The sequence below is a fragment of the Rhizobium terricola genome (genome assembly GCF_012927355.1).
GTDB classification, from domain to species: Bacteria; Pseudomonadota; Alphaproteobacteria; order Rhizobiales; family Rhizobiaceae; genus Allorhizobium; species Allorhizobium terricola.
This window is the reverse complement of record NZ_JABBGK010000001.1, coordinates 1,426,433-1,482,691: the sequence shown is the minus strand read 5'-3', so window position 1 is coordinate 1,482,691 and position 56,259 is coordinate 1,426,433. Positions and strand designations below refer to the sequence as shown.

Sequence of the window (56,259 nt, the reverse complement as noted above, 5' to 3'; positions counted from 1 at the left end):
AGGTTGAGGCCGAATGGAAAGGCCCGGCTGCCCGAAAGCACCGGCGGCAGCATCGGTGGTGCGGATGTCATTTCAGCCATCGTGTGCCCCTGCGAAGAATGATCTGGTAGAGGCCGAGCGTCACGCCGGCGGATATCATCAGCACCACGGCATAGACCGGCATGTAGTTCTTGCCAAAGAAGGAGCCGGTCAGGGATTTGGCCATTTCCAGCGTGATGAGACGGAACGAGCCGGGCGCCGACCCGTTGAGCGCCACGGGGAGCCCGTAGAGCCCGACCGCCCAGGTGAAGATCAACAGCCAGGAGCCGATGAAGAACGGACCGAGGATCGGCAGGCCGATATGGCGCCAGAACTGCAGGCGGCTTGCCGATGCGGTCTGGGCCGCCTCCCACCATTCGTTCCTGAGCGCCGCAACCGCCGGCAGCGTCAGAATGACGAAGAGCGGGATGTTCGAATACTCATAGGCGATGACGAGTCCCCAGAAGGCGTTCTGTTTTGGGGGCACGAAGGGAATGCCGAGCGCGTTGAGCGAAAGCGTCACCATGCCATAGGTGCCGAGCGCGGCGATGAAGCCGAAGCCGAGGCCGATGCCGCCGAAATGCGAGGCGACATTGAGGATGCCCATGTTGATGGAGCGGCCGAGCCCCGGCATGCGGGCGATCATGAGCGAGAGCGGTATGCCGACCGCGGCGGCGATCGTCGCGACCGTGAAGCCAAGCAGCAGGCTGCCGGTGATGGCGTCGACGGCGGTCTTGGAGGCGAAGGTGTCGCTCCAGTTCTTCAGCGTCAGGCTGCCGTCGGCGGCCGAAAAGCTCGACAGGATCATGGCGAAGCAGGGGACGAGCAGAACCGTGCCGGCCACCAGGATGAGCGGCATCGCCAGCCCCCAGTCGCCGAGAAGGGAGATGACCGAGAAGCCAGGCGGCCGGTTGAAGCGCACAGGGGCGCCGTCGCCTGCCGGAGCGGCAGGCGACGGACCGTGTTCGATGCGGAGGCTCGACATCAGCCGCCGAGCACCTGTTCCTGCCAGGCGGTGACGATGGCTTCCATGTCCACCTTCGACCAGTCGGCGACCTGCTTGACTTGGGCATAGTCGGCATCCGGCAGCCAGTTGGCCTTCGCTTCGGCCGGAAGGTCGAGATCGCCAAGCACCCAGCGGATCGGGCGCGCGCCGAACTTGGCATAGAGCCGCTGGCCTTCGTCGGAGAGAACGAAGTCGATCAGCAGCTTGGCGACGTTCATCTTGGCGAGGTTGTAGCGGTTGAGCATCAACGCCGAGGGGGCATAGACCGACACGCCGGGGATGACGACCTGGGCGTTGATGCCCTTTTTCTTCAGTGCGTCGGCGGCGGCGATGCAGTTGAAGTCGTACTTCATCTGGATCGGGGCTTCGCCGCGCTCGAGCGTCTGGGCATTGGTGGCAGCCGTCGTGTATTGCGCCGCCATCTTCTTTGCGAACTCGACGCCGGGCGTCAGATCCGTGTCGCTGCCGCCATGGGCAAAGGCCCAGGCGAGGAAGATGGCGATGTCCGTGCCGCCGCCACCGGCCGCGTTCACCGCACCGACCTTGCCGGTATATTCCGGGCTCAGGAGGTCGTCCCAGGTCTTCGGCACGTTCTTGATGACGTCGGCATTGACGACCATGGCGGGGACGCCGGTGAAGGTGGCGACCCAGCCGCCCTTTTCGCCCTTGAGGCCGACCGGAAGCTTGGCAGCATTCGGCGGCATGTAGTCGGGCACCACGCCCTGTGCCTCGGCGACCTTGCCGAACAGGATGCCGATGTCGGCGGCGATCGCCACCGGATTATTCTTCTCGGCGTCGAACTTGGTGATTTCCTCGAGCGAGCTCATGTCGGTGTCGGCATGCTCGGGGGTGAAGCCATTGGCCTTGCCGAGTGCCTGAATGATCTCGCCGTAGTTCGCCCAGCTGTCCGGCATGCCGTAGGTGTTGAACAGCTTGCCTTCTTCCTTGGCCTTTTCGAGGTCCGGAACGGCGGACCAGTCGGCCATTTCGGCGGCCAGCGAAAGACCCGGCAGACCGAGGGCGGCAAGGGCCGCCAGCGAGCCGGAGGCCTTCAGGAGGTTGCGGCGCGAAAGCACACCGGAGTTCGAAATCAGGTTCATCGTAGCACTCTTCTCGACAAATGGGTTGGCCAGCGCGCGGATCGGCGCCGGAAAAGCCGTATGGTTGCAAAATGGTTCGGCGCGACAGGTCGCCCGACATGCACCAGGAGCGTGAGGCGTTCTGTCCCTCCCTGGTGCCCGCTGGCTTGCACGCAGCAAAGCCGTAGCGATCCTTCGTTACGGGTGAACGATGCTTTCGTGATCGTTTTGTGAAGATGAAGGTGCGCACTGGCGCGAGGTCGCGCCGGAAGCGCTTTGGCCGTTTCCGGCAATGTACGGGATTTGGTGCGGACGACGGGGGTCGAACCCGTAAAGCCTAAGGCCGAGGGATTTTAAGTCCCTTGCGTCTACCAGTTTCGCCACGTCCGCGCGCGGCCTTTATGTCCTGCACTTGCGTCTTCGGGTCAAGGGCACAGTGTGCAAAAGCGGCAGGCCGCCGGCGGGGTGACGAACAAAAAATGATGGACGCAAGAACAGATTGCCTTGTTTTGAGGGAATGTTATCGATGGTGCGGGGACAGTTTTCAAAAATACATGGGGGTATTCATGAAGCGCATTCTTTCAGCTGCGACGGTCCTGCTCTGTCTGGGGACGCTGTCGGCAATGGCCGAGGACCGGAGACACGTCTACAAGGACGTGGCCGGCAAGACCTTCGAGGGCCCATGGTGGGACACTCTTGCCTACTGCGCGGGGCGTCTCAAGGTGCTCGGCGAATGGGCCGAGACGGCAAAGCGTCCCGACGCCCAGGCGGTGAAGGATGCCATGAACATTCACTTCGCACTCGCGGTCAATCGTCTGATGGTCGATCGCGGTATTCCGCAGCAGGAGGCATTGGATACCGCCGGCGAAGTGGCCCGGGGCGCGATCGACAGCCAGCGGAGCGCCGTCTTCACCTACATGGCGACGCGCACGATGGACCAGGAATTTGAGAACAAGGTGATGATCTGCGACACGCACCTCAGGGCCTATGCCCAGGAGTTCCCGGGAGACTTCAAGGCCTCGAACTGAGAGATCAAGGATAAGGCGGGCGTCAGGCCGATCGTCTTTCGCCCCTCGCTTTGCCTCAATAGCGTTGTCAGGTCCGCTGCCGGCCAGTTATCGCCGACCTATTTGGCCTTGATCGTGAACGGCTGTTCGAAGGCGGCGAAATGTTTGCCGACATTGTCGTTGACCGTATATTTGATCACGTAGTCGCCGGGGTCCGCTCCCGTGACGTCGAGCGTCAGATGGGTGAAGATCTCCTGGTTGCGCACGAAGCCGGTGAAGGTGAACTCGCCAAAATTCTTCTGGTTGGCAAGTACCTTGCCCCCGGGCTCCGAGATCTCGAAATCGACGGTGAAGTTGGATTGCTGCAGGCCCTTGCCGACCGGCTTCCATTTCAGCCCGATGAGTTCCACATAGGTGATTAGCGGTTCGCCGGGCTCGAAACTGTTGTCCGCCTTGGCGGCATAGGCGCCGTAGGCCTTCGGCTTTTCTGTGACGAACACGGCTTTGCCGACGGTGAAGGGCAGGTCCATGGCGAAGCTGCCGAAGGCGTCGCGAATGGTGTCATAGGCACCCGTCACGTCGCCGGCCGCGGCTTTGTCCTCCGCCTGCCGTGCGGCGTCCACGAGTGCACCGGCCAAGGCTTCACGGGGCATGACCACCATCAACATCGCAACAAAGGCCGCGGCGAGGGCGGCCGATTTTGTCCCCGCGTTCCGAGACGTGTGCCTGCGCATTCCGACGATCCCCTCGATTCACCTCATATGAGCACAGTCGGAAAAAATCGTCGCGCTCGTCAAGCGCTCTCGTCAGCTTCGCCAGAAAATGGGCATCAGAAGCACCAGAACGGACAGGACTTCGAGACGGCCGAGCAACATCATCAGCGATAGCAGGTAGAGCGCAGGCTCATTCATGGTCGAAAAGTTACCGACCGGACCGATGATCGGGCCGATGCCGGGGCCGACGTTCGAAAGACAGGTCACAACGGCCGACATGGCAGTCTCGATGTCATAGCCGAAGAGGGTCATTCCGATGCTTCCGAGCACCCACAGCAAGATGTAGGCGGAAAAGAACAGGAAGACGACGCGGACCGTTTCCTGGTCGACGGTCTGCCGGCCGTAGCGAACGGAATAGACCGCATTCGGGTAGATCAGCCGCTTCAATCCGGTGCTGATCACGCTGAAGATGATGACGAACCGATAGGCCTTGATGCCGCCGGCGGTCGAACCCGAACAGCCGCCGAGAAAGGTGGCAAACAGTGCCGCCATCGTGGCGTAGGGACCCCACAGCGTATAGTCGAGGCTGGTGAAGCCGGCAGTCGAGATCAGCGACGTAAAGTTGAAGAAGCTGTGCGCCAGCGCTTCGCCCATCGGCGTTCCGTTGCGCAGATGGTGGTAAATGGCGACCGAGACGGCAATTGTGAGCAGGTATCCGAGGAAGACGCCGATCTGCGGGTCGCGCAAGGAATCCAGTCTTCCCCTGACGACAAAGACGATCAGAATCGAGAACGGCAGGCAGGAAATCGTCATGAACAGCGTCGATACCCACAGCAGCGTATTGCTCTGGAAGAAACCGAAGGACGCGTCGTGCGTCGAATATCCCGCCGTTGCAACCGTTGTCATCGCATGATTGATGGCGTCGAAATGGCTCATTCCGGCGAAGTCGTAGGAAATCGCGGCCGCCGCCGTGATGCCGACATAGATGGCGATGAAGGCGCGGGTGAAGGTCGCCAATCGGGCGAACGGCTTGTCGTTGGTGTCGGACGATTCCATCTTGAAGAAGGACATGCCGCCGACCCGGAGGAAAGGCAGAACGAAAAGCCCGAGGGCTACGATGCCGATGCCGCCGAGCCAGCAAAGCAGCGATCGCCAGATCAGCAACCCCTGCGGCATCTGGTCCAGTCCGACGATGACTGTTGAGCCCGTCGTGGTGATGCCAGAGATCGATTCGAACAGCGCCTGCGCAAAGGTCAGACCTGGTCCGGAAAACATCAGCGGGATCGCGCCGACAACCGAAAAGACTGCCCAGAGCACATTCACGAGCACGAAGCCGAGCTTCTTGGTGAATGTCGGCGGGGTCCCCCGGGTCGCCAGGGCCGCCATAAGCGAAATGCCGCCGACCATGAAGGCGCAGGTCGCAAAGATGCGCCAGTCGCTACGACCGTAATAGAGGTCCACCATCGCCGGGATCAGCATGGCAGTCGAGAGATAAAGGCCGCAAAGCGCGGCGATGTAGACGATTGGCCGGAAAAGGCTTGCGTTCAAGATGGGTCCCGCTGTGTTTGCCGCACAAAGAGACTTTGTCTCCGGCTCTCGTCTATGCCATAGCGGGAGCCGGTTCAAAATTCAACGGATGGACGTCGTGACGCAGAAGGACGTGGATGCCGCGGTCGAGGCCTTGCGGGAACTGTTCCCCGCGACCCCGCTTCAACTCAACGAGCATTTGAGCGCCCGCTATGGCGCCAGCATCTACCTGAAGCGTGAGGACCTGACCCCGGTCCGCTCCTACAAGATCCGCGGTGCTTTCAACTTCCTGCGCAAGATCGTCGGCGACGACACTGCGGGCAAGACCTTCGTCTGCGCCTCGGCCGGCAACCATGCCCAGGGCTTCGCCTTCGCCTGTCGCCATTTCGGTGTGCCCGGAATCGTCTTCATGCCGGTGACAACCCCGCAGCAGAAGATCGAAAAGACCCGCATCTTCGGCGGCGAATTCATCACCATCCGGCTGTTCGGCGACATTTTCGACCAGTGCTATGCGGCGGCCCGCGAGCATGTGGAGGCGATCGGCGGCTATATGGTGCCGCCCTTCGACCACGAGGACATCATCGAGGGCCAAGCGACCGTTGCCGCCGAAATCGTCGAACAGTTGCCCGACGGCGTGATGCCGGATCTGGTGATCGTGCCGGTCGGCGGCGGTGGTCTCTCGGCCGGCGTGACCGGCTACCTGGCTGACCGTCTGCGGCCCGAGGCCTTCCTGTTTGCCGAGCCCGCTGGCGCTCCGAGCCTGAGGAAGAGCCTCGAAGCTGACAAGGTGGTGACGCTTCCCAAGGTCGACAATTTCGTCGACGGCGCGGCCGTTGCGCGGATCGGCGACCTGAATTTTGCAGCCCTCCGGTCATTCTCCGCCGATCAGGTGATGATCGTGCCGGAAAATGCCATCTGCGTGACCATTACCGAGATGCTGAACGTCGAGGGTGTGGTGCTGGAACCGGCCGGAGCGCTGTCGATCGCGGCGCTCGACCTCATCGGGCGTGACAAGCTGGAGGGCAAGACTGTCGTTGCTGTCGTCAGCGGCGGCAATTTCGACTTCGAACGCCTGCCCGACGTGAAGGAACGCGCCATGCGCTACGCCGGGCTGAAGAAATACTTCATCCTGCGCCTGCCGCAACGTCCCGGCGCGCTGCGCGATTTCCTCAACCTGCTCGGCCCGGACGACGACATCGCCCGCTTCGAATACCTGAAGAAGTCGGCCCGCAATTTCGGCTCGATCCTGATCGGCATCGAAACCCGCGACCGCGGAAACTTTGCCGACCTTTTGGGGCGGTTCGAGGCCGCCGGTCTCGGTTACGAGGACATCACCGAGAACGAGATCCTCGCCAACCTCATCATCTGAAGCTCGGCTGATCCTTCAGCCATGCGATGATCGCCTCTGCGAGCGGCCCGGTCGTTTCCGGCGAGAGCGCGTCTCCGGCGATCACGTGGGACGACGGATCTCCGACGGGGCCGGGGTCAAGGACCGCATGTGCTCCGCCCCAGCGGGCTGCCAGCCGATCGGTCGCGGCCGGATCGACAACCTGATCCCTCGGCGACCGGACGAAAAGGGCCGGGATCAGGATCCGCTCGACCGCGCTTCGACGGGCGTTCGCCGCAATTCGCGCCATCGGCAGGAGCGCCTCGACCGGATAGCTCGTCGTCCAGCCGGCGGCATGGGCCGCATTGATCGGATCAAAGCTCCGCCGTTTGCCGATCGCCAGGCGCGCGAGACCGCAGGCGAACGGCCAGGTCAGGGCGAAGCCAAGCGGATCGGAGATCCGGTAGTTGGGAGAGAGGAAGACGACGGCAGAGATACGTTCCCTGAACCTGTCGAGCGTCAGCGCATAGGTGACGAGTGAGGCGCCGGTCGAGGTCGCCATGACCACGATCCTGTCGCCGAGCCTTTCGCCGACTGCCAGGGCCTCGTCGAGATCGTCCAGCCAGTCGCCGATGTCAGCCTCCGCCATGGCATCCGGCGAGCGACCATGGCCGGCGAGCCGGGTGAACATCAGGTTGGCGCCGAGCGACGCGGCGACACGGTCGGGCAGGGGGCGCAGTTCGGATGGCGAGGCTGAAAAACCGTGCACATAGATGACAGCGATTGGGGTTTTCGCCTTCGTCCGAGGATCGGCCCAGACGATCTGTTTGCGGGCTCCCGAGCGGATGTCGGAAAACTTCGCCTCCGCGGCGTCAAGATAGGCGTCGAGATCGGCGCCGATCCCCGCGGGCGAGAGGCGCGGGCGGGCGCGCGGACGCAGGATGGTTTGGGTGAAACGGTTCGGCATGGGTGGGCCGTTCTTATCGTCGGGGTCCTCATCGAACCTAACCGACCGCTGTGCAAAGGCAAGCCTGCCGAGACCGTCGGAGAGCGGCGGATATCGAGGCCGGAGGAGGGGCATTCGACGTCTTCCCGCAAATCGAGACCGGCGGGACTTTTTCTCGGGTCGGCGATGTGCTAGCCAGACGCCATGTCGATCTTGTCCAGCATCCTGTCCGTTTTCACCGGTGGTTCCAAGTCCAGCGCTCCGGCTGCTCCCGCAGCCGAACCGCAGGCGCATCAGGATTGCCTGATCCATGCGGAGCCGATCCGCGAGGGTAGCCAATACCGGCTGGCCGGCCGGATCGAGAAGCAGGTCGATGGCGAGACCCTCCAGCGGGTCTTCATCCGCGCCGATGTCTTCACCTCGCTCGATGACGCGCTGGAATGCACCTTCCGCAAGGGCCGCCAGATCATCGATCAGAATGGCGCAGCGCTGTTCGCCGACCGGGAGAAGTCGCGCGCGGTCTGACCGGGGCCGGCCGAATGGGCTGGAAACCCTTGCGGGCCGGGCTTTCTATGCTGAAAATCCCGTTAAGACGAACACGCATTGTTAAGTGATTTTCGCTCTTATGAAATCCTGGTACTTTAGCGGGATTTCTTTGTGCGTTCTCCTATTCATTTCCCTCAACGGCTGGGTTTTCGGCTGCCGCGAACGGTAGTCGCATCTTTTGCCGCAGCAGGGCTTTCCGGCGGTGCCCTCGCGGCACAGCCGGACACGGCGACGCTTTCGGCGCATATCGATCTCGTCTGGGTCATGGGCGCCGCCGCGCTGGTGATGATGATGCAGGTCGGTTTCCTGCTGCTCGAAGCCGGCATGGTGCGCTCCAAGAACTCCATCAACGTCGCTCAGAAAAACCTTCTCGATTTCGTCTTCGGCGTGGTGGCCTTTGCGGCGGTCGGTTTCATGGTCGCCTTCGGAAGCTCGACCTGGCTGCCCTTCGGTCTCGATTCCGACTTTCTGTTCCTGCGCAACATGGACACATGGCAGGCTGGATTCTTCGTCTTTCAGGTTATGTTTTGCGGCACGGCGGCAACCATCGTGTCCGGCGCAGTGGCCGAGCGGATGAAACTCGTCGCATATGTGCTCGGCTCGGTCGTCCTGTCCGCGCTCATCTATCCGATCTTCGTTCACTGGACCTGGGGCGCAGCCCTGGGGCCGAACAGCGGCGCCTTTCTCGGCAATCTCGGTTTCGTCGATTTCGCCGGGTCGACCGTGGTGCATTCGACCGGAGGCTGGATCTCACTTGCCGCCTGTATGGTGATCGGTCCGCGCATCGGCCGCTACGGTGCGGATGGCCGTCCCGTTCGCATCGCCGGCCACAGCCCGGTTCTGTCGACCACCGGCGCCTTGCTGCTCTTCTTCGGCTGGATCGGCTTCAACGGCGGTTCCACGCTTCAGGCGTCCGAAGCCGTCGCGCCGATCATCCTGAACACCGTTCTCGCCGGCGGGGTCGGCACCTGCGTTGGCTACGTGCTCGGCCACATCCAGGACGGCATCGTCCTGCCGGAAAAGTCGCTGAGCGGCATGCTGGGCGGGCTCGTGGCTGTCACGGCCGGCTGCCACGTGCTGGAACCGGCCGGTGCCATGCTCATCGGGGCGATCGGTGGCCTGGTCGCGATTGCCGGCAACGACTTCATCGAGCGGCGGCTGAAGATCGATGACGCCGTCGGCGCGATCGGCGTGCATGCCTTCGCCGGTGTCGCCGGAACCCTGCTGCTCGCGCTTCTGGCCCCGGTTGAGCGCCTGCCGGCGGGCTCGCGTTTCGATCAGCTCTATATCCAGATCTTCGGCGCCGGCCTGAACTTCTATTGGTCCTTCGGCCTCGGTTACCTGTTCTTCGCCGTGCTCGACCGCTTCATGCCGATCCGCGTGACGAGCGAGGTTGAGGAGATCGGTCTCAACGTTTCGGAGCACGGAAGCCGCCTCGGGATCGGCCATGTCGAAGAAGCGCTTGCCGGCCTGGTCGACGGTACCACGAAGCTCGGACACCGGCTGCCGGTGGAGGCGGGCGGCGATGCGGAGAAACTGACGACGCTGTTCAACCGGCTGATGGACAACATCGAGACGGAGGAGCGCGCACGCGAGGAGTTGCGCGCCCTGAAACGCGACACCGAAGAGGCGGAGCGCGTCACCGCGCTTGCCAACGCCACCTTCGAGGCGATCGTCATCCATGAAGAGGGCCGTATCGTCGATGGCAACAAGCAGCTCTCCGAGCTTGCCGGGCTGCCGCTCGAGGAGCTCATCGGGCGTTCCATTTTCGAGTTCCTGCCGCCGCCGGACATGGATATCCTGACCGAGGCGGTCGCTGCCGGTGCCGAGCTCAACCGGGAGATCAACCTGAAGCGGGCCGACGGCGAACTCGTGCCCATCGAGGCGCGGGGACGGGAGATCGTCTATCGCGGCAAGCGTATGCGTATCGGTTGCCTGGTCGACCTGCGGGAACGTAAGCTCGCCGAGAGCCATATCCGCTACCTCGCCCTCCACGACCCGCTGACCGGTCTGCCGAACCGCGCTCTCTTCAACGAGAAGCTTGCGGAAAGCGTCGCCATGGCGCGCCAGGGCGCCGGTTGCGCTGTGGTCATGGTCGACATCGACCATTTCAAGGACATCAACGACCTGCATGGCCATCCGGCGGGCGATGCGGTCATTCGCGAGACCGCCCATCGCCTGCAGCAGGCAATGTCCCGCCACGACGTCGCGGCCCGGCTCGGCGGCGACGAGTTCGCAGTGATCCTCGCCAATGTCTATTTCCACGCGCAGGTCGAGGACTTTTGCCGCAGGCTTGCGCAGGCATTTCGCAGTCCCTTCGAAATCGAGGGCTGCGAGCGGCTGAAATGCGGCGTCAGCATCGGTGCCGCCATCGCGCCCGAGCATGCGGAAAGTTCCGAAGAGCTTGTCGGGCGGGCGGACATCGCCCTTTACCATGCCAAGAATTCCGGCCGGAATACCTACAAGATCTTCAAGAGCGGCATGAACGAGCTGATCGAGAAGCGCCGGGCGCTGGAGATCGACATGGACGCGGCATTGGCCCGCGGCGAGTTCGAACTCTTCCTTCAGCCTCGCGTCTCGGCGGTGACGGCGAAGATCCACTCCTACGAGGCGCTGCTGCGCTGGAACCATCCGCAGCGCGGACTGGTAAGCCCCGTCGATTTCGTTGCCGTCGCCGAGGTTTCCGGCAAGATCATCGCGCTCGGCGAATGGGTGATCGAGGAGGCCTGCCGGATCCTCGCCGGGACGGAGGTCGAGCGGCTTTCGATCAATGTGAGCCCGCTCCAGTTCCGCCACAGCGACTTCCAGCACAGGCTCGGCGAGATCGTCAGGGCGTCCGGTGTCGATCCGCGCCGCATCGAACTGGAGATCACCGAAAGCGTGCTGATCGACGATGACCGGCGGGCGCTTCAAATCCTCAAGGAGCTGAAGGCCGTGGGCTTCACGATCGCGCTCGACGACTTCGGCACCGGCTATTCCTCGCTGAGCTATCTCAGCCGCTATCCGTTCGACGCGATCAAGATCGACCGCAGCTTCGTCAGCAATCTCGGCCTCGACGAGAGCGCGGCAGTGATTGTCAACACCATCATAGATCTCGGTGAACGGCTGGGCATCAAGGTCGTGGCCGAAGGTGTCGAGACGATCGAACAGGCCCTGTTCCTGGCGCGGGCCGGTTGCGATGAACTTCAGGGCTATCTGCTCGGCAAGCCGGTTGCGCTTGACGAGCGGGTCCGCACGATTCCGGCCTCCGTGGCCGTGGTCCTCACGGGTTCGTCCGGACGAACCCTCATCGAGGCTCCGCCTCTTGCGATGGAAAGCATGGCGGGCTGAGACGATGATGGAAAGCTGGAACCTGATCCTGTTTGTCTGCGAGGCGATCCTATACTTCGCCCTGATGACGACGCTCCTGCATCTGCGCCACCGCATCGGTCTCGGCGTGTTCCTGACCGCGCTCGGTGTGATGCACTTCGTCGAGACCTATCTGGCCGCCGTCTTCTACGTATCGCTGCCCTTCGGCGTGGTTTCGCCCGGCTCGTCTGTCTTCTTCGCCGGCAAGCTGATGATGATCCTGATGCTCTACATCCAGGAAGATGCCTCGACGGTCCGTCAGCCGATTTACGGCCTCTTTCTCGGCAATCTGGTAACGCTGGCGATCGCCCAGCTCCTGGTGCTTCACCAGACCGTCGAGCCGGCGCCCGGGCAGGCGGCCGACATGGGATTCCTGAGCGACATGGGACTGCTGATGCTGTGGGGCACGACGCTGCTCTACATCGATGCGCTCGGCATCATCCTGCTCTATGAGCGGCTGGGTCGGTTCATGCCGCGTTGGACGATCCTGCGCTTCACCGTGAGTGGCGTTCTGGTCCTGAGCTTCGATCAATTGGGCTTCTATGCTCTCCTCAACCACCTCTATGATGCGCCACTTTCAGTCTTCCTCGGCGGTTGGAAGGCGAAGATGGCTGCCGCGGCGCTCTATTCATGTCTCTTCGCAGCCTATCAGACGGCATTTCGCGGCAATGGTGCCTTGCATTCTCGCAGGCCGATCAAGGATGTCTTCAGTGACCTGACATTTCGCGAACGCTACGAGGATCTGTTGGCCCGGACGGGGCGTGACGTGCTGACCGGCGTCTACGATCGCAGCCGCATGGAGATCGAGGTCCCGCGTCTGGTACGCGAAGCCCTCCGATTCGGCAGCCCGATAAGCCTTGCCATCGTCGACGTCGATCACTTCAAGTCGATCAACGACCGCTTCGGCCATCTGAGCGGCGACGAGCTCTTGAGGGAAATTGCCAATGCGCTTCAGGGAGGGATCGGAGATGCCGATCACCTGTTCCGATATGGCGGTGAGGAGTTCGTCGTTCTGTTTGCGGATGCGGGTTATGACGAGGCCATGGAGCGGGGCCGCAGGCTTTGCGCCTTGCTGGCCAGCGGGATCCGCAATCCTGCGGGCGAGGCCGTGACGATCAGCCTCGGCGTGGCTGCCGCCCCGGAGGATGGCGGCAGCTTCAACGCCCTCCTGGCCGAGGCCGACGAGCGGCTCTACAGGGCCAAGAATGCCGGCCGCAACCGGGTGGTCGGGCGGCCGGACGTCTCGAACACTTAGGCTGCGCGCGCCAGCTCGCGGGCCTTTTCTTCAGCTGCGGAAACTGCCTTCTCGGCGGCTTCCGGACCATAGGCGACGCCCTCGATGCGGATCGTCTCGACGTCGGTGATGCCGAGGAAACCGAGAACCGACCGCAGATACGGCTCGGCGAAGTCGAGCGTGGCGGCGGGGCCGGACGAATAGATGCCGCCAGAAGCGATCACCAGATAGGCCTTCTTGCCGGTGGCGAGGCCGACCGGGCCGTTTTCGCCATAGCGGAAGGTGCGGCCGGCGCGGGCCACGTGGTCGATCCACGACTTGACGATCGACGAAACGCCGAAGTTGATGAAACCGGTCGAGATGACGATCGTGTCGGCGGCGAGCAGTTCGTCGACGGCTGCGTCGGAGACGGCGATGGCTTCAGCCTGTGCCGCGCTGCGGTCTTCGGGGGCAAGGCGGATCGCCGAGGAAAAGTCGCTGCCGATATGGGGCAGGGGGGCGCGGGCGAGGTCGCGTTCGACCACGGCGGAACCGGCGGTCTTCGAGGCGAGATCGTCAGCGAGCTGGCGGGCGATCTTGTTGGAAAGCGAATCGTCGCCGCGCGTGCTGCCGGTGACGAGAAGAATGGAGGACATGGGACACCTCTTGGTCTGAATGGCTATCCGCGTAGGCCGGGGGTGGGCTGTTGCGGTGCGTCATAGATAGAGGCGCTTTGCCATCGAAAAAACTGTGATAAACTGGATCAGTTTCATCGATAAAGTGGATGCCTTAGCGTGCTGCCCAATCCCACCCTCGACCAGTTGCAGGTCTTTGTCGCCATCGCCGAGACCGGCAGTTTCTCGGCCGCCGCCCGCCAGCTCAACCGCGCCCAGTCGGTGATCAGCTACACCATCGGCAACCTCGAGGCGCAGCTGCAGTTGACGCTCCTGGACCGCATCGGCTCGCGCCAGCCGGTGCTGACCGACGCCGGACGCGTCATTCTGGAGGATGCGCGGCGGATGATCGCCCATCTCGACAGCCTCCGCGCCCGCAGCAAGGCACTAACGGAGGGCCTGGAGGCCCAGCTGTCGATTGCCGTCAGCGTCATGGTGCCGGACAAGGCGGTGATGAACATGCTGGGCGAGTTCCAGCAACGTTTTCCGACCGTGCCTCTGCAGTTGACGGTCGGATCGCCTTTCCAGGTGGCGCGTATGGTCGATGAAGGCACGGCCGATGTCGGTCTTGGTGGGGCCACGAAAGAGGGACGAAACGGCATCTCCGATCGCAAGATCGGTCACTCCTTCATCGTTCCTGTGGCCGCTCCCGATCATCGGTTGACGCGGCTCGACCGCACCCTGTCGGTTTCCGATGTGATCGATGAGATCCAGATTGTTGTAACGGACACCACCAGTCCTATGGAAAGCAAAGGCTTCAACATCATTTCGCGCCGGATCTGGCGCGTCGGCGACATGAACACCAAACGTCAGCTGATTCTCGCGGGGCTTGGCTGGGGCGGCGTGCCGCTCGCCATGATCCACGAAGACCTGCGCGCCGGGCATCTTGTCCGGCTCGACGTCGAACCATACGAGCACTTCGAGTATCCGCTGGCCGCGCAGTGGCGTGCGGCGAGCCCGCCGGGTCCCGCCGGTCGTTGGCTGCTCGACCGGATGGGGCAAATGCTCTCCAATTGCCCCGATACGATGTCGGACGCGATGGCCAAGATCAATGAAGCACCGCCAATCTTCCGGCGCCAGGCTTGAGGCCACGCTTTGAGGCGCAGCTGGATGGCGGTCAACCGAGGATGAGGCGGAATTTCGCAAAACCCTCCGCGCCATCGCCGGCATCCTCGATCCTGGCTCCCTTCACGGCTGCCGCATAGTCACGCCCCTTGGGGCCGGTCTCGAAGGTTGCGGTCGTTCCCGCCATCGGCACGAAGGACCAGTTGGCATCGGCTGACGGATTGATCGTGCCCTGCTCGACGATGTAGCGCACGATCACGTCGCGATTGGTGTCCGGGCCGACGAAGACGACCTTGTCCGCGCCGATTTCCGGGAATTTTCCCCCGCCGCCGGCCCGATAGTTGTTGGTGACGACAAGGAACTTGCCGCCGGGCTCGATCGGCTTGCCGCCGAACTGCAGGTTGACGATGCGGCTTGTTTCCGGGTGCACCGCCTTGCCGTCCTTGTCATATTTCGCCGGCTTCGACAGGTCGATCTGATAGGTCACCCCGTCGATCACATCGTAATTGTAGGAGGGAAAGTCCGGATTGATCAGGGAAGCGTCCTGCGCCCCCGCCACGATCTGGTTGAAGATGCCGGCCGACATCTCCAGCCAGTTCTTGACCTGCTCGCCGGTAATCACAACCGCCTGCACGGTGTTCGGGTATAGATAGAGATCCGCGACGTTCTTGATGGCGATGTCGCCGGCCGGGACGTCGGTATAGTATTCGGCCCCGCCGCGTCCGCCTGCCTTGAAGGGAGCCGCCGCAGAAAGGATTGGCAAATCCTTGTGAGGGCCGTCCTTCAGCATGTCCCTGATGTACCAGGTCTGGGCGTTGGAGACGATCTGAACGGAGGGGTCGTCCGCCACGAGGGCGAAATAGGAATAGAGCGGCGCCGAGGTCTTGCCGACCGGCGTGCGCACATAGTCGAGCGTCGCCTTGTGTTCGGGCTCGACCGAAGCCACCACCTCCGCCTTGTCGCCGACATTGGCGACGATCTTGCGCGCGTCGTCGCGATGATAGATCGGCCGCGCCTCGCAGGTGAAGTCGAGGATCTTCCAGCCGCTGCCGTCCTTTTCGAGCAGCAGGTCGATGAGACCCATATGCGAACCCCAGAAACCGGCCATCACGGCGGGCTTGCCGAGCAGCGTGCCCTTGACCGGATCGGCGCCCGGAACGTCGACGAAATCCTTCGGGCCGGGGAAGACGAGGTGCTGGTGTCCTGTGAAGACCGCATCAATGCCCTCGACGCCCGCGAGATAGAGCGACGCGTTTTCCATGCGTTCGGTGAGGCCATGACCGTCGATGCCGGAATGGGAAAGCGCGATCACGATGTCCGCGCCTTCCTCCTTCATCACCGGAACCCAGGCGCGTGCGGCTTCGACGATGTCGCGCGTGTGGGCCTTGCCGTAGAGGTTCTTCTGATCCCAAACCATGATCTGCGGCGGCACGAAACCGATGAAGCCGACCTTGATCGCGCTCTCGGCGCCCCCGCCGTCCTTGATCGTCTTTTCGATGATGGCATAGGGCTTGAAATGCAGGGCGTCCTGCTTCGGATCCGCGGCGAGTTCCCCCTTCGTGAGGTTCGCGCAGACGATCGGAAAATTGGCTCCGCCGAGCGTGTTGAACAGGAAATCGAGTCCGTAGTTGAACTCGTGATTGCCGACCGTGCCGCAGTCGTAGCCGAGCACATTCATCGCCTTGATGACCGGATGGAGGTCGCCCGCCTTCATGCCCTTCTTGTAGGCCATGTAGTCGCCCATCGGATTGCCCTGCAGGAGGTCACCGTTGTCGACCAGCATGGAATTGCCGGCTTCCGCGCGGATCTGGTCTATGATCGACGCCGTTCGGGCGAGCCCCATCGTATCGTTCGGCTTGTCCGCATAATAGTCGTAGGGCATCACGTTGACATGGATGTCCGTGGTCTCCATCAGCCGGAGATGCGCCTGGTTCGCATTCCCGTTGGCCCGCACCGCAAACGGATGAAGGGTGATGAGGGCGGTCGTGGCGGCAAAGCCGCCGAGAAAGGCGCGGCGGGACATCGGATGAAAATCGATCAGGGACGACATGAAGCGGGCTCCTTGGTCAGCACGTGTTCGACGCGGGCAAGACTAGGTGGGTTTCCTTTTCTGTGCATCCTTAAAATGACGGGGGTATGTCCCGCCGCAGAATCGTTCGGCATGAATTACCGTCGGTTCGGTTCCGTGCGTGGCAAGCGATGCCGATCAGGCAGCACCGAGCGTCTGCATCTTGTGGAAGTTCTTGAAATAGGCGCCGATCTGCGCGGCGGTATTGCTGGTCTCGTCGATCTGGATGCCCATCTTGCCGGCCCGGTACCAGCGCACGATACCTTCGATGCGGCCGAACTCGGTGGTCTTGATCTCGACGCTGCTGCCGTGTCGTGCCTCGACCCAGCCGTGGAGTTCGAGCGCCATCCCCCGATGCGAGATGTCGATCACCCGGATATCCACCACCTGATGAAGAAAACGAAGAGTGCCCCTGAGCCTGCACCGGATGCGGGGCGTCTTGCGACCGTCGCTGCCTTTATTTGCGCTCATTAAATTTCTCGTTCTTAATATAGTAAATGGAAATTTAATTATCGTAAGCGCAAAGAAATTGATCAAAGCTTCGAAAAATACATAAAGGTTTATTGATTACCTATATGTTGGTGTATATTCGCGACATCAAAGAGTTGTATTTTGAATATTCGTAGATTCACCGCAAATATCAGAATGTATTGTTTTCTGATTTTCTAATCGTCTGACGGGGCCGGGCGCTGTTACTGGCGTTCCAAAGCTCCGAGCGCGAAACGCGCCTGAAGGTATGGAGAGGCGACCTTTTCGGCGCGGCCCCGGGAGGGCTTGAGCATAAGCCTGCAAATGCGAAAACGGCGCGTGCCGTTTCTGGCGCGCGCCGTTGAGGGCGGTCGGGATAAGGGGGCGCGGTCAGCGCGTGAGAACGGGCCGGACTTCCTGGTGGAAGTTGCGGAAATAGGCCGACATTTGCGCCAGCGTGTTGGAATTCTGGCGGATCTGGACGCCGAGATAGCCGCCATAGGCCCACTGTACGGTGCCCTCGATCATACCGAGGTCTTCGGTCTGAATGACCACATGGCTGCCGCGCGCGGCGTGAAGCTTGCCATAGATCTCGAGGCCGACGCCTGTGCGGGAAATGTTGTAGATCCGGCTTTCGACCTCCTGATTGAGGTGCTTCACCTTACTCTTCATGCGCACGCGGCTACGTGTCGATTTGCGACCTTCGATCTGAAGTCTGGATTGCATCGCTACCCCCATCCTGTTCTTTTGCGGCGAGCATGACTGAAAAGCCTTGCATCCGGTTCAATCGGAAAGGTCAAATTGCAGCGATCTTTGAATTTTGGCACAGCCTGCCGCGACGACGCAGTCTGGCCAGATCATAGTCCGACATTGGAACGTTCGATCACCTCGCGCAGGGCAAAGCTGGAATTGATCTTCACCACATGCGGCAGCGCCGAAAGCCAGTCGCGATGGATGCGCTCGTAGTCCTCCAGATCCTTTGCCGCCACCCGGAGAATATAGTCGTACTCGCCGGACATCAGGTAGCAGACAAGGACATTCGGGCACTTCTTCACGGCCGTCTCGAACTCGGAAAGCGTCTTGGCGAACTGACCGGAAAGCGAGATGTGCACGATCGCGATCATCTTGTAGTCGAGCGCCTTGTGCGAGAGACGCGCGTGATAGCCGCTGATCACGCCGGAACGCTCGAGCAGATCGTGCCGTCTGGAGCAGGCCGATGGGCTCAGGCCCACTTTCTGGGCGAGCTCCGCATTGGTGATGCGACCGTTTTGCTGGAGGGCACGAAGGATGGCAAGATCGATGGTATCCAGCTCCGACATTCGAAGATCCTGCGAAAAAGTGACGAGATACGCAATATTCTCCGAATTTTGCTGTTCTGCAATCCGAATTCGCAAGGACATTCGGCGACGAGCGGTGTTTCAATTCCTGCCGCAACGCAATGATCGGCGAAAAGCCGGCACGAGAGGAACACGAATGCGCGTAGGCTGCCCCAAGGAAATCAAGAATCATGAATATCGCGTCGGCCTGACCCCCGGCGCAGTGCGCGAATATGTGGCCCATGGCCACGATGTCCTGGTCGAGACCGGCGCCGGCGCCGGCATCGGCGCGGATGACCATGCCTATATCGCCGCCGGCGCAAAGATCGCCGCCTCGGCCAAGGACGTGTTCGAGAAATCGGACATGATCGTCAAGGTCAAGGAGCCGCAACCCTCCGAATGGGTTCAGCTCAAGGATGGGCAGATCCTCTACACCTATCTCCATCTCGCGCCCGATCCTGCCCAGACCAAGGGCCTCGTCGAGAGCGGCGTGACGGCGGTCGCCTACGAGACCGTGACCGATGATCGCGGCGGACTGCCGCTGCTGGCGCCGATGTCGGAAGTGGCCGGTCGCCTTGCGATCCAGGCCGGTGCGACGGCGCTCCAGAAGGCCCATGGCGGTCGCGGCATCCTGCTCGGCGGCGTTCCGGGCGTGCTGCCGGCCAAAGTCGCGGTCATCGGCGGCGGCGTCGTCGGTCTCCATGCCGCCCGCATGGCCGCCGGTCTCGGCGCCGATGTGACGATCATCGACCGCTCGCTGCCCCGCCTGCGCCAGCTTGACGACCTGTTTGCCGGACGTGTCCACACCGTCTACTCGACGATCGACGCGCTCGAGCAGGAAGTCTTTGCCGCCGATCTCGTCATCGGCGCTGTATTGATCCCGGGTGCTGCGGCCCCGAAGCTCGTCACCCGCGAAATGCTCTCGGGCATGAAGAAGGGTGCGGTGATCGTCGACGTCGCGATTGACCAGGGTGGCTGCTTCGAAACCTCGCATGCGACGACGCATTCCGAGCCGACCTACGAGGTCGACGGCATCGTGCACTACTGCGTCGCCAACATGCCGGGTGCCGTTCCCGTCACTTCGACCCATGCGCTGAACAATGCCACGCTGGTTCACGGCCTGGCACTCGCCGACCGCGGCCTGCGCGCGATCGCCGAGGACCGGCACCTGCGCAATGGCTTGAATGTCCATCGCGGCCGCATCACCAACCAGCCGGTGGCCGAGGCGCTCGGCTATGAAATGCACGCACCCGAAAAGGTCCTCAGCGTCGCCTGAGCGACGCCGGGGTTGTTTCGACCCGCATCACGTTACGTCAGGTCCGCAAATGTAATGCGTTGACGCGGTCGAAGGGCCGGCCCTTCCCATCGGGCCGGCTCTTTTCATTTCCCGCATTCAGTTGCGGTCGATCCGGCACTGGAAACAGTTGTTGCGGGCCGAGCGCACATGCACATAGGCGATTTCCGGTCGCGCCAGCAGCGTGCGCGCTCGGTCCTCGACGTTTTCCCTGAGTGTGACCGCGCCGGTGCCGTAGACGATGCGGTCGTCTGCGCCATAGCCGCGCAGGATGAAGTCCGGGCTGTCGCCGAGCACCGGCGGTCTGATTTCCGTTGCCGCGTAGCGCTGGCAGGGGTCCGCGTGGATGAAGATCGGCCCGGTCTCCGCATAAGGCTGGAGGGCGGGGAACGGCCTGTAGGCGAGTGTGAGATAGGGCGCTCCATCCTCGATGAAGTCGAGGCAATACCGGCACGGATATCCGCCACCCTGCGCGAGGCGGCGTTCCGGCGTCAGGCCGTATGCATCCGCGCCGCCGCGTCTCAGGTGTTCCGCATCAGCTGTGGGCATGGCAGTAAAAGCGATGGTCATGTGGGGGGCTCCTTTTCGTGACGCGAGCATCGGACGATGGCGACCCGCCCACCACCCGTTTCCTGCCGCAGGGCGGAAAAGTCGGCCCAATATTGGTCTTTTCCCGCAAAACGGTGATCGGCTAGCGTTCCGGCGCTTTTCCACGCTTCAAGAGGGGATCAACGGTGCGGGGACATTTCACACGTTTTATGGCAGGCCTTGCCGTCTCGGTGGCTCTTGGCGTCGGTATGTCGGCGGCGAGGGCAGAGGACACCCAGCCGACGCCGGAGCAGATCGAGGAGGCACGCACCTTTACCGTCAACAACGCGATCTTCATCCTCTTCCATGAAGCCGGGCACATGCTGATCTCGGAATTCGGCCTTCCCGTGCTCGGCCGCGAAGAGGATGCGGTCGACGCGCTCTCTGCGATCCTGATGCTGGAATCCGACAGCGACGAGTTCGACAAGGCGATCCAGGATTCCGCCGATGGCTGGTTCCTGCTCGACGAGAGCAAGGAAGAAATCGCTGACAGCGACTTCCTCGACACCCATGCGCTCGACCGCCAACGGGCCTATCAGATCGTCTGCATGATGACGGGTGCCGATCCTGAATATTTCAAGAAATTTGCGGACTCGCTCGATTTTCCTGACTCAAGACGTGAGGAATGCGCTTACGAATACGACCGCACCAAGCAGAGCTGGTTCGGCCTCCTGCAGCCTCACCTGAGGGAAAGCGGCAAGTCCAAGATCACGGTCAGCTATCAGCCGGCCGGCGACGAAGCGCTCCAGCCCTTCGCCGACATTCTCAAGGAGGCTCAGGTGCTCGAGGTGGTGGCCGACAGCTTCTCCGAGATCTACAAGCTCGACGACGGCATTCGCTTCACCGGCAAGGCCTGCGGCGAGCCGAACGCCTACGGGCATCCGGAAGAGCGCGAGATCACTTTCTGCTACGAGATGGCCCTTCAGCACGTCGTGCTGATCGACGGCTTCTTCGAGCGCGAGCGCCGGGAAAAGAAGAACAAGAAGAAATAGGGTTCGGCCTGGTCGCCGCGCCGCCGTCAGAAGGCGGCGGCGTCCCGACGGATCATCTGGAGGAGCTCTGCTTCGCTGAACGGCTCGACCATGGCCTCGAAGGTTTCGACCGGGGAGAAGCCGAACTGCTGGTAGAGCTGCAGCGCGCGCGGATGGTCGAGCGTGTTGGTGGTGACCGTCACCTTGCGCGGATTGAGCTGCCAGGCGGTGTAGAGCGCCTGCAGCAGGAACCACTTGCCGATCCCGAGCCCGAGGGCATGCTCGAACAGGCCGAAATAGGAGAGTTCGACGACGTCGTCGCTTTCCTGGTTGAGTTCGAAGAAACCGGCCGGCGCGCCGTGCACGTAGAGGACGGAAATCGTCACCTTCGGGCTGTGGATCGCGGCCTTGAGCGCGCCGTCGGTCATCCTCAGCCGCTTGTACCAGTGCCAGCGGGCGCCGACCTGGCGGTGAAGGAAGCGGTAGAAGGGGAGCGGGATCTCGTGCGTGCGCATGATCGCCGTCTGGATGTTGACCGGAACCGGAAGGCTCGCCTTCGGCGGCGCGGTCATCTCCAGCCGGGTGACATGCGCCGAGATCGGTCCGTGCGAGGTCGCGGGCAGGGGCTCTGCCGCGCCGGTCTCGACGGGCGTATCGGCCTTGCTGCCCCATTCGGACCAAGAGCCGTCATAGAGCGAATTGTCGGCATGGCCGAGTGATTCCAGCGCAAGCGTGACCACGGCGGCGGTGACGCCCGAACCGCAGCTGGTCACGACGGGCCGCGCCAGGTCGATGCCGGCCTCGGCAAAGATCGTGCGCAAGGCCGGCAGATCCTTGAGGTGGCCGTTTTCGGAGAGCGAGACCGCGGGCACGCTGCGGGCGCCGGGCATGTGGCCGGAGCGCATGCCGGCGCGCGGCTCCGGCTCCTCGCCGGTAAAGCGACCGGCCGGTCGCGCATCGGCGATCTGGCGCCCGCCCTTGGCGGCGATTTCGTTCATTTCGGCAAAGCTCGTGATACGGCTGCGGTCGAAGGCGACCTTGAAGACGGTCGGCTCCGGCTCCGGCAGGTCCGTTTCCAGCGGGCGGCCTTCCTTCTTCCAGCCGTCGAGGCCGCCATCCATCACGTAGACGCGCTCGGCGCCCATCACGCGCAGCATCCACCAGACGCGTGGTGCGGAAAACATGCCGGGACCGTCATAGACGACGATCGTGTCGGTGTCGGCGATGCCGAGCTTGCCGAGTTCGGCGGCGAAGAACTCCGGCGAGGGCAGCGAATGCGGCAGGCCGGTCGCCTGGTCTGCGATCGCGTCCTGGTCGAAGAAGACGGCGCCCGGGACATGGCCCGCGGCATATTCGTCCGCGCCGTTGCGGTTGTGTGCCGGAAGGTACCACGAGGCGTCTATGATCCTGAATTCGGGCGCGCCGAGCTGCTTTTCCACCCAGTCGGCGGAGACGACGAAACGGCTTTTCTCGGCAGGCATGCTCTTCTCCCAAATGCTCTCGTCAGGCGGAAGCGTCCGGTGTGCCGAAGCGAATGCGGAACCGGCGGTTTTCCTTGCCCTTTTTCTCGATCTTGGCGATGTGAATCGCACCGACCTCCTGGGTCTCTGAAACATGTGTGCCGCCGCAGGGCTGGCTGTCAACGCTCGAATTCTCCCCGATGCACACGAGGCTCACGCGCCCCATGCCGATCGGCGGCCGGACGTTCTTCGACTTGACAATGCCCGGATTGGCGACGAGTTCCTCGTCGGTGATCCATTGCAGGAAGACGGGATGGTTCTCGCCGACGAGCCGCATCAGGTCGGCCGTCACCTGTTCCTTGTCGATGGTCTCGCCCATGTCGAAGTCGACCCGGCTTTCATCCTCGCCGACGGCGGCGCCGGTAATCGGGAAAGGGCAGACGACCGAGAGGAGGTGGCAGGCGGTGTGCATGCGCATCAGCTTGTAACGGCGCGGCCAGTCGACATGCAGGACGAGCTTCTCGCCGATCTCGGGGCGCGGCTCGCCCTCGGCGGGCTGATGCAGGATGATATCCTTGGTTTCGCCATGGCGCGTCAGTGCGATCTGGATGGTCGAGCCGTCGGCGCGCTCGAACTTGCCGATATCCCCGGGCTGTCCGCCGGAGGTTGCGTAGAAGACGGTCTGGTCGAGCTCGACCGAACCGTCTTCCTGGATGTTGGTGACCACGGCCTCCGCGGTGGAGAGATAGAAGTCGTCGCGGTAGAGGGCAGTGGTCGGCATGGCTCACTCGGTTGGTTGGAACGGCACCGCGTAGTCTGCCTCTTTCTCGATCCATCCCGGCACCGGCAGCTGCTTGGAGTGCAGGAAATCGGGATTGAAGAGCTTCGACTGGTAGCGGTTGCCGTAGTCGCAAAGAACGGTGACGATGGTATGGCCCGGTCCGAGGTCGCGCGCAAGCCGGATCGCACCGGCAATGTTGATGCCCGACGAGCCGCCGAGGCAGAGACCTTCGTTTTCGACGAGATCGTAAATGAGCGGCAACGCTTCCGAATCCGGGATCTGGTAGGCGTAGTCCGGGGAAAAACCTTCGAGATTGGCGGTGATGCGGCCCTGGCCGATACCCTCGGTGATCGACGAGCCGGAGGATTTCAACTCGCCGTTCTTGTAGTATTCGTAAAGGGCGGCCCCTTCCGGATCGGCAAGGCCGATCTTGACCTCCGGCTTCAGGCGGCGAAGACCCATGCCGACGCCGGCAAGCGTGCCGCCCGAGCCGACCGCGCAGATGAAGCCGTCGACCTCGCCGCCCGTCTGATCGTAGATCTCGCGGGCGGTCGTCGCGATATGGGCGTCGCGGTTGACCGTGTTGTCGAACTGGTTGGCCCAGATCGCGCCGTTGGGCTCGCTCTTGGCGAGTTCGGCGGCGAGCCGGCCCGAAAGCTTCACGTAGTTGTTCGGGTTCTTGTAGGGAACGGCCGGCACTTCGACCAGCTCGGCACCGAGCAGCTTCAGTGCGTCCTTCTTCTCCTGGCTCTGCGTTTCCGGGATGACGATCACGGTGCGGTAGCCGAGTGCCTTGGCGACCAGCGTCAGCCCGATGCCGGTATTGCCGGCCGTGCCCTCGACGATCACTCCGCCGGGACGAAGCAACCCGCGCCGCTCGGCGTCACGGATGATGAACAGCGCCGCGCGATCCTTCACCGACTGGCCGGGGTTCAGGAATTCGGCCTTGCCGAGAATGGTGCAGCCGGTCGCCTGCGAGGCGCCCTTCAGCCGGATGAGCGGCGTGTTGCCGATCGCTTCGAGAACGGAGGGGTGAAACGTCATGATGTCAGCCTTTTCGTCTTCTGCGGACAGTAGAAACAAAAGCGCGAGGGAAGAAAACCGTTCACAGCGGAGATTTTGTCCTTCTGGACAAGATTATGCGGGTGACGCGGTTGGCGCGGGATTGAACCGCTTTTTTCCGCTCGGGGGCAGATAAAGGCAAGGAATGGCTTTTCGCTCGGGGGCAGGGGCGGGGAAAATGCGTTCGGGGGCTACCCGAATTCCACGCAAGCACTTTCAATCTAAGCGGTTGCCTTCACCGGATCTTCATGTCTTACCGGGAAGTCTGCCGATGATGCGGCTCAAGGTTGTGCGGGGAGGGGTGATGCTGAGGGTTCTTGCGGCTTTGGCTTTGTGTCTGACGCTCGCCGGCTGTGACATGTTCGGATTCCGTGAATGGGAGTGGCGACAGAAACTGACTGTGTCCGTGATGACGCCGGAGGGGATGAAGACCGGTAGCGCGGTGACCTCGGCGCGAATTGAGTTTCCGCCGAGATGGACGGGCGTGGGCGATGCGGCCGGCATGCAGCGGGGCGGCGTGTCTGGCGAGGCGGTTGTGGTCGATCTCGGTCAGGGTCGTTATCTCTTCGCGCTGCTGCAGGGCTATACCGAATGGACGGCATACGCCGCCTTTTTCCCGGAACTGGAGGGAAAGGCATTGCTGAAGGAGGAGATGTTTCCGTATCTCGACCTGATGGTGGGGAGCATCGGCCAGACCCGCGACGTGCCGCGCAAGCACTATCCGCTGCTCGTCACCTTTGACAATATCAACGACCCGGCCGGCGTCCACCGCGTCGATGCCGGCAATCTGTCGGCCAGTTTCGGCTCCGGCTATCGGTTGAATGCCATCACCCTGTCGATCACCGACGAGCCGGTCACTGAGGGTCGCTTGGAGAAGGTCCTTGCGTGGTGGCTCCAGCATAGAGCTGGACCGTACAAGGAAATGGTCTCGCTGAAGCTTAAAGACTCGAGCCCGCGGGGTTGGACTACTCTATCGGCTCTCGATTTCTGGTCACTTGATAATCTAGGTTCACTTGAAGGCGGCAAGAAATGAAAAAGCCTGCCGAGGTCTCTACAGTGATATTTCCAGTGGATGCGGAGACTTGAACACCTCTTCATCCCACCTCACTCCGCCTTCAACCCCTGAAGCGCCGCAAGGGCGGCATCGCGTGCCTTGCCGTGATCGACGATCGGCAGCGGATAGGTCTGGCCGAGGCTGACGCCTGCTTCCTTCAACACCAGCAGGGGCGCCTCGAAGGGCTTGTGGATGAACTTGTTCGGCATGTCCTTCAACTCCGGCACGTAGCGCCGGACATAATCGCCATCCGGGTCGAATTTTTCACCCTGCGTGATGGGGTTGAAGATGCGGAAGAAGGGCGCGGCGTCGGCGCCGGAGCCGGCGACCCATTGCCAGCTTGCGGCATTCGACGCCGGGTCGGCATCGACCAGCGTATCGCGGAACCAGCGCTCGCCCTCTCGCCAGTCGATCAGCAGGTCCTTGATCAGGAAGGAGGCGACGATCATGCGCACCCGGTTGTGCATGAAGCCGGTCTGCCAGAGTTCCCGCATGCCGGCATCGACGATCGGAAAACCCGTCTGCCCGCGTTGCCAGCGTTTCAAATCATCCGGAGCATGGCGCCAGGGAAAGGCGTCGAACTTCGAATTCCAGTTCTTCCTCGCGAGGTCGGGGAAGTGGAAGAGCAGGTGATAGGAGAAATCGCGCCAGGCGAGCTCCTTGCGAAAGTGGATGACGTCGTCCGCGGCGACCGCGTCCGTCAGTCCGCGGGTCTGATGCCAGACGCGGGCAGGGGAGATCTCGCCGAGCGCCAGATGCGGCGACAGGCCGGACGTGTGCGGCAGGGCCGGACAGTCGCGCTTCGACTTGTAGCTGTCGAGGCCCCGGTCGATGAAGCGCTCGAGCCTTTCGGCAGCCCCCGCCTCGCCGGGCGTCCAGACGGACGAAAAGGCAGCCGCCCAGTCGGGTCTGGTCGGGGTGAGCATCCAGCTGTCAATCCGCTCCGAAGCGGGCCAGTCGGTGGGCGGCACCAGTCGCTGAGGCGCAGGGACAGGTTCCACCGGCTCGCCCGAGGCCTCCAGTGCCCGCCAGAAGGGCGTGTAGACGCGGTAGGGACCGCCCGCGCCGGTCTTCAGCCGTGAAGGCTCGTGCAACAGCTGGCCGGCAAAGCTGCGCACGGTAAGCCCGCTCCGCGTCAGCTCCTCCTTGAGCGGGGTGTCGATGGCGATGCCGGGCGGATCGTAGCGGCGGTTCCAGAACACATGGCTCGCCCCGGTCTCCGCCACCAGGTCGCCGAGGACCGCATCCGCCGGGCCGCGGCGGAGCACCAGGCGGCTGCCGATCTTGGCGAGCGAAGCCGAAAGTGCCTCGAGCGAATGGTGCAGCCACCAGGCCTGAGCCGCGCCGAGCGGGCCGTTGCCGGCGTCTTCCGGTTCGAGGATATAGACGGGCACGACCGGCCGAAGGCTTTCCGCAGCACAGGCAAGTGCCAGATTGTCGTCGAGCCGCAGGTCCTTGCGGAACCACAGGATGATCGGGAAATTGTCGCGGGAATTCATCGGGATGCGGCTCGTATCGTATGCGTCTGCACAGTATACGACCGATTCGTTCGCGAGGATCACAGCCAATCTGCGTTTTTTCGAAAAATCGGCAGGACCGGGGCGTCGGAGGGGGGGGGAGAAGGACGGCAGCGTGATCGCGCTGCAGCGTGAGGAGACGTCAATCAACTCGCCCGAGCCCGTACTATAAATTACGGCGCTCGCGTCCCTCGTGCCTAGTGACACGATTTGCCGCCCGCGCCTAGCGCCCGCGGCCAAAATTCAAAAAATGCGGATCGCCACGATCGGCAGGACCACCAGAACGGGGCGCGATCGCGGTCAGGACGCCGCAGCGATCTTGGCCCGACGCGGTTCGCCCCCGTTCAGCATCTGCATGATCTCGGTTGCGCTCTCGCGCACGTAGAGCCGGTGCAGTTTTTCCGCGACCGGGGCATTCGTCAGGAGGCAGGTGTATTTTTCGCGCTCGTACCAGCGAAAGTCCACGACATTGTTCATGTTCACGAAGAAGGGGAAACCGTCCCCGTCATGAAGCTCGAGCCACATATATATCATTCTCCTGACAGTCACTAAGTATGCGGAACTGATAACAGGCAAAAATGAAGAGGGGGTTTCGCGCGGGGCGAGAAGTGTCGCAGCATGGCACGGAAAAAGAAAAAGGCCCGCGCTTGGTCAGCGCAGGCCTCGAATTAGATGGCTCCCCGGGCCGGATTCGAACCGGCGACCTGTCGATTAACAGTCGAATGCTCTACCGCTGAGCTACCAGGGAACAGCCGCTTGGCGCGGTGTGAGCGGGGTAATACAAATGCTGGTTCGATTTGCCAAGCGGTTTTTCAAAAAAAATGTGACGAGGTTGTTTTATTTTGCCCGCATCCCATCTCTGGGGAGCCGGGAAAGCCGATGTTTGCCCGGCAAGACAAGGGTTTCGCATGGCTGTTGAAAAACGAAAATATCGCATCGATACGGACCGGGGCAGGATTGTGCTGGACCGTTTCGAGCTTCCTTTCCCGCGAAACAGGGTCGGACGCATCATAACCGGCACCGCGCTGATCGGGGGCGGCATTCTCGGATTCCTGCCCGTGCTCGGCTTCTGGATGGTGCCGCTCGGTCTCTTCGTTCTGTCCCATGATCTTCCCGCCGTGCGCCGCCGCCGCCGCCGCATGGCGATCTGGTGGCGCAAGCGCTATCCGGCCGTGAACCGCGCGGGAAAACGCTGACACGCGGCACCTCCTGGGTCTGGCCGAGGTCGCGATGGTCGCTCGCGGTGATGGCCGCACAAAATTTCCTGGGTGACGGAAGAAGCCCCTTGCGCTCACTTCAGATCCGTTCTAAACGCCCCGCACCGCTCGCACTTATATCGGAATGGCCTCGTGGCGGAGTGGTTACGCAGAGGACTGCAAATCCTTGCATCCCGGTTCGATTCCGGGCGAGGCCTCCATTCCCTTCTTTTCTGAGCTGATACCTAACGCTTTTCCGGCCAAAACTGGACAGATCGCGCTTTTGCGCCGGGTCGGCACAGATTTGGCCGATCCGGGCCATTGCCCGCGCCTGACGCTCGGCTAAAGCGGCTCCTGTGTTAACAAGGAGCCCACCATGCGCCACCTCGCCACTTTCGCCCTGATCGCTTCGGCCGCATTCATGCCCGTCTCTGCCTCTGCCGAGAGCCGCACCTTGACGCTGCAGAACAGCACCTCGCACATGATCGTCAAGTTCTTCGCCACGCCCGAAGGTGGTGGCAAGCGGGTTGAACTGCTCAACAAGAAGGGTCTCTGGGCCGGCAAGTCGCGCAAGCTGACCATCAATGACAGCTCGGACGCCTGCGTCTTCACGACTCGCGCGGTCTTCGAGGACGACAGCTTCTACGATGTCAGCAACAAGATCGATCTCTGCGAGAGCGACGAATACGAGATCGAGGAATAAGCATGCCGCGCCGGCGGGACGGCAGGTCGTGTGAGAGCGTCTTCGCGATAATCTGTTCCCGCCGCATCGACCCGTCTTGAAAGCCGAACGCCCTGCAATTAAGACACTGCAGACACAAACCCGGCCGGAAGTGGGACGAACTGACATGATGGACTTCGCAGCAGCACGCACCAAGATGGTGGACAACCAGATCCGCACGACCGACGTGACGTCGCATTCGGTGTTGAACGCGTTCCTCTCGGTGCCGCGCGAAGCCTTCGTTCCGGAGAACCTGCGCCCGCTCGCCTATATTGACGAGGACATGCAGGTCGCGGCCGCGACCGATGGCAAGCCCGCCCGCTATGTCATGGAGCCGTCGCCGCTCGCCAAGCTGCTGCAGCTCGCAGCGGTCGGCAAGGATGACGTCGTGCTCGAGATCGGCTGCGGTGCCGGCTACGCCGCGGCCCTCCTGTCGCAGCTGGCAGGTTCGGTCGTTGCGGTTGAAAGCGACGAGACGCTCGCCAACAAGGCGACCGCCACACTGACCGAACTTGGCTGCGACAACGTCGCCGTCGTCGTCGGCGAACTCGAAAAGGGCTATGCCACCGAGGCGCCCTATGATCTGATCTTCGTCAACGGCGCCGTCGAGGAACTGCCCGCAAGCCTGCTGGGCCAGCTGCGCGAAGGTGGCCGCCTGGTCGCCGTGGTCGGCTACGGCAATGCGGCCCGCGCCCGCCTCTATATCCGCGCCGGTGCGTCCTTCTCCTTCACGGAATACTTCAACGCTGCGGTGAAGCCGCTGCCGGGCTTCCGCAAGGCTGCTGAATTCGTTTTCTGAGAACGACAGACGCGTTTCGGGCCGGGTACGGTCAGTACCCGGCGTCAATTTAATCATTTTCGAATGAAATTGTTGCCGAAGAGCAACGTTCGAACCGATTCTCCTGGTCCGGCGGCGTTCCCGCCGTCGCAAATGTTGCAGGGATGCGGGGATTGGAAGAAAATTTTAACGTGTCGTCTTGCGTTCTTTCCCGCGGGCGATCGTCGGGCGAGGACTGCGGGAGGCAGGCCTGCCGCTACCAGAAGTGGAGTGACCTGTGTCGATCATCCGGAAAACCGCTCTCGCCGCCGCTCTTGCTCCCTTGATGATATTGGCGGCCGGACATGCCTCTGCGGAAACGCTGACGGGGGCCATGGCCAAGGCCTATGAGAACAATCCGGATCTCAATGCTGTCCGCGCGGCACTGCGCGCCACCGACGAGAACGTTACCATCGCCAAGGCCGGCATGCGGCCGCAGGTCGAAGCGACCGCGACGGCGAGCGCGATCAGCGTCACCGACATCACCAGGCCGGCCGGGTCCGATTTCAGCTACAACACGCAGAGCGTCGGTGTCTCGATCACCCAGCAGATCTTTGACGGCTTTCAGACGCTGAACAATGTGCGAGCCGCAGAGGCCGGCGTTTTCGCCAACCGCGAGGGACTGCGAGCCAACGAGATCGCCATTCTGCTCGGTGCGGCCCAGGCCTATGCCGACGTCGCGCGCGACCAGCAGATCGTGGTGATCCGCAAGCAGAACCTGGCCTTCCTTCAGGAACAGCTCAACGCCGCCAATGCGCGCCTCCAGGTGGGCGAGGGCACCCGCACCGACGTCAGCCAGGCCGAGGCGCAGCTCGCCGGATCGCAGGCTCTGCTCGCCGCAGCGATCGCGCAGCTGAAGCAGAGCGAGGCGACCTATGTCCAGATCGTCGGCGAAGCGCCGAAGGGCATCAAGCAGCCGTCGCCGGCGACCAAGTCGCTGCCGCCCAGCGTTGATGCCGCTGTCCAGATCGCCATCCGCGAACATCCGTCGGTGCTCGCCCAGCTGCATGTCGTCGATGCTGCCGGCTACGAGGTCAAGTCTGCGGAAGGCAGGCTGCTGCCGGGAATCGTGATCCAGGGCAATGTCGGCCGTAACTGGACGACCGAGCCCAGCAGCCTGCCGGGTGTGACCAGCCCCGACAATAGCGTGGCCAGCATTACCGCGCAGCTGAAGGTTCCGATCTATCAGGGCGGCGCCGAATACGGCAGCGTGCGCAAGGCCAAGGAGACCCTCGGCGAGCAGCGCATCCTGGTCGACTCGGCCCGCGCCAGCGTTCAGCAGCAGGTGACCTCCGCCTATGCGCAGATGGAAGCCGCGACCGCGGCCATCGCCGCGGCCCGCAAGCAGCTCTCGGCCGCCAACCTCGCCCTGCAGGGTGTCATCGAGGAGCGCAATGTCGGCCAGAAGACCACGCTCGACGTGCTGAACGCCCAGCAGAGCGTTCTGGAGGCCAAGGAAAGCCTCGTCAGCTATCAGCGCAACTCGGTCGTCGCGAGCTATGGGGTGCTCGCTGCATCCGGTCGCCTGACGGTCAAGAGCCAGGGGCTCCAGGTCGCAGAGTATCGGTCCGAAGAGCACTATGAGGCGGTCAAGGACGCCTGGTTTGGGCTGCGCACGGTCGACGGCCGCTGAGCCGGCGGCCGCTCGAACAAAGCTGTGCATCAGTCGGATTTAGTGCGCCCGGCGTGATTTTTTTCAACGAACGAGTATCCTAAGGTGATTCGAAATCGGCCCGGCCTTTTGCCGTCTGCCGCAGATTTCGGGGACCAACGGGGATGAATATGGCCCAGCCTAGCGTAGCGCGTGAACCGTCCATGGAAGAGATCCTGGCATCGATCCGGCGGATCATCGAAAGCAATGATCCGGGCGGCAGCCAGTCGGTATCCTCTTCGCTTCCGCCGGTTTACGGCGGCGACGAGGAAGAGGCGGACGGCGACATCCGCCTGACGATCGACGACGAGGACGCCTATGCCGCCGCGGAAATGGTCGCCGCCAACGATGCCGGGCCGTCCTTCGCGGCCGCTCCTGCCCAGCCTTCTTCCGCAGAAGCGGAGAAGGTGAAGAGCATTTCGCTTGCCGACCTCGCCGCCCGGGTCCGTTCGGCCTCCGAGCGGGTCGAGCGTGCTTCGACGGTCGAGCCCCCGGCTGCACCTGTGGCCGCGGCACCGGCCCCGGTCGCCGCTACGCCCGTTGCCCCGCGGGCCGAGAGCCCCGTGATGACGACGCGCATGATCGAGCTGCGCGCGGCAACCCCGCGCCCGGCGGAACCTCGACTTGAAATTCCGATGCCGAACCAGCCGCTGGCGGTCACCGAACAGGCCGATCTCGAAGCCGCGGCACTGGCGGATGTTGCTGTCGCCGAGCCCGAGGCTCCGGCCGTTACCGCCGTCGAGCCGGTTCTTCAGCCGGCAGGCCAGGACCTCAAGGCGATCGTATCGGCTGCGACCGTCGAGCAGGTGTCGCGCTCCTTCGGCGAGCTTGCCGCCGCCCTTGATGGCCAGCAGCACCGTTCGATCGATGAGATGGCCGAGGAAATGTTGCGCCCGATGCTCCAGGAATGGCTCGACGACAACCTTCCGACGCTCGTCGAGCGGCTCGTGCGCGAGGAGATCGAACGCGTGGCGCGGGGCCCCCGCCGCTGATTTTCTGCCGAGCGCAGGGTCAAGGCCGCTCCGGCACCCGGGGCGGCTTTTTTATTGACTCGTGATCGGCCATCCTATTTACAAACCGCAACAAGAACCTCGAAGTCTGGTCAGAAAATGCTCGAAAAGACCTACGATTCCGCCGCCGTCGAACCGAAGATCGCCAAGGCCTGGGAAGAGGCGGATGCCTTCCGCGCCGGGGCAAATGCCAAGCCCGGTGAGGACACTTTCACGATCGTCATTCCGCCGCCGAACGTGACCGGTTCGCTGCACATGGGCCATGCGCTCAACAACACGCTGCAGGACATCATGATCCGTTTCGAGCGGATGCGCGGCAAGGACGTGCTGTGGCAGCCAGGCATGGACCATGCCGGCATCGCCACCCAGATGGTCGTCGAGCGCAAGCTGGCAGCTGAAAAGCAGCCGGGCCGCCGCGACATGGGCCGCGATGCCTTCATCGACAAGGTCTGGGAGTGGAAGGCCGAATCCGGTGGGTTGATCTTCAACCAGCTGAAGCGCCTCGGCGCCTCCTGTGACTGGTCACGCGAACGCTTCACCATGGACGAAGGCCTGTCCGAGGCGGTCCTCGACGTGTTCGTCTCGCTCTACAAGGAAGGCCTGATTTACAAGGACAAGCGCCTCGTCAACTGGGATCCGAAGCTGCTGACGGCGATCTCCGACCTCGAGGTCGAGCAGGTCGAGGTCAACGGCAATCTCTGGCACCTGCGCTATCCGCTGGAAGAGGGCGTCACCTACCAGCATCCGGTTGCCTTCGACGACGAGGGCAAGCCGACCGAATATGAAACGCGCGACTACCTTGTCGTCGCGACGACGCGTCCGGAAACCATGCTCGGCGACACCGGCATTGCCGTCCATCCCGAGGATGAACGCTACAAGGCGATCGTCGGCAAGCATGTCATCCTGCCGATCGTCGGCCGCAAGATCCCGATCGTCGCCGACGAGTATCCGGATCCGACAGCCGGCACCGGCGCGGTCAAGATGACCCCGGCCCACGACTTCAACGACTTCGAGGTCGGCAAGCGCGCGGGCCTTCGCGCCATCAACGTCCTGACGGTCGAGGGCAATGTTGCGATCGTTGGCGACGAGGACTTTCTCGAAGGTCTGACCCCGAACCGTGAGCAGGAAATGGTCTGGGGCGAACTTGAGGGCCTCGATCGCTTTGCTGCGCGCAAGAAGATCGTCGAGATCCTCGAGGCCGAAGGCCTTGTCGACAGGATCGAGCCGCACAAGCACATGGTGCCCCACGGTGACCGCGGCGGCGTTCCGATCGAGCCGCGGCTGACCGAGCAGTGGTATGTCGACGCCAAGACGCTGGCCAAGCCGGCGATCGAGAGCGTTCGCGCGGGCCGCACCAAGTTCGTCCCGAAGAACTGGGAAAAGACCTATTTCGAATGGATGGAGAACATCCAGCCGTGGTGTGTCTCGCGCCAGCTGTGGTGGGGGCATCAAATTCCGGCATGGTATGGTCCGGATGGTCAGGTCTTCGTTGAGAAGACCGAAGAAGAGGCGCTCGACGCGGCCGTCCAGCACTATCTGGCCCATGAGGGACCGTGGAAGGCCTGGGTTCAGGAGAAGCTCGAAAACTTCGCGCCGGGCGATATCCTGACCCGCGACGAGGACGTTCTCGACACCTGGTTCTCCTCCGCGCTGTGGCCTTTCTCGACGCTCGGCTGGCCGGGCTCCACCCCGGAGCTCGCCAAATACTATCCGACGGACGTGCTCGTCACCGGCTTCGACATCATCTTCTTCTGGGTCGCCCGCATGATGATGATGGGGCTGCACTTCATGAAGGACGATGCCGGAAACCCGGTCGAGCCCTTCCACACGGTCTATGTTCATGCGCTCGTTCGCGACAAGAACGGTCAGAAGATGTCGAAGTCGAAGGGCAACGTCATCGACCCGCTCGAACTGATCGACGAATACGGCGCCGACGCGCTGCGTTTCACGCTCGCCATCATGGCGGCGCAGGGACGCGATGTGAAGCTCGATCCGGCCCGCATCGCCGGCTATCGCAACTTCGGCACCAAGCTGTGGAACGCGACCCGCTTTGCCGAGATGAACGGTGCGAAGAGCGATCCGCGTTTCTTGCCGGAGACCACGACGCTTGCGATCAACCGCTGGATCCTGACCGAGCTTGCCCGCACGGAGACCGAGGTGACCGAGGCGATCGCCGGGTTCCGCTTCAACGACGCTGCCGGCAGCCTCTACCGCTTCGTCTGGAACAGCTTCTGCGACTGGTATCTCGAACTGCTGAAGCCGGTCTTCTCCGGCGACGACGAGAAGGCCAAGGCAGAGGCGCAGGCCTGCGCGGCCTATGTCCTCGACGAAACCTACAAGCTCCTGCATCCGTTCATGCCTTTCATGACCGAGGAGCTCTGGGCCCACACCGCCGGTGAGGGCAGGACGCGTGACACGCTGCTCTGCCATGCCGCCTGGCCGGCGCCCGAGTTTGCCGACGAGATGGCAGCGGCCGACATCAACTGGCTGGTCGATCTCGTTTCGGGCATCCGTTCGGTTCGCGCCGAGATGAACGTGCCGCCGGGTGCCGTGGCCCCGCTCGTCGTGGTGGCGGCAAACGGGGTGACCCGCGACCGGCTCGCCCGTCACGAGGCCTCGATCAAGCGTCTGGCGCGCGTCGAGAGCATTTCACTGGCCGATGAGGCGCCGAAGGGCGCTGCCCAGATCGTGGTCGGTGAGGCCACCGCCTGCCTGCCGCTCGGCACCCTGATCGATCTGTCGGCCGAAAAGGCCCGCCTTGAAAAGGCGATCGCCAAGGTGGAGCAGGAGATGGGTCGCATCGCCGGCAAGCTTGCCAACGAGAAGTTCGTCGCCAACGCCAATCCGGAAGTGGTTGCCGCCGAGCGCGAGCGTTACAACGAACTGGAAGCTCAGAAGGCCAGTCTGGACACCGCCTTGAAGCGGGTCGTCGAGGCCGGCTGAGACTGACGCTCGGGCGGCGGGCCTGGATCCGCCGCCTGCAACCCCCGCTCGTGGGCAGGTTGTAAAGAATCGGCGTCGAAACGTCGAAACCACTCCTGAATCTCCGCTCGAATCAACCGTTTGCCCGGAATTGCGCGAGCACGTCTGTCTTCATTCGCTCGGTTTTGTGAATTGTGATCTTTCGCACACAAATTGAGATTTGTGGCAGTCGGGCAACGGTTTGCTGAGGTGTTGGAATTAAAATCCAAGAACGAATTCTTAACCGCGTCGATGTAGAAATAATTTCTACGGTCGATACAATCTTACGTGCACGTAAGAATGTTTACGTAAATTTCGATGTAAAATCCCCGTGATCAGGGGTGCCTGCGGTAGATTGTCATTCGGTGAGACGTGGATACACTGACAACCAGTTGATGCCAGTAGTGGGGAGAGAGATGGCAACCAATCTCAAGAAGACGGCGGTTTTGTGTTTGCTCGGCGTAAGCGCGCTGGCAACGAGCGCCCAGGCAGGCGGCTGGAGCCGCGGCGAGGCCGATACGGATATCCTGTATGAGGACGGTCAGTATGTCATGCGTGGCGGTGCGACCCTCGTGGTTCCGCATCGTCAGTTCGCAACGATCAACGGTGCAGATGCTACCGATGATGCGTTCTCGCAGAAGTACTGGATCCCGAGCATGGCGTTCAAGTTCCAGGCGACTGAGAACTTCGGCTGCGCCCTGACCTATACGCAGCCCTTCGGCGCGGACGCGGATTACGGCACGCAGGCCCAGGCGGCCAGCCCGACCCGGACGAGGCACAAGGACTTCATCACCAATGAATACGGCGCGACCTGCGACGTCAGCATGCAGGCTGGCAAGGGTCGTCTCCATTTCCTGGGTGGCGTGTTCATGCAGGACTTCTCCTACACAGCGAACAGCATCGCCGGCACGCTTAACCTTGAAGACGATTCGGCCTTCGGTTATCGCTTCGGTGTTGGCTACGATATTCCCGAATACGCCCTTCGGGCCCAGTTGATGTACCGTTCGGCAGTCGAGCATGAGGCTGATGAGGGTACCATGGACTGGAACCCGGCAGTACGTCCGGGCTGGGGTCTGCGCGATGCTTTCGGCAGTGGTACGCTGCCGCAGTCCGTGAAGCTCTCCCTCCAGAGCGGTGTAGCGCCGGGCTGGATGGTCTACGGTTCGGCCAAGTGGACTGACTGGAGCGTCATGGATTCGCTGGACTACAGCCTTGGGACGCCTGCTCCGGGCGTCTATTCGGCCCAGCATGACGTCTATAACTGGCAGGATGGCTGGACGCTCCAGGCCGGTGTAGCTCACGCTTTCTCGGAAAAGTTCGCCGGCACGGTCAACGTGACCTGGGACAAGGGTGTTGACACCGGCGCCGACATCTACTCCGACACGTGGACTATCGGTGCAGGCGTGTCCGTCAAGCACGGCCCGGGCGAACTGCGCTTCGGCGGTGCCGTCAGCTATCTGACGGAAGGCAGCCAGTCTACGGCAACCGGTGCAACCTACAACGCGACCGCGGATGGCGACTGGGCCTACGCGATCTCTGGTTCCTACCGGATCACCTTCTAAGATCGTCAAGGATCGAGGAACGCACGTTTGGAGAAAGCCCGGCTTGCCCGGGCTTTTTTCGTAAACGGAGGCATGAGGTCGTGTACCGGAATGTGACGGATTTGCAACATGACCTGAATCCTCGTCGCGGCGCCCCGCATCGGCCAATTTTGTCCATTTCCCGCCACAAACGAAGCGCAGCGATCTAGGAACAAAGCGCGGGTGTGCAGTTTTGAGTAAGCGTGGCGTGAGTGGGTATGGGGCAAGGCAGTCGAAATAACTCCCGAAATTCAAGTGTCGAAGGCGTGCCGCCGGGTTTGGGTGCGGTCTCAGGCCTTTCTGGCGCGGTCTGTCGAGATACAGTCGCAGTCTTGCCCGAAACGAGAAATAAGCTCCATTTCGTCGCTTATGGAAAGCTGATCGTCGGAAATACGACGGATACGGACGCGTGGCGGGATGATGAACCGGATGTTCATCGTTCGATGCCAGAGTTACTTACAGACAAGGCTGCGCCTTCGATGATGAACGAATGGGCATGCTGATGTCTGCAGTGTTGTGGAAGAAATTCGGGATTATGCAGACAACAGACTGGAAGTCTCCGGCTACCTTGCTTCTCTCCGCCTTCCTGTTCCTGATGGCGGGGACGGCCGGACACGCATTCGACATCAATGCCGGCGTCAGCAAGGAGTCCGGACCCTTCGACCTCTTCAAGTTCGGTTTCAAGGCCTACAAGAACGGCCAGAAGCAGGAGGCCGTGGAAGCCTACCGCTATGCGGCCGAAAAGGGCCACACCGGGTCGCGCTGGGCGCTCGCCAACATGTATGCGGACGGCGACGGCGTGGTCGAGGACGACTTTGCCGCGTTCAAGATCTATGCTGAGATCGCCAGCCAGGGCGTCGAACCGGGCTCCGAGGACACCGGCTTTTTCGTCAATGCTCTGCTGTCGCTTGCCCGCTATTATCGCCAGGGCATTCCGGGCAGCCCCGTCCAGATCGATCTCACCCAGGCGCGGCAGCTCTATTTCCAGGCGGCGTCCACCTTCGGCGTGCCCGAAGCGCAGTTCCAGCTGGCCCGGATGATCCTGGCCGGCGAGGGCGGCAAGACCAATGTCCAGCAGGCTAAGAAGTGGCTGAACCTTGCCCGCAAGAGCGGCCATCCGGGTGCCATGTCGATCTTCGGCAACGTGCTGTTCCAGGAAGGCCAGACGGTTCGAGGCCTGGCATTCCTGACGGCGGCACTCGACAAGTGTCCGCCCAAGGACTGCGGCTGGATGCAGGATCTGCAGGAGCAGGCCTTCTCCATCGCCAACGAGGAAGACCGCCGTGTCGCGGTCGCGCTCGCTCCGCAGGTCTACAGCCAGACCGAATGACGATGGGAGTGGGTTTTACCCAGTCCGTCAATCTTTAGAGAAGGCGCCCCGCGGGCGCCTTTCGCATTCTGACAGCCTGTCAGGCGCCGTCCGTGGCGGTCGGCCAGGTGACATAGACATAGGTCCCGTCGACGGTCAGGAAGCTGGCGCTTTCCCCGGTCGCCTTGTCGATATGGGCGCCTGTCTCCGTCAACTCGTAGCCGCCCGTCTTGTCCCGGCTGAGTTGGCTCTTGAGGAAACTCGACCAGTCGGTGCGGGCGATCTCATCCGCTGTCCGGTCGCCCGTTTCGCCGTCAGTGTCCCAGGCCTTGAGCTGCCGACCATTGACGGCATCCGTGACCGTCAGTGTCCCGTCTTCGAGTGCCGCGAGCATTTCCTTGGCTTTCAGGGCTGCATCGCCCGAGGTCGTCATTTCCTCAAGCTTCGCCTTCAGCCCGTCCATGAACGAGGCCGTCTGGATGTCGTCCGAGACCGCGGCTTTCACTTCCGTGCTGTCCTCCGTGCCGCCGGCGGCGTCAATGGCGCGCAGGAGGCTGGTGTCATAGGTTTCGACTTCGCTGTCGTCATCCTGACCATAGTCCGCCATGAGGCTGCTGAGAGCGGAACTGTAGTAGTTGTCATTTCCACCGCTGCCGCTGCTGCTGCTTCCGGTGGACTGCTTTTCTTCCTTCAAGACCCTGAGGAGGATCTGGGCGGTCGCAAGCTGGGCAGAATTGATAGATGAAACCATTGAAATATCCCGCTTTCTGTCGCCGGCAGCGGGTTAACGGCAGGACGCAATTGTCCGCCGCTCTTTCGAGTTCGTTCCCGCACGGGCTCAGGACAAGGTTTAGCGCCGAGGACTTGCCCAGGCCTTGCCTTGGTGCAAGCCTTCACACCTCAAGCTGCCGGGTATTCTGGGCCGCTCAGAAGTCGAAGACAGCAGCCACAGGAACGTGGTCCGAGGGTTTTTCCCAGCTGCGGACATGCTTTTCGATCGATGCCGAAAGCAACCGGTCGCTGGCTTCGGGTGAAAGCATCAGATGGTCGATCCGGATGCCGTTGTTCTTCTGCCAGGCACCCGCCTGGTAATCCCAGAAGGAGTAGAGCAGGGGATCGTCGCTCGTCGCACGGACGGCGTCTACGAGCCCGAGATTTTCCAGCCGGCGGAAGGATTGTCGAGTCTTCGGCAGGAACAGCGCGTCACCCTCCCAGAGTTTGGGGTCGCGGCAGTCATGCGGCTCGGGGATGACATTGTAGTCGCCGGCCAGGATGAACGGTTCCTCGAGCGCGAGCCGGCTCTCGGCGAATGCCTTCAGGCGCTCCATCCAGGCGAGCTTGTAGGGATATTTCACCGGATCGTCGGCTGGATTGCCGTTGGGCAGGTAGAGTGAGCAGATCCGCACGACACCGCCGTCGATCGAGAACACGGCTTCGATGAAGCGCGCCTGCTCGTCCTGGTCGTCGCCGGGCAGGCCGCGGCTGACTTCGTCCGGCTTCATCTTGGAGAGGATCGCCACGCCGTTGAAACCCTTCTGGCCGTGGGTCTCGACATGATAGCCGAGTGCCTCGATCTCGAGACGGGGAAAGCCTTCGTCGACCGACTTGATTTCCTGCAGGCACACCACGTCCGGGGCCGAACTCTCGAGCCACTCGCAGAGGTTGGCGATTCGCGCCTTGACGCCGTTGATGTTCCAGGTGGCGATCTTCATGGACATGGTTCCCTTTTCTGATCCCCTACATAGCCGATGACGCGTCATTTGCCACCGTCTTTGCGGTGTTTCCGTCGGTAGCGCTTTGACAATTCACGGTTCTCGATCATGCTCGCATTGCCGGCCTGTTGGGAGGGAAGGCCTGCTCCACCAAGAACAAGGGGACCAGCTCAATGTCGGAAATTCCAAGCCAGACCCATCCGGTCGACGAGGTGCTGCCGCTGTCGCGGCTCGCCGCCCTCGGCCTCCAGCATGTTCTCGTCATGTATGCCGGGGCGATCGCCGTGCCGCTCATCGTCGGCCGCGCGCTCAAGCTGCCGCCGGAAGACGTCGCCTTCCTCATCTCCGCCGACCTATTTGCCTGCGGGATCGTCACGCTGATCCAGTCGTTCGGGCTCACCCAGTGGTTCGGCATCCGGCTGCCCGTCATGATGGGCGTCACCTTCGCTTCCGTCGGGCCGATGGTCTCCATGGCCAATGTCACCGGCGGACCGGACGGGGCACGCCTGATCTTCGGCTCGATCATCGGCGCAGGCCTTGTCGGCATCCTGATCGCGCCGCTGGTCAGCCGCCTGCTGCGCTTCTTTCCGCCGGTCGTCACCGGCACGATCATCCTAGTGATCGGCGTGTCGCTGATGCGCATCGGCATCAACTGGATCTTCGGCAATCCGGTCGGGCCGACCGCCCCGAGCATTCTAGACCCGGCCCATGCCAAATGGCTGGAGGACGTGAAGGCCCTTGCCGCGACCGGTGCAGGGACCATTCCCGAAATCCCGGCCAAGCTCGCGCTAGCGCCGGGCGTGCCGAACGCGGCCTATGCCCCGCTTTCAGGCATCGGCGTCTCGGCGATCGTCCTCGTGTCGATCCTGCTCATTGCACGGTTCGCCAAAGGCTTCGTCGCCAACATCTCGGTTCTCCTCGGCATCGTGATCGGCGGTATCGTTGCGGCTGCCGCCGGCATGATGCATTTCGACAAGGTCGCGAGTGCCGCCTGGTTCGCCCCGATCATGCCCTTCCATTTCGGGACGCCGATCTTCGATCCGGTGCTGATCGTCACCATGACGATCGTCATGATCGTCGTGATGATCGAATCGACCGGCATGTTCCTGGCGCTCGGCGACATGACCGGAAAATCGGTGACACGTCCTATGCTCGCAGCCGGCCTGCGCACCGACGGCCTGGGCACGCTGATCGGCGGCATCTTCAACACCTTCCCCTATACGAGCTTCTCGCAAAATGTCGGCCTCGTCGGCGTGACGGGCGTGCGCTCCCGCTTCGTCTGCGTGACGGGGGGTGTCATCCTCATCGTGCTTGGCCTGCTGCCGAAGATGGCGGCCCTCGTCGAGTCCCTGCCGACGGTGGTGCTCGGTGGAGCCGGGCTGGTCATGTTCGGCATGGTCGCTGCGACCGGCATCCGCATCCTCTCATCCGTGGACTTCAAGTCGAGCCGCAACAACCTCTTCATCGTCGCCGTCTCGATCGGATTCGGGATGATCCCGCTGGTCGCCCCGAACTTCAAGCAGTGGATGCCCCACGCCATTCATCCGCTGATCGACTCCGGCATCCTGCTCGCCTCGATCGCCGCGGTGCTGCTCAACATCTTCTTCAACGGGGCCCAGAACGCCTCGGATGCCGAGGTGCGTGAAGCGGCACTCGCTGCCGATGGCGGCCATTGAAGACGAAAACGGCCGGTCCGGGCGCGTTGCCTGGACCGGCCGGTCTATAAGAAGAACCTGGGGCCTTCAGACTGAAAAACTGGTTCCGCAGCCACAGCTTGCAACCGCATTCGGATTGTTGATCTGAAAGGACTGGCCGAGCAGATTGTCAACGAAGTCGATTTCCGAACCGGCCATGTAGATCAGCGACATCGGGTCGATCAGCAGCGTCGCGCCGTCGCGGGTGATCACGACATCGTCATCCTGCGGCCCCTGGTCGAGGTCGAACTTGTAGGAAAAGCCGGAGCATCCGCCGCCCTCGACGGAGACGCGCAGGGCGCTTTTGTCCGCCTCGCTGGCGACGATTGCGGCGATTCGTTTTGCCGCCGCCTCGGATAGAGTGACGCTTTCGGTGTTCATGTCTGCCTCCTGACGGGTTCAAGGCCCGTGGAAAACCGGGTGTAACATCTGCAATTTCAACACCTTGACACATGCCTGTGGCAAGGCTTCCGTCAATGTGACGGCCGCGCGCTCCGAACGTGCTATAAGGAAGCGACCTTGCGGCGTCGTTGGCTATAGGTATGAAGGCCGACGATGGGCGTCAATGGGGAGCCTGAAGGACGCGAAATGACGATCGACAAGAGTGCATTGGGTTTCGGAACCGGGGAACGGGCGATTTATGCCACTGACCCCTGGACCACGCGGGGGCGGCTTTTCCCCGAAGGAGGAAGCCCGACGCGTTCCGACTTTCAGCGCGACCGGGACCGCATCGTCCACACCACGGCCTTTCGCCGGCTGAAGCACAAGACCCAGGTCTTCATCGGCCCCGACGGCGACCACTACCGCACCCGCCTGACGCACACCATCGAAGTGGCCCAAATCGCCCGTGCCCTCGCCCGCGCCCTGAAGCTCGACGAGGATCTCGCCGAGGGCGTCGCGCTGGTCCATGATTTCGGCCACACCCCCTTCGGCCACACGGGCGAGGATGCCCTGCACGAAGTGCTGGAGCCCTATGGCGGCTTCGACCACAATGCCCAGTCTCTGCGCATCGTGACCAAGCTTGAGCGCCGCTACGCCGAATTCGACGGCTTGAACCTCACCTGGGAGACGCTCGAAGGCCTCGTCAAGCACAACGGTCCTTTGCTGACGAAGGCGGGCGAGGGCACCCGCGGGCCGGTTCCACAGCCGATCCTGGATTATTGCGAGCTTCACGACCTTGAGCTTGAGAGCTATGCCGGGCTTGAGGCGCAGGTCGCGGCCATCGCGGACGACATCGCCTACAACACCCATGACATCGACGACGGGCTGCGCTCGGGTTATCTGAGCTTCGAGATGCTGGAGGACGTCCCCTTCCTGGCTGGCCTGATGCGCGAAGTGCATGATCGCTACCCACACCTCGATCCGGACCGCTTCACGCACGAAATCATGCGGCGGCAGATTACCCGCATGGTCGAGGACGTCATCGGCGTTGCGCAAGCAAGGCTTGCCGAACTCAAGCCGCAGAGTGCGGCAGATGTTCGCGGTGCCGACCTCACCATCGCCACCTTCTCGGACGGAATGGCCGAGACCGACCGGCAGATCAAGAAATTGCTGTTCAGCCGCATCTATCGCCATCCCGACATCATGCGTATCCGGGCCGGTGCCGCACAGATCGTCACAGACCTTTTTCACGCATACATGGCCGATCCCGGCCTGATGAAGAGCCACTACTGGGTCAACCACATCGCCGGACTCAATTCTTCGGCCAAGGCGCGCCATGTCGGCGACTATCTCGCGGGCATGACCGATACCTATGCGGTGCGTACCCACAGGGAGCTGTTTGACCGGACTCCCGAATTGCGATAGGCAGCGCAGCAATTCCACTCCATTTGCTGGCTATGACAGCCGCTTGCGCGGGTAAAAGACATGAACCTCTTCGCCGACTTCGAAACGAGAATTAAGAACGCCCTCGAGCAGATCGACCTCATCAAGGAGAAGCGTTCCTCCCTCGATTTCGGCCGCATCGTCGTCGAGCCGCCACGTGATGCCAGCCACGGCGATGCCGCGACCAATGCCGCGATGGTTCTTGCCAAGGCGCTCGGCACGAATCCGCGCGCGCTCGCCGAGGTGATCGGCGAAAAGCTCAAGGAGGATGCCGACGTCGACGAGGTGACGGTCGCCGGGCCAGGCTTCATCAACATCCGTCTCTCGACGGGCTATTGGCAACGCCTGCTCGCCACCATGATCAGCGAGGGCACCGACTTCGGCCGCTCGACCCTCGGCAAGGGCCGCAAGGTCAACGTCGAATACGTGTCGGCCAACCCGACCGGCCCGATGCATGTCGGTCACTGCCGCGGCGCCGTGGTCGGCGACGCGCTGGCCAACCTGCTCGCCTTCGCCGGTTACGACGTCACGAAGGAATACTACATCAACGATGCCGGCGCGCAGATCGACGTGCTCGCACGCTCGGTCTTCCTGCGCTATCGCGAGGCGCTCGGCGAGAAGATCGGCGAGATCCCCTCCGGCCTCTATCCGGGTGACTATCTCGTCCCGGTCGGCCAGGCGCTGGCCAAGGAATTCGGCGTTCGGCTGCACAACATGCCGGAAGAGGAGTGGATGGCGATCGTCAAGGATCGCGCCATCGAGGCCATGATGGTAATGATCAAGGACGATCTCGCAACCCTCAACGTGCATCACGACATCTTCTTCTCCGAGCGGACCCTGCATGCCGACGGTGCTGCGCGCATCCGCAAGGCGATCAACGACCTGACCTTCAAGGGCCACGTCTATCGCGGCACGCTGCCGCCGCCGAAGGGCCAGCTGCCCGAGGATTGGGAAGACCGCGAGCAGACCCTGTTCCGCTCGACCGAAGTGGGCGACGACATCGACCGTCCGCTGATGAAGTCGGATGGCAGCTACACCTATTTCGCCGCCGACGTCGCCTATCTCAAGGACAAGTTCGATCGCGGTTACGCCGAGATGATCTATGTGCTCGGTGCGGACCACGGTGGCTACGTGAAGCGCCTCGAGGCGGTCAATCGCGCGGTATCCGAGGGCAAGTCGAAGCTCACGGTCCTGCTGTGCCAGTTGGTCAAGCTGTTCCGCGACGGCGAGCCGGTCAAGATGTCGAAGCGTTCAGGCGACTTCGTCACGCTGCGTGAGGTCGTCGAGGAAGTCGGCCGCGACTCGGTGCGTTTCATGATGCTTTATCGCAAGAGTTCCGAGCCGCTCGACTTCGACTTCGCCAAGGTGACGGAGCAGTCGAAGGACAATCCGGTCTTCTACGTCCAGTACGCGCATGCCCGCTGCATGTCGGTCTTCCGGCAGGCGAGGGAAGCCTTCCCCGACCTCGATCTCGAGACGGTCGACCTTGCCGGCGCTATTGACGGACAGATTGTCGATCCCACCGAGCTGCAGCTCGTCGCCAAGCTTGCGGAATATCCCCGGATAATCGAGGCTGCGGCCCAGTCGCAGGAGCCGCATCGGCTTGCATTCTACCTCTATGATCTGGCAAGTTCGTTCCATGCCCATTGGAACAAGGGTAAGGATTCGCCCGAATTACGCTTTGTTAACGATAAACATAGACAATTGACCGTCGCCAGGCTTGGGCTGGTGCATGCTGTCGCCTCCGTACTGAAGTCCGGTCTGTTCGTTACAGGCACTGATGCTCCGGTAGAAATGCGATAGTATCGTCACCATTTACCCACATTGCACTGGCAAGCGTTTTGTCGCGTAGGGTAAGTGGAATCAGTAATGGTACAGAAGCAGGCCGCTTTCGGCAGTCGATTTGGGCAGGATAGTTTCGCGGACGATGATCCGTTGGCGGAACTTGCCCGGATCGTCGGTTTTGAACCGCCGGTCGAGCGCAGTGCCGATCCGGTCCGTCAGGCAGAACCCGAGATACATCAGTTCAATCTCGAAGATGAACTGATGCGCGAGTTCGATGACTATGACGCGCCGCCGCGCCGGCCCATCGAGCCCGTGGTTGCCGAGCCCGTCGTCCCAGATACGTCCCGCAATGCCGAGCCGGCCTACGAGGATGACGTCGCCGAATTCGATGACGTATTCTTCCCCGAGCCGGTCATCGAGCCCCGTGTCGACGCTCCTGTTGTTGCCGCTGCCGTTTCACAGCCGGCGCGCGAAGAGCCATCCTTCTCGACCGACCTCGCGGATGAACTGGAACTCGCCGTTGCCGAACAGGTCGATGAGGCCCCGTGGAGGCCGGTAGAGGCCGAGCCGCGCCTCCGGCTTCCGCTCGCCAATTTCGCGCCGGCCCCTGTCGCCCGTGTCGAGCCGCCGATGACCGTTCCCGCACCGGTCGAGCCGGTTGCTCCCTCCGCCGAGACCGGCTTCGCCGCCGAGGGCTTTCTGTCCGAAGCCGATTTCGACTGGCCGACGCCAACCATCGAGGCAGCTCCGTCGGAAACGCCCGTTGCCGAACAGGTAGCAACCGCGCCCGCGGTCGAAGACGAGGATCCCTTCGCGCTCGACGCTCTGGCTGCCATAACCAGTGACCGTCCGGCCCATGTGGTCGCCGTCGAACCGGTGGCCGCCAGGCCGCGCAGTGAGCCGTCGTTCAATTTCTCCTTCGCCGACGATCTTGCTGCCGACGAGGATTTTTCGGCCGGCACGCCCGTTGCCCCCGTCCAGCATGCGCCGACGACCGAAGCGCCGCAGCGCGCCGAGCCGCGGATGGAAGCCCGTGCGTCGATCGACGAGGCCGAGTTCGATCCCTTCTCCGAGGGAGAGTTCGATATCCAGCTCGATGACATCGAGCTTGATCTGTCGGACATCGAGGAAGATTTCGAAGGATCGCCGGTGCCGTCACGGAATGCCGAGCCCGCGCCGGCTGTTGCCGTTGCGCCTGCCGTCCCGGCCGTCTTTGCCAATGCTGCGCCGGCGTTCGCTGCCGCGCGCTCCTATGCGCCGGTCGCACCTGCGCCTGCACCTTCACCCGCCCCGGTGGTCGCGCGCGAGCCGGTACCGGTTGCCGCGCCGGCGCCCGTCAGGCCTGCGCCACAGCCGGTCTTCTCTGACGAGCCTCTGGCCTTCGATCCCTCGGAGATTTCCGAGCAGGACGATCACCTGGAGTCTATTGCCGGATTGGACGTTCCGGAGGTGCCCCAGCCCGAGGCCGAAGCCGAGCCGGTCAGCTATTCGCACGACTACGACCTGGACATCGACAGCGAGCTTGCATCGCTGTTCGACGAGCCGTCGACCTCGCACGCCGCAGTTCCGGCCAAACCTGCCGTTTCTCAGGCGACGCCGACCCGTCCGGCAGCTCCCGTGACCCCGGCCGCTGCACCTGCTCCGGCTCCTGCCGCATCGTCTTCTTTCCCGCCGATGGACGATTTTGATGCCTTTGAGCGTGCGCTGGAAGAGGACTTCCGCCACACGCTGTCGAGCCCGTCGGACTATGCGAGCCAGAACCCCGGCCGGATCAACATTCCCGTCGAGCCGAAGGGCTTGTCGCGCTTCGCCTTCCTGCGGCCGCGCAACCTGCTGATGGCCGGCACCGCGACGGTCGCCGTGCTTCTCGCTGGCGGTGCCATCTATGCTTGGCTGAACAGCAGCGGTTCGTCGCTTCTGACGTCCGGCGAGCCGCCGGTCATTGCCGCCGACAAGGATCCGGTCAAGGTCGTGCCCGAGGACAAGGGCGGCAAGGCCGTGCCGAACCAGGACAAGGCCGTCTATGACAGCGTTGCCGGCGCCGGTGTTGCCGATCCGAAGCAGGAAAGTCTGATCTCCTCCAGCGAGGAACCGGTCGACGTCGTGCAGAAGACGCTGATCCCCGAGACCCTTCCGCTGGAAGGCGAGAACGACGTCGAAGCCATGGGCACGCCCGTCGGCGAGACCGAGGATCCGCGTCTGCTGCCGGGTGAAACAGCCGCAGAGCAGCCGGCGGCTGCCGATGCCGGCGATCAGCCGACGATTACGCCGCGCAAGGTCAGAACCATGATCGTTCGCCCCGACGGCACGTTGGTCGCCCAGGAGGCGCCCGAGGAGCCTGTCCCGGCACCGCAGGAAACCGCCGCGAAGAGCAGCGCCCAGCCGGCCGCTGTGCCCGCCCAAGTACCGGCGGCAAAGCCGGCGCTTGCTGCGCCGTCGAACGAACCCGCACCGACGCCGGTGAAGACGACCACCGTTCCCGTTACACCGGCGGCTCCCGCCACGGAGACAGCTGCGAAGGCTGCTGCCCCCGTTCCGACGACCCGTCCGCCTGAACCGGCCAAGCCCGCGGTGGCCGAACAGACCGACCTGCGCCCGGCTGCAGAGCCCGTTGCACCCGCTGCCGAGATGGCGGCTGCCGTTCCGGCGATACCGGCTGCAGAGCCTGCGGCCGCTGCACCCGCACCGGCCGCAGGCAGCTACTTCATCCAGGTCGCCTCCCTGCCGTCCCAGGCAGAGGCTGAGAAATCCTACAAGAGCATTTCCGGCAAGTTCGCGAGCGTCGTCGGCGGTCGCGCTCACGAGATCAAGAAGGCGGAGATCGCCGGCAAGGGCACCTACTACCGCGTCCGTATCGCCGCCGGCAGCAAGGCCGATGCTGCCGCCCTTTGCGAGCGCTACAAGTCGGCCGGCGGAAGCTGCCTCGTCACGAAGTAGGCTTTTGCGCCGGGGAAACGAGACAGAAGAGGCGGGAACCCAAGGTTTCCGCCTCTTTTCCTGTGTATGACGCAATGCAGTGCTTCGGGTTTGCAGTCCGGCCTCTTATGATTCGGCCATGACCAAAATCCATACCCCGGCAAAAGCAATGATCCTCGGCTGCAGCGGAACCGCGCTGACGGCCGACGAGAAGGCTCTTTATCGCGACGAACAGCCCTGGGGCTTCATCGTCTTTGCCCGCAACCTCAATGAACCGGCACAGATCTCCGATCTGGTCGCCGAGATGCGCGAGACGGTCGGAGGTCGCAACGCGCCCGTGCTGATCGACCAGGAAGGCGGTCGGGTCCAGCGTATCCGCGAGCCGATGGCCCCCCGCTATCCCGCGGCAGCCGTGCTGGGTGAGCTCTATCGGCGCGACAAGGCACTCGGTCTTCGGGCCGCCTGGCTGATGTCTCGCCTGCACGCCTTTGATCTCCTGCGCTTCGGCATCAACGTCGATTGCCTGCCGGTGCTCGACGTGCCGGTCGAGGGCGCCAACAACGTCATCGGCGACCGCGCCTACGGAAACGACCCGGTGACCGTCGGCGAAATGGGCGAGGCGGCGGCCGCGGGCCTTAAGGCCGGCGGTGTCATGCCGGTGATGAAACACGTGCCGGGCCATGGCCGCGGCATGGCGGACTCGCATCTGGAACTGCCGGTGGTGACCACGCCGCGCGCTGAGCTGGAAGCCCACGACTTTCCGCCTTTCCGGCGGCTGCGTGGCGAACTGATGGCGATGAGCGCCCATGTGGTATACTCCGACATCGATCCGGATCATCCGGCATCGACGTCGCGCAAGGTGATCGACGAGATCATCCGCGGCTCTATCGGTTTCGACGGGTTGCTGATGTCCGACGATGTTTCGATGAATGCACTCAAAGGCACGATCGGCGAACGTGCTGCGGCGATCGCGGCGGGTGGCTGTGACGTGATCCTCCATTGCAACGGCGTGATGGAAGAGATGCGCGCGGTCGTCGGCGAGGCGCCGCTGCTGGAGGGCAGGGCGCGTGAACGTGCCGACGCCGTCGAGGCGGCCTTCGGTGCTGATGACGGTGCGGACGAGGTAGCGATCCGCGCCGAGTTCGACGGTTTGAGGGCGACCGCCTGATGTCGAGACCGGCCGGCACACCCGCAACCCCGATCAAGGCCCCCCCGATCGACGCGTCGACGCCGATGGATAGCCTTTGGCAGGACACCGCCGCTGAGCGGCTGACCAGCGAGCCGGCGCTCGTGATCGACGTTGCCGGTTTCGAAGGGCCGCTCGACCTTCTGCTGTTCCTGGCGCGGAACCAGAAAGTCGATCTGGCGCGTATCTCCGTGCTGGCGCTGGTAGAGCAGTATCTCGAATTCGTCGAAAGCGCCCGCCGCATCCGCCTGGAGCTGGCCGCCGACTATCTCGTGATGGCCGCCTGGCTCGCCTATCTGAAATCGCGCCTGCTGATCCCGCAGCAGTCCAAGGATGAGGGGCCGTCGGGCGAAGAGATGGCGGCGACGCTCGCCTTTCGCCTGAAACGCCTTGAAGCGATGCGCGAGGCCGCGACGCGCCTGATCAACCGCAACCGTCTCGGCCGCGACGTCCATCCGAGGGGTGCCCCCGAACACGTGCCGACCCGCGTGGACAATGCCTACGAGGCATCGCTCTATGATCTCCTGACCGCCTACGCGGCCCTTCGCCAGCGCCAGGCAACCACCCAGGTGACGATTGCCCGCCGTCGCGTCTGGTCGCTGGCCGATGCCCGCGCCATCCTGACTCGGATGATCGGCGAGATCGGCGACTGGACGGCGCTCGACAACTTCCTGCTCCGATACCTGGCGACCCCGGCAGAGCGCGTGACCGCGATCGCCAGCGCCTTTGCCGCCTCGCTCGAACTGGTGCGCGAGGGACGCCTGGAGATCCGTCAGGAGGGCGCCTTCCAGCCGATCTATCTGCGTAGCGGCCCCCGTGCCGGCGAACTGGCTTCGGTGGAATGACGATGGGTGAACCGCATGACGAAGACCTGATCGGCGACGACGAGGAGGTCGCAGTTCCGGATCCGGCGCGCCTTCGCAGCGAACGCGAGGCGCTGCGGATCGCCGAGGCGCTGGTCTTTGCGTCCGCGGAGCCCGTTTCGGAAGGCTTCATTGCCGAACGCCTGCCACGTGACATGGACGTGCGGGCGCTGATGATGCAGCTCAAGGACGATTATGCCGGCCGCGGCGTCAATCTGGTGCAGGTCGACGACCACTGGGCCTTCCGGACGGCGGCCGACCTCTCCTTTGCCATCCGCAGGGACGAGACCGAGGTCAAGAAGCTGTCGCGCGCAGCACTCGAGGTGCTGGCGATCATCGCCTATCACCAGCCGGTGACGCGCGCCGAAATCGAGGACATTCGCGGCGTGCAGACGTCGAAGGGCACCCTCGACGTGCTGATGGAGGCCGGATGGGTGCGTTTCCGCGGCCGCCGGCGCACCCCCGGCCGTCCCGTGACGCTCGGCACCACCCGTGATTTCCTCGATCATTTCGGTCTGGAGGAACTGCGCGACCTGCCTGGTCTGGAAGAGCTGAAGGGCGCCGGCCTGTTGTCCGGACGCATTCCGGCGAACTTCAACATTCCGCTTCCCTTGACCGGCGACGACCTCGCCGAAGACGAGGATCCGATCACCCAGCTCGATCTCGAGGAACTTGGCCTCTTGACACCGGGCGGAGAAGCGGACGAATAGCATCAGGTTTTTAAACGGTAACCCGGCGGTGTCCGGATGGCAAAGGCGACTGCGCCGGCACATCCGCGATTGACAGCCATTCGGGCGGTGGAATGAGTTCGGATACCACGCAAGGCGGCAGTTCGAGACGCACGGCAGGCGTCACTTTCGCAGCTCGACTGAGTTTCGAGGATATTCGCCACGGTTATCACGGCCGCGAGACGCTGAGGGGCGTGTCGCTGACGGCCGAGCCGGGCGAGGTTCTGTGCCTGCTTGGGCCCTCCGGCTCCGGCAAGACCACGCTTCTGCGGATTGCGGCCGGCATCGAGGCTCAGCTTTCCGGCCGCCTGCTGGTCAACGATCGCGAAGTGGCCGGACCTGCCGGCTTCGTGCCGCCGGAAAAGCGCGGCATCGGCCTGATGTTTCAGGACTTCGCCCTCTTTCCACATATGAGCGTCGTAGAAAACGTCCGCTTCGGGCTCACCGCGCTGCCGGCGAAGGAAGGCCTTGCCGAGGCGATGCTGGCTCTGGAGCGCGTTGGCCTGGCGCATTATGCGGAGAAATATCCCCATGCGCTGTCGGGCGGCGAGCAGCAGCGCGTTGCGCTGGCCCGCGCGCTGGCGCCGCGTCCCGGCGTGCTTCTGATGGACGAACCCTTCTCCGGTCTCGATTCTCGGCTGAAGGACACCATCCGGGCCGACACACTGGCCATCCTGCGTGAAACGCGGGCCACCGCGGTCGTGGTCACCCACGATGCAGAGGAGGCGATGCGCATGGCCGACCGGATCGCCCTGTTGAGGGACGGTCGGCTGGTCCAGGTGGGAACCTCCGACGATCTCTATCGCCGACCGAAGGATCTTTTCACGGCCGCTTTCTTTTCCGAAATCAACGAGTTTTCGGGGATTGTCCGCAACGGTCGCGTCGTCACGCCACTCGGCGTTGCCGAAGCGCCGGGGTTTGCGGAGGGCAGGCCGGTGTCGATTGCCGTGCGCCTTTCCGGCGTCGGTGTGAGCCCGGACAGCGGCATCATTCCGGCTCGCGTGGTGTCGCGCCGTTTCCTCGGTGTGGTCGAGCTTCTGGAACTTGCAATTCCCGGAAGCGAGCGCCCGGTGCGTTCGCGGATGCGGGCGGACATACTGCCGCAGGGCCTGCGCGACGTTACGATTTCGGTAAACCCGCAGGACATTTTGGTGTTTGAAAAAGAGTCTGAAACCCCTTACATCGGGGAAACGGAAAACAGGGAGTAACTGTAATGGGTTCTTTTAGCATGTGGCACTGGCTGATCGTTCTCGCGATCGTTCTGCTGCTCTTCGGCCGCGGCAAGATCCCGGAACTGATGGGCGACGTTGCCAAGGGCATCAAGAGCTTCAAGAAGGGCATGTCGGACGACGACGCCGAAAGCTCTGCACCGGGCAAGACCGTCGACCACAAGGCCGACGAAACCAAGTAAGCTCGTATGGACCTGAGGCCGGCCTTGCCGGCCTTTGCTGCTTTGCCATGAATTGGGCACGGCAGTATGTCAGGTAGTTTGGACGGAGCGGCCGCTGTCAGAGCCGCGACGCACCTTCCGGAAAATGGCGTCAGGAGCCCGTTGAATGCTGGATGTTGGCTGGACCGAGTTGCTTGTCATCGCGGTGATCCTGATCGTCGTGGTCGGTCCGAAGGACCTGCCGCCGATGATCCGCGCTTTCGGCAAGATGACGGCGCGCCTGAGGCGGACTGCCGGCGAGTTCCGCGCCCAGTTCGATGAAGCGTTGCGCGAGGCGGAACTCGATGACCTCCGCCAGTCGGTCGAGGACGTTCGCCGTCTCAATCCGACCAACTCGCTGCGCGATGCCATCAATCCGCTCCGCCAGATGGGCAACGAGATCAAGGCTGACCTGCAGAAGGCGGCCACGCCGCCGGCGGCACCCGCCGCGGCAGCGCCAGCCGCTCCTGCGCAGGAGCCCGTTGCAACAAGCCTGCCCGACATGCCGTCGGCTTTGGTCGGCGTCCCGGCCGATCTCGTGCCCGCGACATCCGATCCTGCGGCCGCTCCGGTGAAGACCGCCAAGGCTGCGCCGCGCAAGACAAAGGCTCCGGCTGCCGCCAAGGCAGAGCCCGCGTCCGCTAAGGCCGCCGCGCCGGCCAAGGTGACACGCGCCAAGGCGAAGGCCGGCACTGCCGAGCCTGCGGCGGACCAGAAAGCTGCGGCCCCGAAGAAACCCCGTAAGCCGAAGAACGAGGAAACCGCATGAGCGGCGATATCGAAGACAAGCCGCAGCCGCTCATCGAGCATCTGATCGAACTGCGCTCGCGCCTGATCTGGGCGATCGGCGCGTTCTTCGTGGCTTTCATCGTCTGTTTCTATTTCGCCAAGCAACTCTTCAACCTGTTGGTCGTGCCCTACAAATGGGCCGTCCTCTGGGCCGGTCTCGACCTAAGCAAGGCGGAACTGATCTATACGGCGCCGCAGGAATTCTTCTTCACCCAGGTTAAGGTCGCCATGTTCGGCGCTTTCGTCATCGCCTTTCCGATGATCGCCGCGCAGATCTACAAGTTCGTGGCACCCGGCCTCTACAAGAACGAGCGCCAGGCCTTCCTGCCGTTCCTGGTGGCCTCGCCGATCCTGTTTTTGCTCGGCGGCGCGCTAGTCTACTTCTTCTTCACCCCGATGGTCATGTGGTTCTTCCTCGCGATGCAGCAGGCACCGGGCGAGGGGGACGTGGCTATCTCTCTGATGCCCAAGGTTTCGGAGTATCTGAGCCTCATCATGACGCTGGTCTTCTCCTTCGGCCTGGTGTTCCAGTTGCCGGTGGTGACCACGCTGCTGGCCCGCGTCGGCCTCTTGGAAAGCGGTTGGCTGGCGGACAAGCGCAAGTATTTCATCGTCGTCGCCTTCGTGGTCGCCGCGGTGCTGACGCCGCCCGACCCGATCTCCCAGATCGGCCTTGCTTTGCCGACGATCCTTCTCTACGAGGTAGCCATCTATGCTGCGCGACTCGTGGAACGTCGCCGCGCCACCGATTCCCGCGTGGCGGCGGGCGAGGCCGACCAGAAGGGCGAGCAGGACGACGCATAACGGCGCCGTCCGTTCTCCTCCACTCCCGAGCATGCATCCATGGGGCCGGACAGGGCACCCGCCAGGTCCGATCCGACGATCACGACAAATGACCTGGAACGACGATGCTTGATATCAAATGGATCCGCGACAATGCCGAAGCCCTCGATGCCGCGCTGGCCAAGCGTGGCGCGGAGCCGCTGGCTGCCAGCCTGATTGCCCTCGATGAGAAGCGCCGCTCCGTCGTCCAGTCCCTGCAGGACATGCAGGCGCGCCGCAATGCCGCCTCCAAGGAGATCGGCGCGGCGATGGGCAAGAAGGACATGGAGCTTGCCGAGAAGCTGAAGGCCGAGATAGCCCATTTCAAGGACGTCATGCCGGGCGCCGAGGAAGAGGAACGCCAGCTGACCGCCGAATTGACGGACCAGCTGTCGCGCATTCCCAACATTCCGCTCGAGGACGTGCCGGTCGGCAAGGACGAGCATGACAACGTGGTCAAGCGGGTCATCGGCCAGAAGCCCGGCTGGAACCATCCGGCCAAGGAACACTACGATCTCGGCGAAGCGCTCGGTTACATGGACTTTGAGCGTGCCGCCAAGCTCTCCGGCGCGCGCTTCACGGTTCTGACCGGCCCGCTCGCCAAGCTTGAGCGCGCGCTTGGCCAGTTCATGCTCGACCTGCACACCACCGAGCATGGCTATACCGAAGTTTCCTCGCCGCTGATGGTCCGTGACGAGGCCATGTACGGCACCGGCCAGCTGCCGAAGTTCGCCGAGGATTTGTTCAGGACTACGGATGGCCGCTGGCTGATCCCGACCGCCGAAGTGACTCTGACCAACCTGGTCTCGGGGGAGATCCTGGAACAGGAAAAGCTGCCGCTGCGCTTCACGGCGCTCACCCCGTCCTTCCGTTCGGAAGCCGGTTCCGCCGGCCGCGATACCCGCGGCATGCTGCGCCAGCACCAGTTCTGGAAGTGCGAACTCGTGTCGATCACCGATGCCGAGAGCGCGATCGACGAACACGAGCGCATGACGGCCTGCGCCGAAGAAGTTCTGAAGCGACTCGGCCTGCATTTCCGCACCATGACGCTCTGCACCGGCGACATGGGCTTCGGTTCACGCAAGACCTATGACCTCGAGGTCTGGCTGCCAGGCCAGAACACCTATCGCGAGATTTCGTCCTGCTCGGTCTGCGGTGATTTCCAGGGCCGCCGCATGAACGCCCGCTATCGCGGCAAGGACGGCAAGGGAACGACCTTCGTCCACACCCTGAACGGCTCGGGCACCGCCGTCGGCCGTGCGCTGATCGCCGTCATGGAGAACTACCAGAACGAAGACGGATCCATCACCGTTCCGGACGCGCTGCTCCCCTATATGGGCGGCATCACCAAGATCGAGAAGGCGGCCTGAGGTCGGGAGGATCCGAATGCGCATTCTCCTTACCAACGACGACGGGATCCATGCCGAAGGTTTGGCCGTGCTGGAACGCATTGCCCGCAAGCTTTCGGATGACGTCTGGATCGTTGCGCCCGAGACGGACCAGAGCGGGCTTGCGCATTCTCTGACGATTTCCGAGCCGCTCAGGCTGCGGAAGGTGGCAGACAAGCGCTTTGCCCTGCGCGGCACACCGACCGATTGCGTCATCATGGCTGTTCGCGAGATACTTCCGGAAAAGCCCGATCTCGTCCTGTCCGGCGTCAATGCCGGCGGCAACCTCGCCGACGATGTGACATACTCGGGAACGGTCGCCGGAGCCATCGAGGGCACGCTGCAGGGTGTCCGTTCGATCGCGCTCAGCCAGCTCTACGATTACACGAACGGCGGACGGGTCATCCCCTGGGAGGTGGCCGAGACGCTGGCACCCAAGCTTCTTGCCCAGTTGATTGCGGCAGAGCTTCCGGCCGGCACCTTCCTGAACGTCAATTTCCCGCGCTGCGCGCCATCCGAGGTACAGGGCATCGAGGTGACGTCCCAGGGCAAGCTCGACTTCGGCCTCGAGGTCGAGGAACGCGCCGATGGCCGCGGCTTTCCCTATTACTGGCTGCGCTTCGGCGATCGCGGCAGCCGCTTCCGCGAGGGGACCGACCTTCAGGCGCTCAAGGAAGACAAGATCTCGGTCACCCCGCTCAAGCTCGACATGACCGACTACGCCGCCCAGGACAGCATTGCCCGGGCGCTCGGCTTCGGGGTCTCCGGTTGAAGTCCGCAATGGTGGAAAAGGAGGGTTTCGCGGCCCTCGTTCTGCGGCTCCGGTCCGA

51 protein-coding genes and 3 tRNA genes (2 of these 54 only partly in view) are annotated in these 56,259 nt (G+C 62.9%); 32 read left to right on the top strand and 22 right to left on the bottom strand.

Features of this window, described 5'->3' with window-relative positions; genetic code table 11:
- The 4 genes from HHL25_RS07060 to HHL25_RS07045 form a co-directional block, all read right to left on the bottom strand.
- Nucleotides 1-80, bottom strand: partial view of an ABC transporter permease gene (locus tag HHL25_RS07060; RefSeq protein WP_169588562.1) — the start only. It extends 832 nt beyond the left edge of the window; only the first 80 of its 912 coding nucleotides appear in the window; its start codon is at nt 78-80; its stop codon lies off the left edge, out of view.
- Entirely contained in the window at nt 68-1,003 is a 936-nt protein-coding gene (locus tag HHL25_RS07055) for a hypothetical protein (RefSeq protein ID WP_169588560.1), read from the bottom strand. Before HHL25_RS07055 ends, HHL25_RS07060 begins: the two co-directional genes overlap by 13 nt.
- Complete coding sequence (locus HHL25_RS07050; RefSeq protein WP_169588558.1) at nt 1,003-2,124, bottom strand: ABC transporter substrate-binding protein; 1,122 nt, start codon at nt 2,122-2,124, stop codon at nt 1,003-1,005. Before HHL25_RS07050 ends, HHL25_RS07055 begins: the two co-directional genes overlap by 1 nt.
- 283 nt (nt 2,125-2,407) lie before the next feature.
- Nucleotides 2,408-2,493: transfer RNA gene (locus tag HHL25_RS07045), tRNA-Leu, on the bottom strand.
- A 176-nt stretch (nt 2,494-2,669) separates the two neighbouring features.
- On the opposite strand from HHL25_RS07045, the gene HHL25_RS07040 reads away from it, so the two are divergent.
- Nucleotides 2,670-3,131 carry a hypothetical protein gene (locus tag HHL25_RS07040; RefSeq protein WP_169588556.1) on the top strand — a complete coding sequence of 154 codons (462 nt, stop codon included), beginning with the start codon at nt 2,670-2,672 and terminating at the stop codon, nt 3,129-3,131.
- Between the two features lie 98 nt (nt 3,132-3,229).
- On the opposite strand, the gene HHL25_RS07035 is transcribed toward HHL25_RS07040, so the two are convergent.
- Both HHL25_RS07035 and HHL25_RS07030 read right to left on the bottom strand, forming a co-directional pair.
- A complete protein-coding gene (locus HHL25_RS07035) occupies nt 3,230-3,844 on the bottom strand; it encodes a hypothetical protein (RefSeq protein ID WP_169588553.1) in 615 nt (204 codons plus the stop codon).
- A 72-nt stretch (nt 3,845-3,916) separates the two neighbouring features.
- The gene (locus HHL25_RS07030) at nt 3,917-5,371 is read right to left on the bottom strand and encodes a TrkH family potassium uptake protein (RefSeq protein WP_169588552.1); all 1,455 of its coding nucleotides are present in this window, start codon (nt 5,369-5,371) and stop codon (nt 3,917-3,919) included.
- Nucleotides 5,372-5,468: 97 nt separating this feature from the next.
- On the opposite strand from HHL25_RS07030, the gene ilvA reads away from it, so the two are divergent.
- Nucleotides 5,469-6,719, top strand: a complete 1,251-nt coding sequence (gene ilvA, locus HHL25_RS07025) for a threonine ammonia-lyase (protein WP_169588550.1) — start codon at nt 5,469-5,471, stop codon at nt 6,717-6,719.
- Here the strand turns inward: ilvA and HHL25_RS07020 are convergent.
- Complete coding sequence (locus HHL25_RS07020; RefSeq protein ID WP_169588548.1) at nt 6,712-7,644, bottom strand: alpha/beta hydrolase; 933 nt, start codon at nt 7,642-7,644, stop codon at nt 6,712-6,714. The genes ilvA and HHL25_RS07020 overlap by 8 nt on opposite strands.
- A 183-nt stretch (nt 7,645-7,827) precedes the next feature.
- On the opposite strand from HHL25_RS07020, the gene HHL25_RS07015 reads away from it, so the two are divergent.
- The 3 genes from HHL25_RS07015 to HHL25_RS07005 all read left to right on the top strand — a co-directional run bounded on the left by HHL25_RS07015 (nt 7,828) and on the right by HHL25_RS07005 (nt 12,772).
- Nucleotides 7,828-8,148: an HlyU family transcriptional regulator gene (locus HHL25_RS07015; protein WP_169588546.1), complete on the top strand. Its 321-nt coding sequence runs from the start codon at nt 7,828-7,830 to the stop codon at nt 8,146-8,148.
- A 132-nt stretch (nt 8,149-8,280) separates the two neighbouring features.
- The gene (gene amt / locus HHL25_RS07010; RefSeq protein WP_315853035.1) at nt 8,281-11,499 is read left to right on the top strand and encodes an ammonium transporter; all 3,219 of its coding nucleotides are present in this window, start codon (nt 8,281-8,283) and stop codon (nt 11,497-11,499) included.
- A gap of 4 nt (nt 11,500-11,503) precedes the next feature.
- The gene (locus tag HHL25_RS07005) at nt 11,504-12,772 is read left to right on the top strand and encodes a GGDEF domain-containing protein (RefSeq protein ID WP_205927730.1); all 1,269 of its coding nucleotides are present in this window, start codon (nt 11,504-11,506) and stop codon (nt 12,770-12,772) included.
- Here HHL25_RS07005 and HHL25_RS07000 read toward each other — a convergent pair.
- Nucleotides 12,769-13,386, bottom strand: coding sequence for an FMN-dependent NADH-azoreductase (locus HHL25_RS07000; RefSeq protein WP_169588541.1), 618 nt, complete (start codon nt 13,384-13,386; stop codon nt 12,769-12,771). The two genes, HHL25_RS07005 and HHL25_RS07000, sit on opposite strands and share 4 nt — an antisense overlap.
- A gap of 138 nt (nt 13,387-13,524) precedes the next feature.
- On the opposite strand from HHL25_RS07000, the gene HHL25_RS06995 reads away from it, so the two are divergent.
- Complete coding sequence (locus HHL25_RS06995) at nt 13,525-14,490, top strand: LysR family transcriptional regulator (protein WP_169588539.1); 966 nt, start codon at nt 13,525-13,527, stop codon at nt 14,488-14,490.
- 31 nt (nt 14,491-14,521) lie between these two features.
- Here HHL25_RS06995 and HHL25_RS06990 read toward each other — a convergent pair whose 3' ends face one another.
- The 4 genes from HHL25_RS06990 to HHL25_RS06975 form a co-directional block, all read right to left on the bottom strand.
- Nucleotides 14,522-16,519 (bottom strand): bifunctional 2',3'-cyclic-nucleotide 2'-phosphodiesterase/3'-nucleotidase, encoded by a 1,998-nt coding sequence (locus HHL25_RS06990; RefSeq protein WP_169588537.1) that lies wholly within the window; start codon nt 16,517-16,519, stop codon nt 14,522-14,524.
- 156 nt (nt 16,520-16,675) lie between these two features.
- Nucleotides 16,676-17,008, bottom strand: a complete 333-nt coding sequence (locus HHL25_RS06985; protein ID WP_169588535.1) for a PilZ domain-containing protein — start codon at nt 17,006-17,008, stop codon at nt 16,676-16,678.
- Between the two features lie 387 nt (nt 17,009-17,395).
- Nucleotides 17,396-17,731 carry a PilZ domain-containing protein gene (locus HHL25_RS06980; RefSeq protein ID WP_169588533.1) on the bottom strand — a complete coding sequence of 112 codons (336 nt, stop codon included), beginning with the start codon at nt 17,729-17,731 and terminating at the stop codon, nt 17,396-17,398.
- 131 nt (nt 17,732-17,862) lie between these two features.
- Complete coding sequence (locus tag HHL25_RS06975) at nt 17,863-18,324, bottom strand: Lrp/AsnC family transcriptional regulator (protein WP_169588531.1); 462 nt, start codon at nt 18,322-18,324, stop codon at nt 17,863-17,865.
- Between the two features lie 154 nt (nt 18,325-18,478).
- Here HHL25_RS06975 and ald point away from each other — a divergent pair, with 154 nt between their 5' ends.
- Entirely contained in the window at nt 18,479-19,597 is a 1,119-nt protein-coding gene (gene ald / locus HHL25_RS06970; protein ID WP_169588529.1) for an alanine dehydrogenase, read from the top strand.
- A gap of 117 nt (nt 19,598-19,714) precedes the next feature.
- Here ald and HHL25_RS06965 read toward each other — a convergent pair whose 3' ends face one another.
- Nucleotides 19,715-20,185: a DUF1203 domain-containing protein gene (locus HHL25_RS06965; protein ID WP_169588527.1), complete on the bottom strand. Its 471-nt coding sequence runs from the start codon at nt 20,183-20,185 to the stop codon at nt 19,715-19,717.
- Between the two features lie 188 nt (nt 20,186-20,373).
- On the opposite strand from HHL25_RS06965, the gene HHL25_RS06960 reads away from it, so the two are divergent.
- Nucleotides 20,374-21,195 (top strand): DUF4344 domain-containing metallopeptidase, encoded by an 822-nt coding sequence (locus HHL25_RS06960; RefSeq protein WP_169588525.1) that lies wholly within the window; start codon nt 20,374-20,376, stop codon nt 21,193-21,195.
- A gap of 26 nt (nt 21,196-21,221) precedes the next feature.
- On the opposite strand, the gene sseA is transcribed toward HHL25_RS06960, so the two are convergent.
- Genes sseA through HHL25_RS06945 form a run of 3 tightly spaced genes read right to left on the bottom strand, consistent with a single transcriptional unit; the run spans nt 21,222 to nt 24,459 of the window.
- Nucleotides 21,222-22,655 carry a 3-mercaptopyruvate sulfurtransferase gene (sseA, locus tag HHL25_RS06955; RefSeq protein WP_169588523.1) on the bottom strand — a complete coding sequence of 478 codons (1,434 nt, stop codon included), beginning with the start codon at nt 22,653-22,655 and terminating at the stop codon, nt 21,222-21,224.
- 22 nt (nt 22,656-22,677) lie between these two features.
- Nucleotides 22,678-23,415, bottom strand: coding sequence for an alanyl-tRNA editing protein (locus HHL25_RS06950; RefSeq protein ID WP_169588521.1), 738 nt, complete (start codon nt 23,413-23,415; stop codon nt 22,678-22,680).
- Between the two features lie 3 nt (nt 23,416-23,418).
- Nucleotides 23,419-24,459 carry a cysteine synthase A gene (locus HHL25_RS06945; RefSeq protein WP_169588519.1) on the bottom strand — a complete coding sequence of 347 codons (1,041 nt, stop codon included), beginning with the start codon at nt 24,457-24,459 and terminating at the stop codon, nt 23,419-23,421.
- A gap of 289 nt (nt 24,460-24,748) precedes the next feature.
- On the opposite strand from HHL25_RS06945, the gene HHL25_RS06940 reads away from it, so the two are divergent.
- The gene (locus HHL25_RS06940; RefSeq protein WP_169588517.1) at nt 24,749-25,510 is read left to right on the top strand and encodes a hypothetical protein; all 762 of its coding nucleotides are present in this window, start codon (nt 24,749-24,751) and stop codon (nt 25,508-25,510) included.
- Between the two features lie 71 nt (nt 25,511-25,581).
- Here the strand turns inward: HHL25_RS06940 and HHL25_RS06935 are convergent, their stop codons facing one another.
- The 3 genes from HHL25_RS06935 to HHL25_RS06925 all read right to left on the bottom strand — a co-directional run bounded on the left by HHL25_RS06935 (nt 25,582) and on the right by HHL25_RS06925 (nt 27,796).
- Nucleotides 25,582-27,030: a cryptochrome/photolyase family protein gene (locus tag HHL25_RS06935; RefSeq protein WP_169588515.1), complete on the bottom strand. Its 1,449-nt coding sequence runs from the start codon at nt 27,028-27,030 to the stop codon at nt 25,582-25,584.
- Between the two features lie 318 nt (nt 27,031-27,348).
- On the bottom strand, nt 27,349-27,573 hold the full coding sequence (locus HHL25_RS06930; protein WP_169588513.1) for a hypothetical protein: 225 nt from the start codon (nt 27,571-27,573) through the stop codon (nt 27,349-27,351).
- A 148-nt stretch (nt 27,574-27,721) separates the two neighbouring features.
- Nucleotides 27,722-27,796: transfer RNA gene (locus tag HHL25_RS06925), tRNA-Asn, on the bottom strand.
- A 160-nt stretch (nt 27,797-27,956) separates the two neighbouring features.
- Here HHL25_RS06925 and HHL25_RS06920 point away from each other — a divergent pair.
- From HHL25_RS06920 to exoR, 9 genes are all read left to right on the top strand, one after another.
- Nucleotides 27,957-28,244, top strand: coding sequence for a hypothetical protein (locus tag HHL25_RS06920; RefSeq protein ID WP_169588512.1), 288 nt, complete (start codon nt 27,957-27,959; stop codon nt 28,242-28,244).
- Nucleotides 28,245-28,391: 147 nt separating this feature from the next.
- Nucleotides 28,392-28,465 (top strand) — tRNA-Cys (locus HHL25_RS06915).
- A gap of 155 nt (nt 28,466-28,620) precedes the next feature.
- Nucleotides 28,621-28,947 (top strand): hypothetical protein, encoded by a 327-nt coding sequence (locus HHL25_RS06910; RefSeq protein ID WP_169588510.1) that lies wholly within the window; start codon nt 28,621-28,623, stop codon nt 28,945-28,947.
- 145 nt (nt 28,948-29,092) lie between these two features.
- A complete protein-coding gene (locus tag HHL25_RS06905; protein ID WP_246701700.1) occupies nt 29,093-29,764 on the top strand; it encodes a protein-L-isoaspartate O-methyltransferase family protein in 672 nt (223 codons plus the stop codon).
- A gap of 256 nt (nt 29,765-30,020) precedes the next feature.
- Nucleotides 30,021-31,415: a TolC family outer membrane protein gene (locus HHL25_RS06900; RefSeq protein ID WP_315853034.1), complete on the top strand. Its 1,395-nt coding sequence runs from the start codon at nt 30,021-30,023 to the stop codon at nt 31,413-31,415.
- A 149-nt stretch (nt 31,416-31,564) separates the two neighbouring features.
- The gene (locus tag HHL25_RS06895) at nt 31,565-32,425 is read left to right on the top strand and encodes a PopZ family protein (RefSeq protein ID WP_169588508.1); all 861 of its coding nucleotides are present in this window, start codon (nt 31,565-31,567) and stop codon (nt 32,423-32,425) included.
- Between the two features lie 117 nt (nt 32,426-32,542).
- Entirely contained in the window at nt 32,543-35,386 is a 2,844-nt protein-coding gene (locus HHL25_RS06890) for a valine--tRNA ligase (protein ID WP_169588506.1), read from the top strand.
- Between the two features lie 434 nt (nt 35,387-35,820).
- Nucleotides 35,821-36,966 (top strand): OmpP1/FadL family transporter, encoded by a 1,146-nt coding sequence (locus HHL25_RS06885; RefSeq protein ID WP_169588504.1) that lies wholly within the window; start codon nt 35,821-35,823, stop codon nt 36,964-36,966.
- A 553-nt stretch (nt 36,967-37,519) separates the two neighbouring features.
- Nucleotides 37,520-38,314, top strand: coding sequence for an exopolysaccharide production regulator ExoR (exoR, locus tag HHL25_RS06880; protein ID WP_169588502.1), 795 nt, complete (start codon nt 37,520-37,522; stop codon nt 38,312-38,314).
- A gap of 79 nt (nt 38,315-38,393) precedes the next feature.
- On the opposite strand, the gene HHL25_RS06875 is transcribed toward exoR, so the two are convergent.
- Both HHL25_RS06875 and xth read right to left on the bottom strand, forming a co-directional pair.
- Nucleotides 38,394-39,044: a hypothetical protein gene (locus HHL25_RS06875; RefSeq protein ID WP_169588500.1), complete on the bottom strand. Its 651-nt coding sequence runs from the start codon at nt 39,042-39,044 to the stop codon at nt 38,394-38,396.
- 175 nt (nt 39,045-39,219) lie between these two features.
- Nucleotides 39,220-40,005: an exodeoxyribonuclease III gene (xth, locus tag HHL25_RS06870; RefSeq protein WP_169589640.1), complete on the bottom strand. Its 786-nt coding sequence runs from the start codon at nt 40,003-40,005 to the stop codon at nt 39,220-39,222.
- A gap of 173 nt (nt 40,006-40,178) precedes the next feature.
- Here xth and HHL25_RS06865 point away from each other — a divergent pair, with 173 nt between their 5' ends.
- On the top strand, nt 40,179-41,681 hold the full coding sequence (locus HHL25_RS06865; RefSeq protein WP_205927729.1) for a nucleobase:cation symporter-2 family protein: 1,503 nt from the start codon (nt 40,179-40,181) through the stop codon (nt 41,679-41,681).
- Nucleotides 41,682-41,747: 66 nt separating this feature from the next.
- On the opposite strand, the gene erpA is transcribed toward HHL25_RS06865, so the two are convergent.
- Entirely contained in the window at nt 41,748-42,080 is a 333-nt protein-coding gene (erpA, locus tag HHL25_RS06860) for an iron-sulfur cluster insertion protein ErpA (RefSeq protein WP_169588498.1), read from the bottom strand.
- A 207-nt stretch (nt 42,081-42,287) separates the two neighbouring features.
- Between erpA and HHL25_RS06855 the strand changes: the two genes are divergently transcribed.
- The 13 genes from HHL25_RS06855 to HHL25_RS06795 form a co-directional block, all read left to right on the top strand.
- Nucleotides 42,288-43,505: a deoxyguanosinetriphosphate triphosphohydrolase gene (locus HHL25_RS06855; RefSeq protein WP_169588496.1), complete on the top strand. Its 1,218-nt coding sequence runs from the start codon at nt 42,288-42,290 to the stop codon at nt 43,503-43,505.
- A gap of 60 nt (nt 43,506-43,565) precedes the next feature.
- Nucleotides 43,566-45,326 carry an arginine--tRNA ligase gene (argS, locus tag HHL25_RS06850; protein WP_169588494.1) on the top strand — a complete coding sequence of 587 codons (1,761 nt, stop codon included), beginning with the start codon at nt 43,566-43,568 and terminating at the stop codon, nt 45,324-45,326.
- A gap of 66 nt (nt 45,327-45,392) precedes the next feature.
- Entirely contained in the window at nt 45,393-48,245 is a 2,853-nt protein-coding gene (locus HHL25_RS06845; protein WP_169588492.1) for an SPOR domain-containing protein, read from the top strand.
- Nucleotides 48,246-48,363: 118 nt separating this feature from the next.
- Entirely contained in the window at nt 48,364-49,392 is a 1,029-nt protein-coding gene (nagZ, locus tag HHL25_RS06840) for a beta-N-acetylhexosaminidase (RefSeq protein WP_169588490.1), read from the top strand.
- Nucleotides 49,392-50,255: a segregation and condensation protein A gene (locus HHL25_RS06835; RefSeq protein ID WP_169588488.1), complete on the top strand. Its 864-nt coding sequence runs from the start codon at nt 49,392-49,394 to the stop codon at nt 50,253-50,255. Before nagZ ends, HHL25_RS06835 begins: the two co-directional genes overlap by 1 nt.
- Nucleotides 50,256-50,257: 2 nt before the next feature.
- Nucleotides 50,258-50,983, top strand: coding sequence for an SMC-Scp complex subunit ScpB (gene scpB, locus HHL25_RS06830; RefSeq protein WP_169588486.1), 726 nt, complete (start codon nt 50,258-50,260; stop codon nt 50,981-50,983).
- A 92-nt stretch (nt 50,984-51,075) separates the two neighbouring features.
- Nucleotides 51,076-52,209 carry an ABC transporter ATP-binding protein gene (locus HHL25_RS06825; RefSeq protein WP_169588484.1) on the top strand — a complete coding sequence of 378 codons (1,134 nt, stop codon included), beginning with the start codon at nt 51,076-51,078 and terminating at the stop codon, nt 52,207-52,209.
- Between the two features lie 5 nt (nt 52,210-52,214).
- Nucleotides 52,215-52,412, top strand: coding sequence for a twin-arginine translocase TatA/TatE family subunit (locus HHL25_RS06820; protein ID WP_169588482.1), 198 nt, complete (start codon nt 52,215-52,217; stop codon nt 52,410-52,412).
- Nucleotides 52,413-52,557: 145 nt separating this feature from the next.
- A complete protein-coding gene (tatB, locus tag HHL25_RS06815) occupies nt 52,558-53,199 on the top strand; it encodes a Sec-independent protein translocase protein TatB (protein ID WP_169588480.1) in 642 nt (213 codons plus the stop codon).
- The gene (gene tatC, locus HHL25_RS06810; RefSeq protein ID WP_169588478.1) at nt 53,196-54,023 is read left to right on the top strand and encodes a twin-arginine translocase subunit TatC; all 828 of its coding nucleotides are present in this window, start codon (nt 53,196-53,198) and stop codon (nt 54,021-54,023) included. Before tatB ends, tatC begins: the two co-directional genes overlap by 4 nt.
- Before the next feature lie 104 nt (nt 54,024-54,127).
- On the top strand, nt 54,128-55,411 hold the full coding sequence (gene serS / locus HHL25_RS06805; protein ID WP_169588476.1) for a serine--tRNA ligase: 1,284 nt from the start codon (nt 54,128-54,130) through the stop codon (nt 55,409-55,411).
- 16 nt (nt 55,412-55,427) lie between these two features.
- Nucleotides 55,428-56,201, top strand: coding sequence for a 5'/3'-nucleotidase SurE (surE, locus tag HHL25_RS06800; protein WP_169588474.1), 774 nt, complete (start codon nt 55,428-55,430; stop codon nt 56,199-56,201).
- 8 nt (nt 56,202-56,209) lie between these two features.
- A protein-coding gene (locus tag HHL25_RS06795; RefSeq protein WP_390624498.1) for a protein-L-isoaspartate(D-aspartate) O-methyltransferase crosses the window boundary here: on the top strand, nt 56,210-56,259 show its 5' portion. 592 nt of this gene lie beyond the right edge of the window; the window shows 50 of its 642 coding nt (coding positions 1-50); it begins with the start codon at nt 56,210-56,212; the stop codon falls past the right edge of the window.

Excerpts from the sequence above, each read along its gene's own strand:
- xth (WP_169589640.1), bottom strand. The coding sequence starts at position 40,005 with ATGAAGATCGCCACCTGGAACATCAACGGCGTCAAGGCGCGAATCGCC.
- scpB (WP_169588486.1), top strand. The coding sequence starts at position 50,258 with ATGGGTGAACCGCATGACGAAGACCTGATCGGCGACGACGAGGAGGTC.
- HHL25_RS06945 (WP_169588519.1), bottom strand. The coding sequence starts at position 24,459 with ATGACGTTTCACCCCTCCGTTCTCGAAGCGATCGGCAACACGCCGCTC.
- HHL25_RS06825 (WP_169588484.1), top strand. The coding sequence starts at position 51,076 with ATGAGTTCGGATACCACGCAAGGCGGCAGTTCGAGACGCACGGCAGGC.
- HHL25_RS06835 (WP_169588488.1), top strand. The coding sequence starts at position 49,392 with ATGTCGAGACCGGCCGGCACACCCGCAACCCCGATCAAGGCCCCCCCG.
- HHL25_RS06920 (WP_169588512.1), top strand. The coding sequence starts at position 27,957 with ATGGCTGTTGAAAAACGAAAATATCGCATCGATACGGACCGGGGCAGG.
- HHL25_RS06905 (WP_246701700.1), top strand. The coding sequence starts at position 29,093 with ATGATGGACTTCGCAGCAGCACGCACCAAGATGGTGGACAACCAGATC.
- exoR (WP_169588502.1), top strand. The coding sequence starts at position 37,520 with ATGCAGACAACAGACTGGAAGTCTCCGGCTACCTTGCTTCTCTCCGCC.
- HHL25_RS06960 (WP_169588525.1), top strand. The coding sequence starts at position 20,374 with ATGGCAGGCCTTGCCGTCTCGGTGGCTCTTGGCGTCGGTATGTCGGCG.
- HHL25_RS06895 (WP_169588508.1), top strand. The coding sequence starts at position 31,565 with ATGGCCCAGCCTAGCGTAGCGCGTGAACCGTCCATGGAAGAGATCCTG.
- ald (WP_169588529.1), top strand. The coding sequence starts at position 18,479 with ATGCGCGTAGGCTGCCCCAAGGAAATCAAGAATCATGAATATCGCGTC.
- HHL25_RS06950 (WP_169588521.1), bottom strand. The coding sequence starts at position 23,415 with ATGCCGACCACTGCCCTCTACCGCGACGACTTCTATCTCTCCACCGCG.
- HHL25_RS06985 (WP_169588535.1), bottom strand. The coding sequence starts at position 17,008 with ATGAGCGCAAATAAAGGCAGCGACGGTCGCAAGACGCCCCGCATCCGG.
- nagZ (WP_169588490.1), top strand. The coding sequence starts at position 48,364 with ATGACCAAAATCCATACCCCGGCAAAAGCAATGATCCTCGGCTGCAGC.
- HHL25_RS06855 (WP_169588496.1), top strand. The coding sequence starts at position 42,288 with ATGACGATCGACAAGAGTGCATTGGGTTTCGGAACCGGGGAACGGGCG.
- HHL25_RS06820 (WP_169588482.1), top strand. The coding sequence starts at position 52,215 with ATGGGTTCTTTTAGCATGTGGCACTGGCTGATCGTTCTCGCGATCGTT.
- HHL25_RS06845 (WP_169588492.1), top strand. The coding sequence starts at position 45,393 with ATGGTACAGAAGCAGGCCGCTTTCGGCAGTCGATTTGGGCAGGATAGT.
- HHL25_RS06935 (WP_169588515.1), bottom strand. The coding sequence starts at position 27,030 with ATGAATTCCCGCGACAATTTCCCGATCATCCTGTGGTTCCGCAAGGAC.
- HHL25_RS06975 (WP_169588531.1), bottom strand. The coding sequence starts at position 18,324 with ATGTCGGAGCTGGATACCATCGATCTTGCCATCCTTCGTGCCCTCCAG.
- HHL25_RS07035 (WP_169588553.1), bottom strand. The coding sequence starts at position 3,844 with ATGCGCAGGCACACGTCTCGGAACGCGGGGACAAAATCGGCCGCCCTC.
- tatC (WP_169588478.1), top strand. The coding sequence starts at position 53,196 with ATGAGCGGCGATATCGAAGACAAGCCGCAGCCGCTCATCGAGCATCTG.
- HHL25_RS07050 (WP_169588558.1), bottom strand. The coding sequence starts at position 2,124 with ATGAACCTGATTTCGAACTCCGGTGTGCTTTCGCGCCGCAACCTCCTG.
- HHL25_RS07020 (WP_169588548.1), bottom strand. The coding sequence starts at position 7,644 with ATGCCGAACCGTTTCACCCAAACCATCCTGCGTCCGCGCGCCCGCCCG.
- HHL25_RS07015 (WP_169588546.1), top strand. The coding sequence starts at position 7,828 with ATGTCGATCTTGTCCAGCATCCTGTCCGTTTTCACCGGTGGTTCCAAG.
- HHL25_RS07055 (WP_169588560.1), bottom strand. The coding sequence starts at position 1,003 with ATGTCGAGCCTCCGCATCGAACACGGTCCGTCGCCTGCCGCTCCGGCA.
- HHL25_RS06990 (WP_169588537.1), bottom strand. The coding sequence starts at position 16,519 with ATGTCGTCCCTGATCGATTTTCATCCGATGTCCCGCCGCGCCTTTCTC.
- HHL25_RS06885 (WP_169588504.1), top strand. The coding sequence starts at position 35,821 with ATGGCAACCAATCTCAAGAAGACGGCGGTTTTGTGTTTGCTCGGCGTA.
- HHL25_RS07005 (WP_205927730.1), top strand. The coding sequence starts at position 11,504 with ATGATGGAAAGCTGGAACCTGATCCTGTTTGTCTGCGAGGCGATCCTA.
- HHL25_RS06940 (WP_169588517.1), top strand. The coding sequence starts at position 24,749 with ATGATGCGGCTCAAGGTTGTGCGGGGAGGGGTGATGCTGAGGGTTCTT.
- HHL25_RS06890 (WP_169588506.1), top strand. The coding sequence starts at position 32,543 with ATGCTCGAAAAGACCTACGATTCCGCCGCCGTCGAACCGAAGATCGCC.
- argS (WP_169588494.1), top strand. The coding sequence starts at position 43,566 with ATGAACCTCTTCGCCGACTTCGAAACGAGAATTAAGAACGCCCTCGAG.
- HHL25_RS06965 (WP_169588527.1), bottom strand. The coding sequence starts at position 20,185 with ATGACCATCGCTTTTACTGCCATGCCCACAGCTGATGCGGAACACCTG.
- HHL25_RS07000 (WP_169588541.1), bottom strand. The coding sequence starts at position 13,386 with ATGTCCTCCATTCTTCTCGTCACCGGCAGCACGCGCGGCGACGATTCG.
- HHL25_RS06910 (WP_169588510.1), top strand. The coding sequence starts at position 28,621 with ATGCGCCACCTCGCCACTTTCGCCCTGATCGCTTCGGCCGCATTCATG.
- HHL25_RS06930 (WP_169588513.1), bottom strand. The coding sequence starts at position 27,573 with ATGTGGCTCGAGCTTCATGACGGGGACGGTTTCCCCTTCTTCGTGAAC.
- tatB (WP_169588480.1), top strand. The coding sequence starts at position 52,558 with ATGCTGGATGTTGGCTGGACCGAGTTGCTTGTCATCGCGGTGATCCTG.
- surE (WP_169588474.1), top strand. The coding sequence starts at position 55,428 with ATGCGCATTCTCCTTACCAACGACGACGGGATCCATGCCGAAGGTTTG.
- serS (WP_169588476.1), top strand. The coding sequence starts at position 54,128 with ATGCTTGATATCAAATGGATCCGCGACAATGCCGAAGCCCTCGATGCC.
- HHL25_RS06980 (WP_169588533.1), bottom strand. The coding sequence starts at position 17,731 with ATGCAATCCAGACTTCAGATCGAAGGTCGCAAATCGACACGTAGCCGC.
- HHL25_RS06865 (WP_205927729.1), top strand. The coding sequence starts at position 40,179 with ATGTCGGAAATTCCAAGCCAGACCCATCCGGTCGACGAGGTGCTGCCG.
- HHL25_RS07040 (WP_169588556.1), top strand. The coding sequence starts at position 2,670 with ATGAAGCGCATTCTTTCAGCTGCGACGGTCCTGCTCTGTCTGGGGACG.
- HHL25_RS06875 (WP_169588500.1), bottom strand. The coding sequence starts at position 39,044 with ATGGTTTCATCTATCAATTCTGCCCAGCTTGCGACCGCCCAGATCCTC.
- sseA (WP_169588523.1), bottom strand. The coding sequence starts at position 22,655 with ATGCCTGCCGAGAAAAGCCGTTTCGTCGTCTCCGCCGACTGGGTGGAA.
- erpA (WP_169588498.1), bottom strand. The coding sequence starts at position 42,080 with ATGAACACCGAAAGCGTCACTCTATCCGAGGCGGCGGCAAAACGAATC.